Consider the following 46,809-nt stretch of genomic DNA (forward strand, 5'->3'; position numbering starts at 1 on the left):
CGGGCCGCGGTGGAGGCGGGGCGGTTGGCCCGGCGGGCCGGGCGGATTCCTCGGCGGCACTTCGCGTCGGCGTCGTCTTCTGCGGAGGGGCTGGCTGAGCTTGATCCGGAGCGGCCTGCTTTTCAGTGACCCTGCGTTGTAGGACGTTTCCCACCCACGCACCACCCGTTTCCAGTCGGACAAGAGGCTGGGCTCTCCCGTGGGGGTGCGGCGCCGTCGGCGGCCGACCGTCGTGACCCGGTACGTGTCACGTGCGTCACAGGTGCGCTGCAGTACCGCCCCGGTGGCGGGCGGCGAGCGCGGGGTGTCGGTCGTGGCTCGTACACTCGCCTGCGTGGACACGACCCTTCAGGACCCTCTCGTCGGGCAGGTGCTCGACGGCCGGTACCGCGTCGAGGCGCGGATCGCGGTCGGCGGGATGGCCACGGTCTACCGGGCCGTGGACACCCGCCTGGACCGCGTGCTCGCGCTGAAGGTGATGCACCCGGCGCTCGCGACCGACGCCGGCTTCGTCGAGCGGTTCATCCGCGAGGCCAAGTCGGTGGCCCGCCTCGACCACCCCAATGTCGTCCAGGTCTTCGACCAGGGGGCCGACGGGGCGTACGTCTACCTGGCCATGGAGTACATCGCGGGCTGCACCGTGCGTGACGTGCTGCGCGAGCGCGGTGCGCTGCGGCCGCGGGCCGCGCTGGACATCCTGGAGCCGGTGCTGGCCGCCCTCGGCGCCGCGCACCGTGCGGGGTTCGTGCACCGGGACATGAAGCCGGAGAACGTGCTGATCGGGGACGACGGCCGGGTCAAGGTCGCCGACTTCGGCCTGGTCCGCTCCGTGGACACCGTCACCAGCACCACCGGCGCCGTCCTCGGCACCGTCTCCTACCTGGCGCCCGAGCAGGTCGAGCACGGCGCCGCCGACCCCAGGGTCGACGTGTACGCGTGCGGCGTGGTGCTCTACGAGATGCTGACCGGCGGCAAGCCGCACGAGGGGGACTCGGCCGCGGTGGTGCTCTACAAGCACCTCCACGAGGACGTGCCGCCGCCGTCCTCCGCCGTGCCGGGGATGGCGTACGAGCTGGATGAGCTGGTCGCCGCGGCCACCGCGCGCAACCCGGAGATCCGGCCGTACGACGCCGTGGCGCTGCTCGCGCGGGCCCGTGAGGCCCGCGCGGCGCTGACCGCCGAGCAGCTGGACGCGGTGCCGCCGCAGGCGCTCTCCACGGAGCACGACAATGCCGAGGACCGCACGAGTGTCATTCCGCGCTCGCTCACCGTGCCCCGGCCGCTGCCGGTCAACGAGGACGAGTACGGCGCCGCCGACGACGGAGTCCAGCACACCAGCCGGCTGGCGTCTCCCCCGCCGGACCCGCCCCGGCGCCGCCGGCCGGGGGTGCGGCGGGGCCCACTGACGATCGTGCTGGCCGTGCTGCTGGTGCTCGGCCTGGGCACCGGCGTCTGGTACATCAATTCCGGCCAGTTCACGAAGGTGCCGCCGCTGCTCTCGAAGACCGAGGCGGAGGCCCGCGACCGGCTGGAGGACACCGGGCTGGACGTCGGCAAGGTGCGGCACGCGCACAGCGACACCGTGGACCGCGGCAAGATCATCAGCACCGACCCCGGCGTGGGGTCCCGGATCCGCAAGAACGACTCCGTGTCCTTCACGGTCTCCGACGGCCCCGACACCGTGAAGCTGCCGGACCTGGAGGGCTACAAGCTGGACCGGGCCCGCACTCTGCTGAAGGACGAGGGGCTGGAGCCGGGCATGGTGACCCGCGCGTTCAGCGACGAGGTGCCCAAGGGCTTCGTGATCTCCACCAAGCCCGCGTCGGGCACCACCGTGCGCGGCGGCTCGGCGGTCGCGCTCGTGGTCAGCAAGGGCAGCCCGGTGGACGTCCCGGACGTCGCCGGCGTCGGCCTGGAGGACGCGCGGACGCAGCTGACCGAGGCCGGCCTCAAGGTGAAGGTCGACGAGACGCGGGTGAACTCCGAGTACGACAGCGGCCAGGTCGCCCGGCAGACCCCGGAGCCGGGCAGCCGCGCCGCCGAGGGCGACACCGTGACGCTCACGGTGTCCAAGGGCCCCCGGCAGATCGAGGTCCCGGACGTGGTCGGCGACAGCGTGGACGACGCCAAGCGGAAGCTGACGGAGGCCGGCTTCCAGGTGGACGAGGACCGCGGGCTGCTCGGGCTGTTCGGCGACACGGTGAAGAAGCAGTCCGTGGACGGCGGGGACACGGCGGCCGAGGGCTCCACCATCAGGATCACCATCCGATGACCGGGGGCAGGGGCGGGACGCCCGCGCTCCCCCGCAACCCGGTCGGCGGTCACGTCCCCGTGGCCGGCGGGCTGCACTCCGTGGGGCTGTCCTACGCCCGTGAGCTGAAGGCGGAGACCGTGCAGGTCTTCGTCGCCAACCCGCGCGGCTGGGCCACACCGGCCGGCAACCCGAAGCAGGACAAGGCGTTCCGGGAGACCTGCGCGGCCGAGTCGATCCCGGCGTACGTGCACGCCCCGTACCTGATCAACTTCGGCTCGCACACCGAGGCGACGGCGGAGCGGTCGGTGGAGTCCATGCGGCACTCGCTGCGGCGCGGTCGGGCCATCGGGGCGCTGGGCGTGGTCGTGCACACCGGCAGCGCGACCGGCGGACGGGACAGGTCGGTGGCGCTCAAGCAGGTGCGGGAGTACCTGCTGCCGCTGCTCGACGAGCTGACCCACGACGACGACCCGTTCCTCCTGCTGGAGTCGACCGCCGGGCAGGGCGCCTCGCTGTGCTCGCGGACCTGGGACTTCGGCCCGTACTTCGAGGCGCTGGACTCCCACCCGAAGCTGGGCGTGTGCCTGGACACCTGCCACGTCTTCGCGGCGGGGCACGACCTGACCGGCCCGTCCGGCATGCACCAGACCCTGGACCTGCTGGTGGACACGGTCGGCGCGGGCCGGCTGAAGCTGATCCACGCCAACGACTCCAAGGACGTGGCGGGCGCCCACAAGGACCGGCACGAGAACATCGGCGCCGGGCACATCGGCGAGGACCCGTTCCGGGCGCTGATGACCCACCCCGCGACCGAGGGCGTGCCGCTGATCATCGAGACGCCGGGCGGCAAGGAGGGGCACGCGGCGGACGTGGAGCGGCTGAAGAAGCTGCGCGACGGCTGATCCGCGTCCGCGTCCGGCAGCCCGCTCAGAGCTCGGGGCCGTCCCCGGGTTCCTCCTGGTAGGAGTAGCGCTGCTCGCGCCACGGGTCGCCGATGTTGTGGTAGCCGCGCTCCTCCCAGAAGCCGCGCCGGTCGGCTGTCATGTACTCGATGCCGCGGACCCACTTGGGGCCCTTCCAGGCGTACAGGTGGGGGACGATCAGCCGCAGCGGAAAGCCGTGCTCGGCGGTGAGCAGTTCGCCGTCCTTGTGGGTGGCGAAGAGGGCGCGCCCGTCGGCGAAGTCGGCCAGCCGGAGGTTGGAGCTGAAGCCGTACTCGGCCCAGACCATCACGTGGGTGACGGCCGGGGCGGGCGGCGCGAGCTCCAGGATCGTGGCGGCGGGCACCCCGCCCCACTCGGCGCCGAGCATGCTGAACTTCGTGACGCAGTGCAGGTCGGCGACGACCGTGGTGTACGGCAGGGCGGTGAACTCCTCATGGGTCCAGCCGCGCTTCTCACCGTCGGCGGTGGCACCGAAGACCCGGAACTCCCAGCGCTCGGGACGGAACTTGGGAACCGGTCCGTAGTGCGTGACCGGCCAGCCGCGCTGGAGGCGCTGTCCCGGTGGGAGCTCGAACGAGGACGCTCCTTCCGAACCGTCTTCCCCCGATTCGTTTCCCGCCGGCTGACCCATGTCTCCATCCTGACAGACCCGGACCGATGCCCTTGACCCACCCCACTTACATTCGGGCAAACAGAAAAAACATTAACAGAATCGACTAAGCCTGTACTTACTTACTAAGTCAACACTTACTGGACGATCTTCGATGCCGGTGCAATCATGCGGCGCAACAGGCCAGTTCCCGTTTTAAGGAGCGTCAAGCGATGCAGGGCGACCCCGAGGTCATCGAGTTCCTGAATGAGCAGCTGACCGCCGAGCTCACGGCGATCAACCAGTACTTCCTGCACGCGAAGCTGCAGGACCACAAGGGCTGGACCAAGCTCGCGAAGTACACGCGCGCGGAGTCCTTCGACGAGATGCGCCACGCGGAGGTGCTCACCGACCGCATCCTGCTCCTGGACGGCCTGCCGAACTACCAGCGGCTGTTCCACGTGCGGGTCGGCCAGAGCGTGACCGAGATGTTCCAGGCCGACCGGGAGGTCGAGATCGAGGCGATCGACCGGCTGCGCCGGGGCATCGAGGTGATGCGGGCCAAGCACGACATCACGTCGGCCAACGTGTTCGAGGCGATCCTCGCCGACGAGGAGCACCACATCGACTACCTGGAGACCCAGCTCGACCTGATCGAGAAGCTGGGCGAGTCGCTGTACCTGTCGACGGTGATCGAGCAGTCCCAGCCGGACGCCTAGAGCCGGCCCTAGGCGGCTTCCGGAAGCTCCGCGAGTGCCGGTTCGCCCTGGTCGGCCAGGCTCCGGCGGGGGCAGGCACCGCGGCCGAGCAGCGCCTGGATGCGCCGTACGCAGCCGCCGCAGTCGGTGCCGGCCTTGCAGGCGGACGCGATCTGCCGGGGCGTGCACGCACCGGCGTCCGCGTGGCTCTTCACCTGTTCCTCGGTGACACCGAAGCAGCTGCAGACGAACACGCGGTTCACCTCCCGGGCGGGGTACAAGGTCGTGCCGTACCGACGACCGGAGGGCCCGACTGATCGGTGAGGCAAACCTAACCTTACCCATCAGGCCAGGTCGGCAAAAGTGGAGGGGGCGCGGATCCCATGTGACCCGCGCCCCATTCCACCGCCCGTAAGGGGCGCAGCCTCACTGGTCCCGGTACATCTCCGCCACCAGGAACGCCAGGTCGAGCGACTGGCTGCGGTTGAGCCGGGGGTCGCAGGCCGTCTCGTAGCGCTGGTGCAGGTCGTCGACGAAGATCTCGTCGCCGCCGCCCACGCACTCGGTGACGTCGTCGCCGGTCAGCTCCACGTGGATGCCGCCCGGGTGGGTGCCGAGCGCCTTGTGGACCTCGAAGAAGCCCTTGACCTCGTCGAGCACGTCGTCGAAGCGGCGGGTCTTGTGTCCGGAGGCCGCCTCGTAGGTGTTGCCGTGCATCGGGTCGGTGATCCAGGCGACGGTCGCGCCGGAGGCGGTGACCTTCTCCACCAGCTCGGGGAGCCGGTCGCGGATCTTGTCGGCGCCCATGCGGACGATGAAGGTCAGCCGGCCCGGCTCACGCTCCGGGTCGAGCCGCTCGATGTACTGGAGCGCCTCCTCGGCCGTCGTCGTGGGACCGAGCTTGATGCCGATCGGGTTGCGGATCCGCGAGGCGAACTCGATGTGCGCGTGGTCCATCTGCCGGGTGCGCTCGCCGATCCACACCATGTGCCCGGAGACGTCGTACAGCTGCCCCGTGCGGGAGTCGACGCGGGTGAGGGCCGACTCGTAGTCGAGCAGCAGCGCCTCGTGCGAGGAGAAGAACTCGACGGTCTTGAACTCCTCCGGGTCGGTGCCGCAGGCCCGCATGAAGTTCAGCGCGTTGTCGATCTCCCGGGCCAGCTGCTCGTAGCGCTGCCCGGACGGGGAGGACTTCACGAAGTCCTGGTTCCAGGCGTGCACCTGGCGCAGGTCGGCGTAGCCGCCGGTGGTGAAGGCGCGCACCAGGTTCAGCGTGGAGGCCGAGGCGTGGTACATGCGCTTGAGCCGCTCGGGGTCCGGGATCCGGGCCTCTTCGGTGAAGTCGAAGCCGTTGACCGAGTCGCCGCGGTAGGTCGGCAGGGTCACGCCGTCGCGGGTCTCGGTCGGCTTGGAGCGCGGCTTGGAGTACTGGCCGGCGATCCGGCCGACCTTCACCACGGGCACGGACGCGGCGTACGTGAGCACGGCGCCCATCTGGAGCAGTGTCTTCAGCTTGTTGCGGATGTGGTCCGCGGACACGCCGTCGAAGGCCTCGGCGCAGTCGCCGCCCTGGAGGAGGAACGCCTCTCCCTTGGCGACGGCCGCCATCCGGGCGCGCAGCTGGTCGCACTCGCCCGCGAAGACGAGCGGCGGATACGACTCGAGGTCCGCGATCACTGCGCGCAGAGCCTCGGTGTCGGGGTACTCGGGCTGCTGCGCCGCGGGCAGGTCTCGCCAGGTGTTGCCAGCGCTCGGGCTGGTCTTAGCGTTCACGGTCACGGCGTCAAGACTACGGGGTCGAAGGGCGCCCCCGGCCCCATGCCCAGGAAGTGAGACACGCTGCACGCTCCGCGGACACCGGGTCATGGGGTACTCTTCCGCCCATGTTCGCGCACTCGACCCAGAACTGGTGGTGGACCGCTCATCCGGCGGCCCGCTGACTGCGCGTGACGTAAGACTTCGCGAAGGCCGCCCGAGGGGCGGCCTTCGGTGTTTCCGCGACCGGGGTCCGTTCCTCTCTCTCCGACGAACCGAGAAGGACACGGACTCATGACACCGCTCGACGGCCTCCTGGCCGACTCCCGCCCGTTCGCCCTGCTCCGCCGCCGCGCCCCGGGCCACGATCACGACACCGTGGAACTGCTGCTCGGCCCGGTGACCGAGCACGACAGACTCGCCGACCTGCCCGACGAGGGGCTGGCGCTCGTCCCGTTCCGGCAGATCCGCGAGCGCGGCTTCGACGTCCGCGACGACGGCACACCGCTGCTGGTGCTGACCCCCGAGGAGCGGTACGACATCCCGCTCGCCGAGGCCCTGGACCGGCTCCCCGCGCACGAGGTCCGCGTCGAGGGCGGCGGTTTCGACGTCGGCGACGAGGAGTACGCGGAGATCGTCGGGCGGGTGCTGGAGGAGGAGATCGGGGCCGGCGAGGGCGCCAACTTCGTGATCCGGCGGACGTACGGGGGCCGTGTCGCGGGGTTCGGGCGGGCCGACGCGCTGGCGCTGTTCCGGCGGCTGCTGGAGGGTGAGCGGGGCGCGTACTGGACGTTCGTCGTGCACACCGGGGACCGGACGCTGGTCGGGGCCAGCCCCGAGGTGCACGTGCGGATGTCCGGCGGCACGGTGGTCATGAACCCGATCAGCGGGACGTACCGCTACCCCGCCGAGGGACCGACACCCGAGCACCTGCTCCGCTTCCTCGCCGACGGCAAGGAGATCGAGGAGCTGTCGATGGTCGTCGACGAGGAGCTGAAGATGATGTGCACCGTCGGCGACATGGGCGGTGTGGTCGTGGGGCCGCGGCTGAAGGAGATGGCGCACCTCGCGCACACCGAGTACGAGCTGCGCGGCCGTTCCTCGCTGGACGCGCGGGAGGTGCTGAAGGAGACGATGTTCGCGGCGACGGTCACCGGCTCGCCGGTGCAGAACGCGTGCCGGGTCATCGAGCGGCACGAGGTCGGCGGGCGCGGCTACTACGCGGGGGCGCTGGCGCTGCTGGGGCGGGATTCCGGCGGCGCCCAGACCCTCGACTCCCCCATCCTCATCCGTACCGCCGACATCGACGCCGACGGACGGCTGCGGGTGCCGGTCGGCGCCACGCTGGTGCGCGGCTCGGACCCGGCGGGTGAGGTCGCGGAGACCCACGCCAAGGCGGCCGGGGTACTGGCGGCGCTGGGCGTACGCCCGTCCCGGCCGCGTGCGGAGGCGGACCGGCCGAGGCTGGCCGACGACCCCCGGGTGCGGGCGGCGCTGGACGGGCGCCGGGCCTCGCTGGCCCCGTTCTGGCTGCGGATGCAGGAACCGTCCGACGCGCTCACCGGGCACGCCCTGGTCGTCGACGGCGAGGACACCTTCACGGCGATGCTCGCGCACGTGCTGCGCTCGTCGGGGCTCGCGGTGAGCGTGCGGCGGTACGACGAACCGGGCCTGCGCGAGGCGGTGCTCGGGCACGAGGGGCCGGTGGTCCTGGGGCCAGGCCCCGGTGACCCGTCGGACCCCGGCGACCCGAAGATGCGCTTCCTGCGCGGCCTGGCCGCCGAGGTGATCCGGGACCACCGGCACGGTGTCCTCGGGGTCTGCCTCGGGCACGAGCTGATCGCGGCGGAGCTGGGTCTCGGCATCGTCCGCAAGGAGGTGCCGTACCAGGGGGCGCAGACGGAGATCGACCTGTTCGGGCGGCGCGAGACGGTGGGCTTCTACAACAGCTTCACCGCGCACTGCGACGACGGGACGGCCGCCGAGCTTGCCGCGCACGGCATCGAGGTGAGCCGCGCCGCGAACGGCGAGGTGCACGCGCTGCGGGGGCCGGGCTTCGCGGGTGTGCAGTTCCACCCGGAGTCGGTGCTGACGCTGAACGGCGCCGCGATCGTGCGGGAGCTGGCCGGTCAGCTGCGCGGCACCAGCACGTTCTCCGAGCGGCGGCCCTCCCGGTAGTCGAGGACGTTGCGCGCCGTCGCGTCGACGATCTGGCCGACGGCGTCCTCGGTGTAGTACGCCTGGTGCGAGGTCACCAGGACGTTCGGGAAGGTGACGAGGCGGGCCAGGGTGTCGTCCTCGACGGGTTCCAGCGACTTGTCGAGGAAGAACAGGCCCGCCTCCGCCTCGTAGACGTCCAGGCCCACGCCCGCGAAGCGGCCCGCGCGCAGCTCGCCGACGAGCGCGGCGGTGTCGATCAGGCCGCCGCGGCTGGAGTTGACCAGGATGGCGTCGTCGCGCATCGCCTTGAGGGCGGCCGCGTCGATCAGGTGCCGGGTCTCGGCCATCAGCGGGACGTGCAGGGTGATCAGGTCGGACCGGGCGAGCAGCTCGTCCTTCGGGACGTAGCGCATGCCGAGTTCCGCGCAGGCGGGGTTCTCGGCGACGTCCCAGCCGAGCAGGCGCATGCCGAAGCCGTGGGCGATCCGGGCGAAGGCCTCGCCGATCTTGCCGGTGCCGACGACGCCGGCGGTGCGGCCGTGCATGTCCCGGCCCATCAGGCCGTGCAGGCGGAAGTCGAAGTCGCGGGTGCGGTTGGAGGCGCGGACGATGCGGCGGTTGACGGCCATGGCCAGCGCCCAGGCGAATTCGGCGACCGAGTACGGCGAGTAGTACGACACCCTCGCCACGGTCAGGCCGAGCCGCTCGGCGGTGTCCAGGTCGATGTTGTTGAAGCCGGTGGAGCGCTGGGCCACCATCCGGGTGCCGCCGGCCGCGAGGATCTCCAGGACGCCCTCGCCGAGGTCGGCGTTGACGGACGTCGAGATGATCTCGTGGCCGGCCGCGATGGGGGCGGTGTCCTCGTTGAGGAAGACGTCCAGGCAGCGGACCTCCTCGGCGTCGCGGAAGGCCCGCTCGATCAGGGGCTGCTCGTCGGCCTGGACGCCGAAGGCCAGGATCTCCATGACCGCTCCCCTTCCGGTGGGCTCCGGGCCGAATATACGACTTGCCGCCCGGAGCCGCCGGTCAGCCCGTCAGCCAAAGAAGACGCCCACCTCCTCGTACAGCTTCGGGTCGACCGTCTTCAGGCGGACCGTGGCGTCGGCGATCGGGACGCGGACGATGTCCGTGCCGCGCAGGGCGACCATCTTGCCGAAGTCGCCGTCGCGCACGCAGTCGATGGCGTGCAGGCCGAAGCGGGTGGCGAGCCAGCGGTCGAAGGCGCTGGGCGTGCCGCCGCGCTGGACGTGGCCGAGGACGGTGGTGCGGGCCTCCTTGCCGGTGCGCTTCTCGATCTGCTTGGCCAGCCACTCGCCGACCCCGGAGAGCCGGACGTGGCCGTAGGAGTCGAGCGACTCGTCCTTGAGCACCATGTCGCCGTCGCGCGGCATCGCGCCCTCGGCGACGACCACGATCGGGGCGTAGGACGCCCGGAACCGGGAGGTCACCCAGGTGCACACCTGCTCGACGTCGAAGCGCTGCTCGGGGATGAGGATGGCGTTGGCGCCGCCGGCCAGGCCCGAGTGCAGGGCGATCCAGCCGGCGTGCCGGCCCATGACCTCGACGACGAGGACGCGCATGTGGGACTCGGCGGTGGTGTGCAGCCGGTCGATGGCCTCCGTGGCGATGCCGACCGCGGTGTCGAAGCCGAAGGTGTAGTCGGTGGCGGACAGGTCGTTGTCGATGGTCTTGGGGACGCCGACGCAGGGCACGCCGTACTCGTCGGCGAGCCGGGTGGCGACGCCGAGGGTGTCCTCGCCGCCGATGGTGATGAGCGCGCCGACGTCGAGCTTGGCCAGGTTCTCCTTGATGCGCCGGATGCCCTGCTCCTGCTGGAGCGGATTGGTGCGCGAGGAGCCGAGGATGGTGCCGCCGCGGGGCAGGATGCCGCGGACGGCCGGGATGTCGAGGCGGACGGTGTCGCCCTCCAGGGGGCCGCGCCAGCCGTCCCGGAAGCCGGTGAACTCGTAGCCGTACTCCTGGACTCCCTTGCGGACGATGGCCCTGATGACGGCGTTGAGCCCGGGGCAGTCGCCGCCTCCGGTCAGTACTCCGACCTTCATCGCACAACCCCTTTGGGAGGGTGAGTGGTTGGGGCCACTGTCCCGCGTGGGGTCAGGCGTCGTCCAGACCGCGTTCTATCGCGTACCGCACCAGCTCGACCCTGTTGTGCAGCTGGAGCTTGCCCAGGGTGTTCTGGACGTGGTTCTGCACGGTGCGGTGGGAGATCACGAGGCGCTCGGCGATCTGCTTGTAGCTCAGGCCCTTGGCGACCAGGCGCAGCACCTCCGTCTCCCGGTCGGTGAGCCGGGGCGCCCCGGGTTCGTCGGTGCCCGCGGCGGGGGCGGGTTCGGAGGCGAGGCGGCGGTACTCGCCGAGGACCAGGCCGGCCAGGCCCGGCGTGAACACCGGGTCGCCGACGGCCGTACGGCGCACCGCGTCCTGCAACTCCTCGGTGGACGCCGACTTCAGCAGGTAGCCGGTCGCGCCGGACTTCACCGCCTCCAGCACGTCGGCGTGCTCCCCGCTCGCCGAGAGGACGAGGACGCGCAGCTTCGGGTCGGCGCCGACGACCTCCTTGCAGACCTGGACGCCGGGCTTGCCGGGCAGGTTGAGGTCGAGGACGAGGACCTCGGGCGCCGTGGCCCGGGCGCGGCGCACCGCCTGGTCGCCGTCGCCCGCGGTGGCGACCACGTCGAAGCCGGACTCGGCGAGGTCCCGGGCGACCGCGTCGCGCCACATCGGGTGGTCGTCGACCACCATGACCTTGATCGGTTCCCGTCGTTCACTCATGGTCCGCTGCCTTCCCCCGGGCGGCGCTGCCGCCGGTTTCCTTCGGTGCCCTCAGTTCGACCTCCGTGCCCTGGCCGGGCACGGAGATCAGTTCGGCCGTGCCGCCGAGATCGCGCAGCCGGCCCCGGATCGACAGGGCCACGCCGAGCCGCCCCTCGCCCTCGGCCTCGGCTAGCCGCCCGTCCGGGATGCCCGGTCCCTCGTCGCGGACGGTGACGATCACCTCGTCGGGCTCGTCCTCGACCAGGATCCAGGCCCGCGCCCGCTCACCGACGTGCACGCGTACGTTGTCCAGGGCCGCCCCCACGGCCGCCGCCAGCTCCCGCGCCGCGGCCGGGGCCAGCGGGACCGGCGCGCCCGGCTCGGCGAGGTGCACGAGGGAGCCGGCGTACGGGGCGAGCAGGGCCCGCAGATCGACGGGGCCGTCCGGGTCCTCCGGTTCCGGTTCCTCCACCGCTCGGACGACCGCGCCCTCGGCGGTGTCCTCGGAGACGCGGGAGACCGGCACCAGGCCGCCGGAGACCAGGGTGCGCAGCGCCACCTCCTGCTCACCGGCCATCCGGCCCAGCTCGGCCGCCTCGCCGCCGATGACGGCGCCGCGCCGCTGCACCATGGCCAGCACCTGGAGGACGCTGTCGTGGATGTCCCGGGCGAGCCGTTCCCGTTCCCTGGTGGCCGCCTCGATCTCCAGGGCGCGGGCGAGGGTGCGCTCGGAGGCGCGGGCGACCTCGACGACGTAGCCGATGGCGATGGAGGCGACCCAGACGAGGATCACGTTGTGCACGGTGTCGCGGGCCGGGGAGCCGCGTTCGACCAGGTTGGCGACGGCGACCAGGGTGGAGGCGACGGCCGCCCAGCGCCAGCCGCCCTTGATGGCGAAGGCCAGGACGGAGCCGGCGGTCCATATCGACGGCAGGGTGGGGCCGCCGTCCATGACCCGCTCGTGGGCGTCGGCGAAGGGCGTGAGCAGGATGCCGGTGACCGCGATGGTGAGGTCGGCGGCGAGGAAGCGCTTGGTGCAGCTCGCGGCGCCCGCGACCTTCGGCAGGGTGGCCAGGGTCCAGACGAACAGGAGGGCGTAGTAGGCGACGGCGAGCCAGGGGCGGGTGAAGCCGGAGTAGGCGGTGGCGAAGAAGCCGATCGCGTACAGCATGGTCAGCACGCGGTAGCCGGCGAGCGCGCGCCACAGCGGCTGCTCGACCGACATCCGCATGACTCTCTCGCGCCTGGCCATGTCCCCCCTCCCCGGGATACCGGTCTCCCGGGCTAGGACCCGGTCGGGTCCTTCTCCGCGGTCTCGGCCTTCTCGGCCTTCTCAGCTCTATCGGCCTTCTCCGCCTGGGCGAGTGCGGCCTTCGCCGCCTTGCCCGCCTCCTTCTCGGCCTTGGCCGCGTCCGCGATCTGCCGCTTCATCGCGGTCGCGTACATGTCGACGTACTCCTGGCCGGAGAGCTTCATGATCTCGTACATGACCTCGTCGGTCACCGCGCGGAGCACGAAGCGGTCGTGCTCCATGCCCTGGTAGCGGGAGAAGTCCAGGGGCCGGCCGACGCGGATGCCGGGCCGCATCAGCTTCGGCATCACCTGGCCGGGCGGCTGGATCTTCTCGGTGTCGATCATGGCGACCGGGATCACGGGCGCGCCGGTGGCCAGCGCGACGCGCGCGAGTCCGCCCGGCTTGCCCCGGTAGAGGCGGCCGTCGGGCGAGCGCGTGCCCTCGGGGTAGATGCCGAACAGCTCACCGCGCTCCAGGACCTCTATGCCGCTCTTGACAGCGGCCTCGCCGGCGCCGCGCGCGCCGGAGCGGTCCACCGGGAGCTGGCCGACGCCCTTGAAGAACGCGGCGGTGAGCCGTCCCTTGACGCCGGGGGTGTTGAAGTACTCGGCCTTGGCGATGAAGGTCACCTTGCGGTCGAGGACGGCGGGCAGGAAGAACGAGTCGGAGAACGACAGGTGGTTGCTCGCCAGAATGGCGGGGCCGTCGGCCGGGATGTGCTCCAGGCCCTCCACCCAGGGCCGGAAGGCGAGCTTCAGCGAACCCCCGACGGTGACCTTCATCGCGCCGTACAACAACCGATTGCCTCCTGTGTCTGTGGGTCAGACCCTATCCCGGGGCACCGTCAATGGCCCCGACGGCCCTGGTCGGTGTCAGTGCGGTCGCGTACGGTGAAGTACCCGCAAGTATCTGACGACAGGAGACCGAGACGTGTCGGTCCTGCCCGGAGCCGAGCCGTTCCGCCACGAGGGCGGGGAGACCGGCGTCCTCCTCTGTCACGGCTTCACCGGTTCCCCGCAGTCGCTGCGCCCCTGGGCGCGGTATCTCGCCGCCCGCGACCTGACCGTCGCGCTGCCCCTGCTGCCCGGCCACGGCACGCGCTGGCAGGACATGCAGGTCACCGGCTGGCAGGACTGGTACGCGGAGGTGGACCGCGAGCTGCGCGCCCTGCGCGAGCGCTGCGCGCGGGTCTTCGTGGCCGGTCTGTCGATGGGCGGCGCGCTGGCGCTGCGGCTCGCCGCCAAGCACGGGGACGCGGTCTCCGGCGTCGTGGTCGTCAATCCGGCGAACCGGATGCACGGCGTGGCCCAGCACGCCCTGCCGGTCGTGCGCCATCTGCTGCCGGCGACGAAGGGCATCGCCAGCGACATCGCCAAGCCGCTCGGCTCGGAGCTGGGGTACGACAGGGTGCCGCTGCACGCGGCGCACTCGCTGCGCTCCTACTTCCGTCTCGCCGACGGCGACCTGCCGCAGGTGACGCAGCCGCTGCTGTTGCTGCGCAGCCCGCAGGACCACGTGGTGCCGCCGGCCGACTCGGCACGGATCCTCGGCCGGGTGTCGTCCACGGACGTGACGGAGGTCCTGCTGGAACAGAGCTACCACGTGGCGACGTTGGACCACGATGCGGACCGGATCTTCGCGGAGAGCGTCGCGTTCATCGGCCGGCTCGCGCCCGGTTCCGTCAGGGAGCCGGAGCCCGGTCTCGGCAAGGAAGGGACGGCCGCAGGTGGCTGAGCACGACTCCGACCGCGAGGACCGCGAGGAGCGGGAGCGGGAGCACCCCGAGGGGCGGGAGCGCGCGGCGGACCGCGAGCCCGAGGAGCAGGGCGGCGTGCCCCTCGACGAGGACGCCGCCTGGGCCGCGATCGTCGCCGGGTACGGGGACGAGCCGCCGGACCCGCCGGGTGCGAAGCCGTTCAAGTCGGTCGAGGACCTGGCGCTCCTGGAGCCCGAGACGAACGACGAGAAGCCCGCGCCGGACCAGTCGTCCTCGGCCCGGCCGCTGGGCAGCTCCGTCGCGTTCGCGCCCGGCGTCGGTCCCCGCGACCACACGCCGGCCGAGCCGTCCGACGACGATCTCGACGAGGACGACGAGGGCCACTTCGTGCCGCCCGAGCCGCCGCCGCTGCCCGAGGCGGACCCCACCGCGAAGTTCGCCTGGCTGGGCGTGCTCGGCGGGCCCGTGCTGCTCCTGCTGGCGGTGCTGTTCGGCTGGGACATGACCTGGTGGCTGACGACCCTCAGCATCGGCGGTTTCCTCGGCGGCTTCGCCACGCTGGTCATGCGGATGCGGACGGACGACGAGGACGACGACGATCCGGGGCGGGGCGCGGTGGTCTAGCCGCCGCTCGGGCAGTGCCCGGGCTCAGGGCGTCGCGGGGACGCGGAGGGCGGTCAGGACCGGGAGGTGGTCCGTGGCCGCCCTCAGGTCCGCCTCGGCCACCCCGGCGAGTCCCAGCGGCACCCCGCAGCCCAGTACCTCGACGCCCTCGGTGACGAAGACGGCGTCGATGCGGCGGTCGGGTGCCGTGGGTGTGAACGTGTACTCGGCGCCCCAGGGCGCGGCGGTCCAGCAGTCCCGCAGCCCGTCGCCGAGGCGCCGGAAGGTGCGGCCGCCGGGGCGCTCGTTGAGGTCGCCGCCCGCGACCGCGTGCGGGACGTCCAGGGCGGCCAGCCGGTCGAGGAGCAGGCCCGCCTGCTCGTGGCGCTCCTCCGCCTCCAGGGACAGGTGGCAGCTCAGGACGCCGAGGCGGGCGCCGCCGAACCGGACCACGGCGGTGGCGAGGCCGCGCCGGTGCCGGCCGGGGGTGAGCGGGAGCAGTACGTCCTCGGTGCGCTCGACGGTGGCCCGCAGGGAGCACAGCAGCGCGGGGCCGGCGGCGGGGGCGCCGCCGGAGAGCAGCACCAGGCCGGAAGCGTCGGCGAGCCGGGTGAGCTTCTTGCGCCACCGGAAGAAGCGGGGGGCCTCCTGGAGGAGGACGAGGTCGGGGGCGCAGGCGGTGATGACGCGGGCGAGGGCGTCGGTGTCGTCGCGCATCGAGCGGATGTTGTAGCTGAGGACGCGGATGACGGTGGAACCGTCGGGTTCGGTACGGGAGTTGGGGAGCGGGGGGAGGGATGTTGCCATGCGGGTCAATTTACGCCGCGGGCGGGGGTGGGGGCGCCTGACAGCTCGGGGCGCGGGGTTTGTGGGCGACTGCCGGTTCGTTGTGGCTGGTCGCGCAGTTCCCCGCGCCCCTTTGGGGCTTACATGATCGGGTCGGGTTCCCGGGCCAGGTCGGCTGCGCCGACCAGGCCCGCCTTGTTGCCGAGTTGTGCGGCGACCACGTCGGCTACCGGGCGCCAGTTGCCGCCGACCAGCCAGCGCTTGTAGGACTTGCGGATCGGGTCGAGGACCAGGTCGCCCTCGTCGGAGAGGCCGCCGCCGACGATGAAGGCGGACGGGTCGAAGAGGGAGGCCAGGTCGGCGAGGCCGGCGCCGGCCCAGCGGGCCAGTTCCCGGTAGGAGTCGACGGCGACCGGGCAGCCCTGGCGGGCGGCCACGGAGATGTGCTTGCCCTCGATGCCCTCGGGGGTGCCGTCGCCGAGCGCGAGCAGCACCTCGGCGCGCTCGGGGGTGGCGTTGGCGCGCTGCTTGGCGTACCTCACCAGGGCCCGCCCGGAGGCGTACTGCTCCCAGCAGCCCTGCGAGCCGCAGCCGCACAGCAGTCCGTCCGGCACCATGCGGATGTGGCCGAACTCGGCGGCCACGCCGAAGTGACCGCGGCGCAGCTTGTTGCCGATGATGATGCCGCCGCCGAGGCCGGTGCCGAGGGTGATGCAGATGACGTTGCGGTGGCCCTTGCCACCACCGAACTTGTACTCGCCCCAGGCGGCCGCGTTGGCGTCGTTCTCCACGACGACCGGGAGGCCGACGCGGGCCTCGACCTTCTCCTTGAGCGGTTCCTGGCGCCAGTCGATGTTGGGCGCGAAGTAGACCGTGGAGCGCTGGCGGTTGACGTATCCGGCGGCGCCGATGCCCACTCCGACGATCTCGTGCCCCACGCGTGCGCCCTCCACCGCGGAGGCGATGGCGTCCACGATGGCCTCGGGTGTGCTGGGGGTCGGCACCTTGTGGGTCGAGAGGATGTTGCCTTCCTCGTCGACCACGCCGGCCGCGATCTTCGTGCCGCCGATGTCGACGCCGATGGTGAGTCCCATGAATCCCTCAGTTCGGTCGAGCCCCGCTATGGGCAACCGTACCCGAGGCGGGGCTCAGTCCAGGTCGATGCGCTGGCCCGGGCCGGTGCCCTCGTCGCCGTCGTCGCCGTCGCCGTCCCGGCGTTCGGCCTGGTCGCGGGGGTCGCGCGGGTCCTTGGCCGCGGCACTGCCGGTGGTCCAGCGGCGTTCCTGGTCCTGGACGGCGGAGCGGTAGGCGGCGAGGAGTTCGCCGCCGGCGGCCGCGAGGTGGTCGAAGACGTCCGGGTTGCGCTCGATGACCGGTTCGACGGCGGCCTTGGCCTGCTGGACGACCTGCCGGAACACCTGCTGGGCGGCGGGTCCGGCGACCTGGCCGAGCAGCGGGGACTGGAGGCCGGACAGCTTGTCCGCCACGGTGTCGACGAGCCGGCGCAGCTCCTCGGCGGCCGAGCCGGGCGGTACCCCGTACTCGGCACGGCGGCGGGCCTTCTCCGACTCCAGGTCCTCGGCGCACGCCGTCGCCCAGGCGTCGGCGTCGCTCGGTCGCGTGGCGTCTACCCCGTCGGCCTCGTCGGGGCGGGGGGCCTCGGACGGGGGGAGCTGATCGCTCATGACGGACTCCTGACTACGTTTCGTCCTTACGACGTTACCCGAACGGACTCGGGCCCCGTGGCGGGATCAGCGCCCCCGCGGCCACAGCTGCGGATCCGGCGCGAACCGGACGGCGAGCGTGCCCTCCCGCAGCGCGGCCCCGTCGACGGTGCAGCGGCGCAGCGCGGACGGCAGCGGAACGATCCGGCGGAACGGCCCGGCGGCGACGACCAGTTCGTCCCCGCGGCGGACCAGGTCGAGCTCCTCGCGAACGGCGCCGGGCAGCGGGATGCGCCAGACCAGGACGCCGTCCTCGGCCAGCCGGTCGGTGACGGGCCACTCGACCGGGGCTACGGCCGGTTCGACGCCCGGCGCACCGAGCGCGGCGAGGTCGTCGGTGCCGTGCGGATCGCGACCGAGGTGAGCGAGCGCGCGGACGTCGTACGTGCCCCGCCACTCCTCCAGCGTCTTGCGCTGCTGGGCGAGGGGGCCGGTGAGCCAGCTGTCGGCCGGGACCTCCTCGGGCAGGACGCGGTTGGCGACCAGCAGGTCGGTGCGCAGGCCGCGCAGGGCGAGGCCGAGGACGGTGGCGCGGATCGCGTCGGCGCCCGCCGGGCCGGGTTCGGCGACCAGCCGTACGACGGTGTTCCGGTCGGCGACGACGGCTTCGGCGGCGGCGAGTTCCAGGTCCCAGCGGGCCGCGGCCTCGTACAGCGCCTCGGCGGGCATGGGGACGCCCGCGAGCCTGCCGAGGACGGGGCGCAGGGCTCGGGCCGCCTGCCGCTCGGGGGGCAGCAGCCGGCGCAGGCAGCGGCGCAGTTCCTCGGGGGCGGCGAGCAGGGCGAGGGCGCGCGGGGCGGGCGGGAGGTCGACGACGAGGAGGTCGTGCCGCTCGGCGAGGGCGGCGTCGCGCAGGGCGCGCAGCAGGGCGAGTTCGTCGGCGCCGGGGAGGGGGGTGAGTTCCTCGGGGTCGAGGCGGGCGGCGCCGAGGAGGTCGAGGGCGGAGGAGGCGCGGTCCTGGAGCGCGGCGAGGCCGTCCCGGAACCCCTGGGCGGCGTCCGGCCGCCAGGCGGTGAGGTGGGGTTCGACGGACGTCGGCGCCGGGCCGGTGCGCACCCCGAGCGCGGCGCCGAGGGTGTCGTCGCGATCGGTGCCGAGCAGCAGGGTGCGGGTGCCCTGCCGGGCGGCGGCGAGCGCGGTGGCGGCCGCGACGGTGGTACGGCCGCTGCCGCCGGGGCCTGTGATCAGGATGGTGCGCATGAGGCTGAACGGTACCTTCGCGGTCCGGCCTCGGGCCGCGTGACGCCGGGGTGGTTCGCGATTGCCCGCAGCTCTGCCGACGGCTACTTCGCCGGGGTTTCCACTCGCTTCTTCAGGCCCGCCAGCGCGCGGTCGATGATGACCTTCTCCGCCTTGCGCTTGATCATGCCGAGCATGGGGATCTTGACGTCGACGGTGAGCCGGTAGGTGACCTCCGTGCCCGTGCCCGCCGGGCGGAGCAGGTAGGAGCCGTCGAGCGAGCGCAGCATCTGCGACTTCACCAGCGTCCAGGACACCTCGTGCTCGCCGGTCCAGGTGTACGCCAGCGTCTGGTCGTCCTTGATCGCACCGGCGTCCATGACGAGCCGGACCTGTTCGGCGCGCCCCTGGGCGTCGCTGGCGAGGACCTCGGCCTCCTTCACCTCGCCGGTCCAGTCCGGGTAGCGGGCGAAGTCCGCGATCACCGACATGACGTCGGCGGGTGCCGCCTCGATGGTGATGCTCGAGCTGGTGTGTTCCGCCATCGCCGTGGCTCCTCCGGATGCAGGCCGGTACAGGTGTCGTCCGCGTGAAGGCTATCGCGCACGGGCGCCGCGGCGGTCACCACCTGCCTGTGCGGCTCCGGTCGGAAAAATCACCACTCCAGCACCCACGGCCGCCCGGTCGACGCGAAGTGGCCGACGTTCACGCACTCGGTGGCGCCGATGCGCATGCGGCGGGCCAGCGGCTGGTGCACGTGCCCGAACAGCGCGTACCGGGGCCGGGTCCGCCGGATCGCGTCCAGCAGCGCCCGGCTGCCCCGTTCGAAGCGCCGCGCCACCGTGTCGTAGACCAGGTCCGGCACCTGCGGCGGGATGTGGGTGCACAGCACGTCCACCTCGCCGACGGCCTCGATCTTCGCGGCGTACTCCTCGTCGCTGATCTCGTACGGCGTGCGCATCGGGCTGCGCAGGCCGCCGCCGACGAAGCCGAAGACCCGGCCGCCGATCTCCACCCGCTCCCCGTCGAGCACGGTCGTGCCGGGGCGGGCGTACTCGGGCCACAGCGGCGGCACGTCGACGTTGCCGTAGGTGGCGTACGTCGGGGTGGGGAAGGCGGCGAACAGCTCGGCGTACTGCTTGCGCACCGCACCCTCGATCAGCTTCGCCCGGTCCTCGCCGACGCCCGCCCACAGCCCCGCCCCGAACTCCCGCGCCTCGGCGAAGCGGCGGGCGGTGCGCAGCTCGACGATGCGGTCGGCGTTCGCGACGCCGAACAGCTCGGGGAAGATGCCGCGCGAGTGGTCGGCGTAGTCGAGGAAGAGGACCAGGTCGCCGAGGCAGATCAGGGCGTCAGCGCCCTCGCCGGCCCTGGCCAGGTCGCGGGCGTTGCCGTGCACGTCGCTGACCACGTGGACGCGCGTGCTCGTGTTACGGGCCGGTGTGGGTGCCATGGTGATCAAGCGTAAGCAGCGCGCGCCTCTTGTGAACAGTGGCGGTCGGACCTGCGGTTACTGGCTGGTCGGTTGATCCGTCGACTACTGTGCGCAAAGGAAACCCCATCCGTGTGACGCGTCGAACATCTCGCGGGGACCCCCTGTCGGAGAACGCATACCGGCGGGTAACGTCCGGGCAGTCCAGTCGTGCTCAGGATTTCAACCACCTCCCGAGCACCAGCCCGAGCCTTGGACCGCACCGTCGCATCACACAGTGTCGTGGCGCCGGCGCCCTATGAGGAGCAGCAGTCTTGCGCGAGTTCAGCCTTCCGGCCTTGTACGAGGTCCCCGCGGACGGAAACCTGACCGACATCGTCCGCAGAAACGCCGCGCAGCATCCCGACGTCGCCGTCATCTCCCGCAAGACGGGCGGCGCCTGGCAGGACGTGACCGCCCGCGACTTCCTCGCCGAGGTGCACTCCGCCGCCAAAGGCCTGATCGCGTCCGGTGTCCAGCCGGGCGACCGGGTCGGCCTCATGTCCCGCACCCGCTACGAGTGGACGCTGCTGGACTTCGCCATCTGGAGCGCGGGCGCGATCACCGTGCCGGTGTACGAGACCAGCTCGCCGGAGCAGGTGCAGTGGATCCTCAGCGACTCGGGGGCCACCGCCTGCGTCGTGGAGTCGGCCGGGCACTCCGCCGTCGTCGAGTCGGTGCGCGAGGCGCTGCCCGCCCTCAAGAACGTCTGGCAGATCGACGCCGGCGGCGTGGAGGAGCTCGGGCGCCTCGGCCAGGACGTCACCGACCGCGCCGTCGAGGAGCGCGGCTCGATCGCGAAGGCCGACGACCCCGCGACCATCGTCTACACCTCCGGCACCACCGGCCGCCCCAAGGGCTGCGTCCTCACCCACCGCAGCTTCTTCGCCGAGTGCGGGAACGTGGTCGAGCGCCTGCGCCCTCTGTTCCGCACCGGTGAGTGCTCCGTCCTCCTCTTCCTGCCCCTCGCGCACGTCTTCGGGCGGCTGGTGCAGGTCGCGCCGATGATCGCGCCGATCAAGCTGGGCTGCGTCCCCGACATCAAGAACCTCACCGACGAGCTGGCCGCCTTCCGGCCGACGCTGATCCTCGGTGTGCCGCGAGTCTTCGAGAAGGTCTACAACTCGGCGCGCGCCAAGGCGCAGGCCGACGGCAAGGGCAAGATCTTCGACAAGGCGGCGGACACCGCCATCGCGTACAGCAGGGCACTGGACACGCCGGCGGGTCCGTCCGTCGGCCTGAAGATCAAGCACAAGGTCTTCGACCGGCTCGTCTACAGCAAGCTGCGCACGGTCCTCGGCGGACGCGGCGAGTACGCCATCTCCGGCGGCGCCCCGCTCGGCGAGCGGCTCGGCCACTTCTTCCGCGGCATCGGCTTCACGGTCCTGGAGGGCTACGGCCTGACCGAGTCCTGCGCCGCCACCGCCTTCAACCCCTGGGACCGGCAGAAGATCGGCACGGTCGGTCAGCCGCTGCCCGGCTCCGTGGTGCGCATCGCGGACGACGGGGAGGTGCTGCTGCACGGCGAGCACCTGTTCAAGGAGTACTGGAACAACCCGGGCGCGACCGCCGAGGCGCTGGCCGACGGCTGGTTCCACACCGGTGACATCGGCACCCTCGACGAGGACGGGTATCTGCGGATCACCGGCCGCAAGAAGGAGATCATCGTCACCGCCAGCGGCAAGAACGTCGCCCCGGCCGTGATCGAGGACCGCATCCGCGCGCACGCGCTGGTCGCGGAGTGCATGGTGGTCGGCGACGGGCGGCCCTTCGTGGGCGCGCTGGTCACGCTCGACGAGGAGTTCCTCGGGCGGTGGTGCGCGGAGCACGGGAAGCCGGCCGACTCCACGGCGGCGTCGCTGCGGGACGACGCGGAGCTGCTCGCCGAGATCCAGTCGGCGATCGATGACGGGAACTCGGCGGTTTCGAAGGCGGAGTCGGTGCGGAGGTTCCGGGTGCTGGGGGCTCAGTTCACTGAGGATTCCGGGCACTTGACGCCGTCGTTGAAGCTGAAGCGGAATGTTGTTGCGAAGGATTACGCGGGCGAGATCGAGGCGATTTACGCGAAGTAGGGGCGCCCAAGGGGGTGCCGGGTGCGGTTCGTCGGCGCGTTCCGGTCCGTCGTGGCTTGTCGCGCCGTTCCCCGCGCCCCTGGGGGCGATGCGGTCCACGGCGCTTCCAAGGCGCCCTCGCTACAGCAGCGCCTTCAGGTGTTCTGCCAGTAGGTCCCAGCGCCACTTCTCCTCGACCCAGGCGCGGCCCCGTTCGCCCATGGCGCGGCGCAGTTCCGGGTCGCCGAGGAGTGTGACGATGCGGTCGGCGGACGCGTCCGGGTCCTCTCCCCGCACCACCCAGCCCGTCTCCCCGTCGAGTACCGCGTCGGGGGCGCCGCCGGAGTCGCCGGCGACGACGGGGAGGCCGGTCGCGGAGGCTTCCAGGTAGACGATGCCGAGGCCCTCGACGTCGAGGCCGCCACGGCGGGTGCGGCAGGGCATGGCGAAGACGTCGCCGGCGCCGTAGTGCGCGGGCAACTCGGACCAGGGCACGGCGCCGGTGAAGTGGACGGAGGCGGCGACGCCGGTGTCCTCGGCGAGGCGGCGCAGGTCCTTCTCGTAGGGGCCGCCGCCGACGATCAGCAGGACGGCGTCCGGCTCGGCGGCGAGGATGCGGGGCATGGCCCGGATCAGGGTGTCCTGGCCCTTGCGCGGGACCAGGCGTGAGACGCAGACCACGACGGGGCGGTCGGTCAGCCCGAGGCGGGCGCGGACCTCGTCGCCGCCGCTGTCCGGGTGGAAGGTCTTCTCGTCGACGCCGGGCGGCAGCTGTGTCATCCGTGCGGCGGCCGCCGGGGTGAGCGCGTCCGCTATGCGTGAGCGCGTGTACTCGCCGAGGTAGGTGATGGTGTCGGTCGACTCCCCGATCCGGCGCAGCAGCTGCCGGGCGGCGGGCAGCTGGGCCCAGCCCGCCTCGTGGCCGTGGGTGGTGGCGACGAGGCGCTCGGCGCCCGCCCTGCGCAGCGCCGGTGCCATCAGGCCGAGGGGTGCCGCCGCGCCGAACCACACCGACGTGCAGCCGTGCTCGCGCAGCAGTCCGACGGCGCGCCGGGTCGCGCCCGGCGTCGGCAGCAGCATCGTCGTACGGTCCCGTACGACGGTGAAGGGCTGCTCGGCGTCGAAGGCGGCGGTGGCCTCGATGCCCTCGCGGCTGCGCTTCCAGGTGGAGGCGTAGACGACCAGCCGCTCGGGGTCCAGGCGCAGCGCCATGTTGTGCAGGAAGGCCTGGATGCCGCCCGGGCGGGGCGGGAAGTCGTTCGTCACGATCAAGGTCTTGCGCACGCCGCCGACCCTACCGAACCCTCCGTGCGGGCCGGGGCCCGGCCGCGTCCTGTGGCAGACGCACAGGTGTCCGGGTCATCATGGCCGGACCGGCAGGGCAGGAGCGGACGGGCAGGGAGCACGTGGAGACGAGGGACGAGGGGCGGTCACCGCGGTGGCTGCTGACGGCCTGGGGCGCCACGCGGCTGTTGCTGCTGCTGTTCGTGCTGAAGGTGCTGGTCTTCCCCGGTCCGGACGTCACCAGCGACGTGTCCGTGATCTACCGGGACTGGTACGAGATCCTGCGCACCGGAACGTTTCCGCTGGGCGACGTCACCTGGCAGTACCCGCCGGCGGCGGCCTTCGCGGTCCTCTCCCCCGGGCTGCTGCCCTTCCTGGAGTACGCGACGGCCTTCTTCGTGCTGGCCTGTGCCGCGGACCTGGCCGTGCTGGCGCTGCTGCGGCACGCGGGCCGGGGACCGGGGCGTTCGCCGCGCGGGGCGTGGGTGTGGGTGGTGGGCGTGCCGCTGCTGGGCCCGACGGTGTACGCCCGCTACGACGTGATGGTCACCGCCGTCGCGGTGGCCGCGCTGCTGGCCGCGGGGCGGCATCCGCGGGTGGCGGGGGCCCTGGCGGCGCTCGGGGCGCTGCTGAAGGTGTGGCCGGCGCTGGTGCTGCTCGGGATGCGGGGGCGTGGGCCGTGGGTCGCCGCCGCGGTGGCCGGTGCCGGGCTGGCCGGGCTGTTCGTGGTGACGATGCCGGGGGCGTTCGCGTTCCTGACGTTCCAGAGCGAGCGGGGCACCGAGGTGGAGTCGCTGGGGGCGCTGGTGTTCCACGTCGCCCGGCACTTCGGCTGGCAGGGCGAGGTGCTGCTGAACTACGGCTCGGTGGAGTTCCTCGGCCCGTACGTGGGCGCGGTGACCACGGTGGCCCTGGCGCTGAGCGCGCTCGGCTTCGGCTGGCTGCTGCTGTGGCGGCTGCGGGCGGCCCGGTTCGCGGCGCACACCGCGGCGGACGCGGCCTTCGTGGCGGTGCTGGTGTTCACGGTCACGAGCCGGGTGATCAGCCCGCAGTACATGGTGTGGCTGGTCGGCCTCGCGGCGGTCTGCCGGTGCTTCCGGGCGACCCGGATGCGGGTGCCGGTCGCGCTGGTGCTGGCGGCGACCCTGGTGACGGTCCTGGAGTTCCCGGTCCTGTTCGCCGACGTCGTGGCGAGCACCCCGCTCGGCATCGCGCTCCTGGCCGTCCGCAACGGCCTGCTGGTGGCCGCCACCCTGACCGCGGCCCGCGCCCTGTGGCGCGCCACACGGCCCCGCACTCCCACCGCCCGGATCGAGCGGCGCAGCCCGGCTCGCCCCGCGGACACTCCGGCCATCGCCCCGTGACCCCGCGCGACGCCCGCGCTCCCGCGCCCCCGCCACCCACAGACAGAGCCGGGGCGGCTCAGCCCAGCTCGCTCCGCAGGTACTCCCGCCATCGCGCCGTGAAGTCCTCGGGTGTCGTTCCGAGGGTCTCGGCCATCGCCGCCTCCACCGCGCCCGCGCGCTCGTCGTGGGTGCCCACGGCGCGGTAGAACGCGTCCAGGCGGTCCTCGCCCCACTGATCGGCGATCATGCGGCAGGCCAGCCAGCCGCCCTCGTAGGCGCGGGCCAGTTCGTCCGCGTCGGCGGTGAAGCCGAAGTCCTCGTCCGTCGGGAGTGCCGCGGGCACCCGGCCCTCGGACACCTCGCCGCGCAGCTCGGGAGCGGCCTCGTCGGGGTCGCGGTCGCTGCCGCGGTAGCCGACCCAGTCGGCGTAGCCCTCGGAGAGCCACAGCGGGGTGGCGGCGGTGGTGTCGGCGCGGGTGGCGACATGGGTGGTCTCGTGGGTGAGCACGACCTGCTTGCCGAGGCTGCCGAGCAGCCCGTACGCGTCGGGGTTGACGATGATCCGGTCCGCCGGGGCGTGCTCCCGGCCGCCCGTCTCCCCCGTGGTGACGGCGGCGATGCCCCGGTAGGAGGAGGCGGGCGAGCCCAGCAGGCCCGCCATGCCCTCCACCGACCGCGGGACGAGCACGACGACCCGGCGGGCCCAGTCGCCGTCCCAGGCGTCGGAGACGGCGGGCACCGCCCGGTCGGCGAGGCCGGCGAAGGCGCGCAGGGTGCCGGTGGACTGCCCGACGCCGAGCACCAGGCTGTGCGTGCCGCGCACGACCCGGACCGTGCCCTGGTCCCAGGGCTGCTGGCCGGACTCCTTCGCGGGCCGGTCGGAGTCGACGGACCACTCCCCGTCCGCGCCGTCCCGGCTCAGCGCGACGGTGCGGTTCGCGGCGACGGCTCCCCGGTCGTAACCGTCGACGCGGTAGCGCAGCTCGACCGCGGCGGTGGCCGTGTCGCCGCTGCGGTCCACGTCGGTCACCCGGTACGACCAGTCGGCCAGCGGGATCGCGCTCAGGTTGCCGAAGCCGGTCCCGGTACCCGTACGGGCGTACGCGGCCCGGTCGTGGCCGAGGACGGCCGCCGCGCGCCGGTCCAGCACCTTCTGCACCTCGGCCCGCACCGGGTCGGCGGTGACCCTGCCGCCGCAGGCCACGAGGGCGACCAGCAGCAGGCACAGCGCCACCACCGAGGAACCCGACACCCGCCATCGACCAGCCACCTTCCCGATCGTACGGGCGCGTGGCGGTACGGGTCACAGGGCGACGCTCCGGACTCCGGTGCCGCGGCGGATCACACCCGGGTGATCGAGGAGACCGGCATCATGCCGACCGGGTCGTAGCGCACCGGCGCGCCGGGGTAGGGCGCGTGGATCACCTGGCCGTTTCCGGCGTACATGCCGATGTGGCTGGCGTCGTCGCGGTAGGCGACGAGGTCGCCGGGCCGGGCCTCGGACAGGGAGACCCGCTGCCCGGTGCCGGACTGCGCCTGCGAGGTGCGCGGCAGGCCGACCCCGGCCTGGGCGTACGCCCACTGGGTCAGGCCGGAGCAGTCGAAGCCGGAGGGGCCGTTGGCGCCCCACACGTACGGCTTGCCGAGGGCGGCGCGGGCGGCGGCGAACGCGGCGCCCGCGCGGCCGGAGGCGGGGCCCCCGGCGCCGGTGAGGGCGGTCAGGTCCTCGCGGCCGGAGCGCGACCCGCGCTCGTAGCCCGCGCGTTCGTCGTCCGGCAGGGAGTTGAGCAGCGCGCGCGCCTTGGCGAGCTTGCGTTCCACGGTCTTCTTGTGGGCGGCGACGGCCTTGCGGCCCTTCTCCAGCTCGGCGAGTTTCTCGGCGGCCTCGGCGCGGTCCTGGGCGAGGTCGCGCATGGCCTGCTGGAGTTCCCGCAGCTCGCCCGCCTGGCGGCTGGAGATCCGGTCGAGGACGGACGCCCGGTCCAGGTATTCGTCCGGGGTCGCGGAGAGCAGCAGGGCCAGCGACGGGTCGATGCCGCCGGAGCGGTACTGGGCCCCGGCCAGCGAACCGAGCGCGTCGCGCATGGAGTTGATCCGCTCCTGCTGCCGGGCGATCGAGTCCTGCGCGGTGCCGACCTCCTTCCGCAGGGTGTCGGTGCGCGCGTCGGCCTTGTTGTAGGCCTCGGTCGCCTGCTCCGCCTCGGTGTGCAGGCGGTCCACCTCCGCCCGCCGGTCGTCCTGCGGGGCGGCCGGGGCCGCGGGCGCGGCGGTGGCCGGTACGGCGCCCAGGACTGCGGCGGCGACGGAGAGCAGGCCGACGGCGGCGACGGAGCCGCGGTCGAACCCGGACGGTGCAAGGCGGCGATGGGACCCCACGGGAAGCCGCACTCCTTCCGCTGGCGGACGGGGAAACGCGGCAGACAGTAACCCCGTGACGGGGTACCGGCCAACGACCTCCGGGCCCCGCGCACGGCGGCGCCCCGCCGCTGACGCAGGTCACCGGCGGGGCGGGGGTCCACAGGACGTACCGTGATTCGCCCGAACGGGCGGCATGGCGAGGCTGGTTCAGGGGTGGCGCGTGCTCCGGGTCAGACCCGCACGCCGAACATGAACGGGCCGCCGATGGTGCTCATCGACTCGTAGCGCACGACCGTGCCGGTGCGCGGCGCGTGCAGCACCTGGCCGTTGCCGGCGTAGAGGCCGACGTGGTGCAGGTCGTTGAAGAAGAAGACGAGGTCGCCGACCTGGAGCTGGCTCATGGAGGAGATCCGGGTACCCGCGCCGGTCTGCGCCTCGGAGGTGCGCGGGATACCGACGCCGGCCTGGGCGTAGGCCCAGGAGGTCAGGCCCGAGCAGTCGAAGGAGGACGGGCCGGTGGCGCCGTAGACGTACGGCGTGCCTATCTTGCTCTGGGCGGCGGCGAAGGCGGCGGCGGCGCGGCCGGAGGCGGGGGTGCCCTTGCCGGAGAGGACCTCGCGCTCGCTGCTGCGGGTGGCGCGCTGCTCCTCGGCGGCGAGCGCGGCCTTCTCCTTCGCGGTGAGCGTGTTGAGCAGCTTCTGCGCGGAGGAGAGCTTGCCCTGGACTTCCTTCTTCTTGTTGCCCAGTTCGGTGCGGGTGGCCGAGAGGTCCTTGAGCTTCTCGGACGCCTCGGAGCGCTGCTGGGCGAGGTCGCGCTGCTTGCCCTGGATCTTCTTGAGCGCCTCGACCTGCTGACCGCTGAGCTGGTCGAGCGTGGAGGCCTTGTCCAGGTAGTTGTCCGGGTCGGCGGAGAGGAAGAGCTGGAGGGAGGGGTCGATGCCGCCGGAGCGGTACTGGGCGCTGGCCATCGAACCGAGGCCGTCGCGCAGCTCGTTGAGCTCCTCCTGGCCGCGGGCGACGTTGTCCTGGATGGTGGAGATCTCCTTCTGGAGCTTCTCCTGCTTCTCCTTGGCGCCGTTGTACTTCTCGGTGGCCTTCTCGGCCTCCTCGTAGAGCTTGTCGACCTTGGCCTTGACCTCGTCCTTGCTCGGCTTCTCGCTCGGCGCGGCGTTGGCGGCCTGGGAGCTGAGAGCGACAGCGGCGGCGGCAGCGGTGGTGAGCACGGTCACGCGCGTGCGGCTCGGCTGCTTGGGACGACGGTGGGACGCCACGGAGACGAGCTCCTTCTTGAGAGGGATCACCCGTTCGAGGGTTCGAGGGCTGACCCTAGTGACCCACTCGTGATCAGTTCAAATCCTCCGCCGAAAAATCCTGGTTACGCACCGCGTTCTTCGTCACAACTCACCTGCAGTGACGCCTGCCTGACACTACGTTGCGTGACAGTTCCGTCAATTCAGGCATAGGGCGCCTACGTTGCGGTTGGTACGGAAGTGAATGAGCGGCTAGGAAAGCCGCTTGAGGAGCACCACGGACGCCACCGGGCGTGCGCCGGCGCGCGCCACGCCGTCGGCCACCTCGCGGTCGGTCGAGACGACGATGACGGGCCGTCCCGGCGGCTCGGCGCGCACGAGTTGGCGGATCAGCTCGTCGGCGGTGACGCCGGGCTTGGAGAACAGCACCCGCACCCCGCGCGGCGGCGCGAGCAGCACCGGCGCCGCCAGTTCGGCCCCGTCGAAGACACAGGTCATCTCCGCGCCGGTCTGGGCGGCGAGCTGGGAGAGCTGGCCGAGCAGCCTGAGCCGCTGCTTCTCCAGCGGCATCTGCGGATAGCCGGTCTTGGTGACGTTGTAGCCGTCGACGACCAGGTGGGCCTGGGGCAGGGCGAGCAACTGGTCGAGGATGGCGGGGTCGTTCTCGGACAGGGCGCGCGCGGCGATGTCCTTCGGCGTCATCCGGCCGGGTTCGACCGCGTCCACGGTCTCGGCGGGCCGCACGGACACCGGAGGCAGCGCCAGCTCCCTGCGCAGCCCCTGGGTGGCGTCCAGCAGGGTGTCCAGGAGCAGCCGGACGCGCATGTCCTCGACGCTGCGCCCCTCGCGGGCGGCCTTGCGGGTGGCCTCCAGGGCCGCCTCCGCCTCCCCGAGGCGGGTCTTGAGCCGCCGGGACTCGCTCTCGGCGGCGGACACCTGGGTCTGGCCCTCGGTGCGGACGGTGTCCATCTCGGCCTGGACCTTGCGCAGCGCGGCCTCGCCGCGCTTGACGTCGCTGAGGGCCGAGCGCAGCTTGCGGTGGAGCGCCTCGGTCTCCTTCTTCGCCGACTCCAGCTCGGCGCGCAGCCGCTCGGTCTCCGTCCGGGTGTGCTCCCGGGCCCGGGCCAGTTCCTCGTGCAGCCGCTCCAGCTCGGCGCGGCTCTCCTCGTCGGCGCGCTCGGCGTCCGCGCGCTGCGCCTCCTCGCCGGCGGCGGTCACCAGCTTCACCCAGCCGTGCGGGCGCAGCACGTAGGCCGCGGCGGCCACGTCGAGCGGGTCGGCGGCGGGCGGCGGGGAGCCGGCGTCCAGGGCGCCGGCCAGTTCCGGCTGGGCGTCGCGGAACTTCTCGCCGATGCGCTGGCGGAACAGCGGGTCGCTCTCCACGGCGGCGGCCATGGCGTTGCCGGCGAACTTGGCCCTGCGGTTGGGGGCGAACCTGGCGTACTGCCTCAGCTGCGCGGGCAGCTCGGCGAGGGTGAGTCCGCCGAAGCCGTCGGACACGATCTGCACGACTCTGCGGCGCACGCCGTCGGGCAGCGGACGGTCGAGCACCTCAGCGGCGCCGTCGCCCGGCCCCCCGTCGTGTGTCTCCACCATCCGTCATCCCCATGTCTCAGGGCGGTCCCGGCCGGGGACCGCCTCGTGCGGGAACCGCTCCGCTCAGGAGGCGGCACCCGGCCTGTCCACGAGTTCCACCTGGTCCACGGCGTTGCACCAGCGGCACCGCACCGACTCGACGGTCTCGCTGAGCACCTCGCGCTCCTCGACCTTCGGCTCGCCGGCCAGGTCGAGGTGGACGTACTCGACGACCTTCGAGGCCCGGGTCACGTCGAAACGGGTCAGGTTGCCGCACAGGGTGCAGCGCCACCGTGTCGTGTCCGTCGGCAGGGGAACCGTCATCGTGGCTGTTCGCTCTCTTCCAGTGTCGGTGACGCGCCGGGCCGCCCCGGTGCGTGTGGCTCGTAACCCTACGGCCTGGCGGGTACCCGACGCCCGCGTGTCCACGGCGGCGAGGCGGTATGGGTCGTTGCGGTCGGTTACGTCATGCTCTGTGTCCATGATCGGTAACTGGAGCAGGGCGGCCCTCGGGAGGGCTCGAACGCTCGGCACGGCCCGTACGCCACGGGGCCGCGCGGCGCCGGTGACGTACACGCTGATCACGCTCTGCTGTGTGCTGTTCCTGGTCAGCCCGGCGGCGGGCCTCAATCCGGTGTACGGCACCGGCGAGGAGCTGCTGGCCGCGCAGCGCGCGTACTTCCGGCGCTGGGGCGTGATCCCCGCAGAACTGTTCGAGGGCTCCCCCGGTTCCGCGCTCACCCCCGCCACGGCGCTGTTCGTCCACGGCAGCTGGGTGCATCTGCTGGGCAACATGCTCTTCCTGTACGTCTTCGGCGCGATGACCGAGGAGCGCATGGGCCGGTTCCAGTTCGCCCTGTTCTACCTCGGCTGCGGCTACCTGGCGCTGCTCGGCTACGCGGGCGCGAACGCCCACTCCCAGCAGTCCCTGGTCGGCGCGTCCGGGGCGATCTCCGCGATCCTCGGCGCGTTCCTGTTCCTCTTCCCCCGCGCCCGGGTGACCAGCCTCCTGCCCTTCCTCTTCTTCCTGCCGCTGCGTTTCCCGGCCTGGCTGGTCCTCCCCTTCTGGGCGGCCCTCCAGTGGATGGCGGCGGGCCGGGCGGGCGACGGCCCGGGGGTGGCGTACCTCGCCCACCTGGTGGGCTTCGGCCTGGGCTTCACTTTCGCGTGGGTGCGGTTCGGGCGTACGACTAGGGCCTGTCCGGCGGACCAGGCCGCGGGAAAGCGACGGCACCTGTTCGGTGCCGGTGAGCGGGGTCTGGTGCGTGCAGCTGCAAGGCGGAGGAAGGAGTCGACGCGGAGCGTCGGCGAGTGACGACAACGCCGCAGATGTGCGTGCCAGACCCCGCGTCCGCGGCATGGTCCGCCGGACAGGCCCTAGAGTGAAGAGCGTTCCAGTGGCGGCCCCCGAGGGAGAGAACCAGCCGTGATCAGCGCGATCGTGCTCATCAAGACCAGCGTGGACCGGATTCCCGAGATCGCGGAGCAGATCGCCGCGCTGGAGAGCGTCAGCGAGGTCTTCTCCGTCACCGGCACCTACGACCTGATCGCCATGGTGCGGGTGAGCCGGCACGAGGACCTGGCCGACGTCATCCCGGGCCGGATCAGCAAGATCCCGGGCGTGGAGGGCACCGACACCCACGTCGCGTTCCGGACGTACTCGCAGCACGACCTGGAGGCGGCGTTCGCCATCGGCCTCGACAGCTAGACGCTCCGCCGGTGCGCGCCCCGAAGGGGCGCGGGGCGGTGTTGATCTGCGGCTCCGCCGCGTGGGCGCGAGCAACCACAACGCACCCGCAGGCGACCGAAGGCCGATGCCCCGGATGAGGAGTTCTTCATGCAGGCCTCATCGAAACCACCAGGTACCGCGCGCAGCATCGGACGTATGGTCTTCTCCCGCCGGATGGCGGCACTCGCCGCCGTCGTCCTGATTCCACTCGGTATCGCCGCGACCAGTTTCGCCCTCACCGACAGTCCCCAGGAGCCCAAAGTCCCGGCCAAGGTGGAGCTGGAGAGCGGCTCCCCCACCCCGGCGCCGGCCTCCTCCTCGCCCGAGCCCACGCCCAGCGACCAGGTGGTGACCCGGCCGCCGGTGACGGACGGCCCTTCGGATGACGACGATGACGACGACCGAGGCCGGGACGCCGACGACGGAGCCGGGGACGACGGAGCCGACGGCTGACCGTGAACGCCGACGGATCTCGGCCCGGGTCCGCATCCTGCTCTGGCTGCTGCTCGTGATGGCGGTCGCGCTCGCCTCGGTGGCGGCGACCACCCGCTCGATCCTGCTGCGCGACACCGACCAGCGGATCAACGGCCTGCTCGCGCAGGAGGCCGGCGAGTTCGCCAACTTCGAGGAGCAGGGGTTCGACCCGGAGACCGGCCGCCCCTTCACCGACCCGGGCCGGCTGCTGCGGGTCTTCCTGGAGCGGCAGTACGCCGACCTGGACGAGGAACTGGTCGGCCTGGTGGGCGAGGTGGGCAGCAGGCCCACCCAGATCATCCAGCAGCGCGAGATCCCGGTCGACCGCCCCCTGCACGAGGACGCCGACGCCCGGCGCCGCATCTACGCCTCGCCCGACTCCACCGGCACCCTGGAGCGGCCCGAGGGCGAGATCCGCTGGGCCAAGGTCACCGTGGCCCGCTACGGCGGCGAACCGGCGGCCGCCTTCGTGGTCGCCTTCCACCCGGGCCGCGAACAGGCCCGCGCGGACGAGGTGTTCCGCGTCCTGCTCGCCATCTCGGGCGTCGCCCTGCTGATGACGACGGGCATCGCCTGGGTGGTCGCCGGCCGCATCCTCAAACCGGTGCGGCTCGTGCGCACCACGGCCGCGCAGCTCACCGAGCAGGACCTGACCCGGCGCATCCCGGTGCACGGCCACGACGACGTCGCCGCCCTGGCCGAGACCTTCAACGCCATGCTGGACCGGCTGGAGCGCGCCTTCGCCACCCAGCGCCGGTTCGTCGACGACGCCGGCCACGAACTGCGCACCCCCATCACCATCGTGCGCGGCCACCTGGAACTGATGGGCGACGAGCCCGCCGAGCGCGAGGAGACCATCCGGCTCGTCACGGACGAACTGGACCGGATGAGCCGCATCGTCGAGGACCTGCTGCTGCTCGCCAAGGCCGAACGCCCCGACTTCGTCACCCCCGAACCGGTGCAGCTCGCCGAACTCACCGCCGACGTCTACGTCAAGGCCCGCACCCTCGGCGACCGGGACTGGGTGCTGGCCGAGGTCGCCGACCGGGAGGCCCGGCTCGACCCCCAGCGGATCACACAGGCCATGGTGCAGCTCGCGCAGAACGCGGTGCAGCACACCACCACCGGCCAGACCATCCGCATCGGCTCCCGCGCCGACGGCGCCCGCGTCGAGCTGTACGTCGCCGACTCCGGCCCCGGGGTCCAGGCGCAGGACGCCGAGGTGATCTTCGAGCGGTTCCGGCGCGGCACGGCCCGGCGCGGGGTGCGCGGCACGGGCGCCGGGCTCGGGCTGTCGATCGTCCGGGCGATCGCCGAGGGGCACGGCGGCCAGGTCGACCTGCGCGCCACCGAGGGCGGCGGCGCCACCTTCGTACTGACACTGGACTGACTCCGGAAGAGGCACGCCCATGAACCGCATCCTCATCGTCGAGGACGAGGAGCGCATCGCCTCCTTCGTCGAGAAGGGCCTGCGCGCCAACGGCTTCACCACCACCGCCGTCGGCGACGGCGAGGCCGCCTACGAGTACGCCCTCACCGGCGGCTTCGACCTGGTCGTACTGGACATCGGGCTGCCCGGCCGGGACGGCTTCACGGTCCTGCGCGAGCTGCGCGAGGCCCGGGTGACGACCCCGGTGATCGTGCTGACCGCCCGGGACTCGGTCCGGGACACGGTGGCCGGCCTGGAGGGCGGCGCCGACGACTGGATGACCAAACCGTTCCGCTTCGAGGAACTGCTCGCCCGGGTCAGGCTCCGGCTGCGTACGGCGGCCCGCGCGCCGGAGGTGACGGTACTGAAGTCGGGGGCGCTCAGCCTGGACCTGCGCACCCGCCGGGCCCGCGCCCAGGGGCGGACGGTGGACCTGACGGCCCGTGAGTTCGTGCTCCTGGAGCTGTTCCTGCGCCATCCGGGGCAGGTACTCTCCCGCGAGCAGATCCTGTCGCACGTGTGGGGCTACGACTTCGACCCGGGCTCCAACATCGTGGACGTCTACGTGCGGGCGCTGCGCAAGAAGCTCGGGGCGCAGCAGGTGGAGACCGTGCGCGGGATGGGGTACCGGCTGCCGGCCTGGTGAAGTTTCCTTCATGTGACGCTCATTGAGGGCTCACCGCACCCGTGAACCCTCGATGACGTGACGTTGAACCTCCGCCTCGCGGCGGCCCTGTGCGTGGCGCTGTCCCTGTGCGCGCTGCTGGCGGTCCCCGCCAACTTCCCCGCCCTGGGCGGCGACGCGCGGCTCACCCTGGCCGTGTTCGCGCTGGCGACCTGTGCCTGGATCGGCACGCCGATCGACGACACGTACATCGCGCTCGGCGCCGGGCTCGCGCTGACCGCGACCGGAGTGATCAGCAGCGACACCCTCTTCGGCACCCTCGGGGACGCCACGGTGTGGCTGCTGATCTGCGCCTTCGTGCTGGCGGCGGCGGTGGCGCGGACCGGGCTCGCCGGGCGGGCCGCGGCGTTCCTGGTCGGCGGGGCGCGCACCGTGCGGCAGTTGGTGCACCTGACGACGGCCGCGCTGGTCGTGACCGCGTTCGCGGTGCCGGCCACCTCGGGCCGGGCGGCGCTCGCGCTGCCGGTGTTCCTCGCGCTCGCCAAGGCCCTCGCGGACCGGAAGCGGCTGGTGGTCATGCTGGCGCTGCTGTTCCCGACAGTGATCCTGCTGTCGGCGGTCGCCACCCTGATCGGCGCGGGCGCGCATCTGATCACCGTGTCGGTGCTGTGGGAGGCGACCGGGGACCGGATCGGGTTCACACAATGGCTGCTGCTGGGGCTGCCGCTGGCGGTGGCCTCCTCCCATCTGGCCGCCGAGACCGTCCTGCTGACCACCACGCGCCGCGCGGACCGCGAGGGCCCGGTCCACATCACCGCCGAGGAGATACAGCGGCACAGCGAGAGCCCGGTCACCGGCCCGTGGACGCAGGCGGAGAAGCGCTGTGCCCTGCTGCTGGCCACGGTGGTGGCGCTGTGGTGCAGCGAGCCCCTGCACCACGTGTCGCCCGCGGTGGTGGCGCTGATCGGGGCGGTCGTCGCCTCCTCACCCGCGCTGGGCACCGTACGGCTCAAGGACGCGCTGAAGACGGTGCCCTGGTCGCTGCTGCTGTTCATGGCGGCGACCATGGCGATGGGCGTGGCGCTCGCGGACTCCGGGGCGGCGAAGTGGCTGGTGTCGGGGCTGCCCGCACACGTGGCGCCGGCCGTCTTCCTCGGGGTCGTGGTCGCGGTGAGCACGGCGGCCCACCTGGTCCTCCAGTCCCGCTCGGCCCGCTCGTCCGTACTGGTCCCGCTGGTGATCGCCGCGGCCGTCGGCGCGGGGGTCAATCCGGTCGCCGCGGCGCTCGCGTCGACCGCCGCGGCCGGTTTCTGTCACACGCTGCCGGCCTCCGCCAAGCCGGTCACGCTCTTCTCCGACATCCCCGGCACCCCCACCTACACCCCGCGCGACCTGCTGCGGCTGTCCGCCGTCCTGGCCCCGCTGACCGCCCTCCTCGTGCTGTTCTTCGCCGCCGCCGTCTGGCCGCTGCTCGGCGTGCCCGTCACCCGATGAAGGAGTCCGCCATGTCCGCCATGCCGTCCGTGTCCTCTGCGCCCCCTGCGCCCTCTGCGTCCTCTGCGTCCTCTGCGTCCTCTGTGTCCTCCAAGCTGAGCCGTGTTGTCGTCGCCCCTAGCGGCTTCAAGGAGTCCCTGTCCGCGCAGGCCGCCGCCGACGCCATCGCGGCCGGTGTCCGCCGGGTGCTGCCGGCCGCCGAGATCGACCGGATCCCGCTGGTCGACGGCGGTGAGGGCACGGCCGTGGCGCTGGCCGCCGCGACCGGCGGGCGGCTGGTCGCGCTGGCCGCCACCGGCCCGGTCGGCGAACCCGTCGGCACCCACTTCGCGCTGCTCGGCGGCCGGGACACGGCGGTGGTGGAGATGGCCGCAGTCGCGGGGCTGTCCCTGGTCCCCCGCGCCCTGCGCGACCCCGGCGCGACGACCACGTACGGCGTCGGCGAGCTGATCGGCGCCGCGCTCGACACCGGGGTGCGGCGGATCCTGGTCGGCTGCGGCGACTCCGGTACGTCGGACGGGGGCGCGGGGGCGCTCCAGGCGCTCGGGGCGCGGTTGCTGGACGCGGACGGGTTCGAACTGCCGCCCGGCGGAGGCGAGCTGGTCCGCCTCGCCCGCGTCGACCCGTCCGGCCTGGAGACCCGGCTGAAGGACACCGAGCTGCTCGTCGCCTGCAACCCGTACAACGTGCTGTGCGGCGAAGGGGGCGTGGCCCGGGTGTTCGGCCCGCAGAAGGGGGCGACGCCCGCACAGGTGGAGCAGTTGTCGGCCGGTCTGGAGAACTGGGCGCGCGTCCTCACCCGCGACCTCGGGGTCAGCGGCACGGACCTGCGGGGCGGCCCGGGCACCGGCGCCTCGGGCGGGCTCGGCGCCGGGCTGGCCGCGGTCGGCGCCCGGCTGCTGCCCCGCTTCGACGTGCTGCTCGACCACCTCGACCTGGAGGCCCGCCTCGCCCGTGCCGACCTGGTGCTCACCGCCGAGGGCGCCCTGGACCACCAGACGTCGCGCGGCAAGGTCCCGGCGGAGGTGGCCCGGCGCGCCAAGCTCTACGGCCGTCCGGTCCTCGCCCTGGCCGGCACGCTCGGCGAGGGCGCGCACGACGTGCCGGGGGTGGACGCCTGCCACGGGATCATGCCGGCGCCGATGGCCCTGGCGGACGCGCTGCTGCGGGCCGCGGAGCTGCTGACGGACGCCACGGAGCGGGCGTTGCGGATGGTGCTCCTGGGGTCGCGGCTGCCGGGCCGGCCGGCTCAGGCGGCGGAACTGCCCAGGGCGGCGGAGGTGTCGGGCACGCAGCGGCCGTCCTCGGTGCGGTAGCTCCACCGGGCGCCGTCGCTGACCAGCTCCTTGACGGCGTGCACGAACCGCTCGACGTGCTCGTCCGGGGTGCCGGCGCCGAAGCTCACGCGGATGGCGTTGAGGGACTTCTCCCCCGGCGCCGCCTCCGGGGCGCCGCACTCGCCCTGCGCGCCGGGCTCGCCGCCGAGCAGGGTGCGCACCAGCGGGTGGGCGCAGAACAGGCCGTCGCGCACCCCGATGCCGTACTCGGCGGAGAGCGCGGCGGCGAAGTGGGAGCTGTTCCAGCCGTCGACGACGAAGGAGAGCACGCCCACGCGGGGCGCGTCGTCGCCGAAGAGGGAGAGGACCCGCACCTCGGGCACCTCGGCGAGGCCCTCCCGCACCTTGGCGATCAGGTGCTCCTCGCGGGCGACCAGCGAGTCGAACCCGGCCTCGGTGAGGGCCTTGCAGGCGGAGGCGATCGAGTAGACGCCGATGACGTTGGGCGACCCGGCCTCGTGCCGGGCGGCGCTGTCGTGCCACCGCACGTCCACGCCCCCGTCGGCGCGCCGGGTGACACTGCGGCTGGCGCCGCCGCCGGCGAGGTAGGGCTCGGCCTCGCGCAGCCAGTCGGCACGGCCGGCCAGCACGCCGGAGCCGAACGGGGCGTACAGCTTGTGCCCGGAGAAGGCGACCCAGTCGACGTCGAGGTCGCGCACGCTCACCGGGTGGTGCGGGGCGAGCTGGGCGGCGTCCAGCACGATCCGGGCGCCGTGCGCGTGTGCGGCGGCGGCCAGTTCACGCACCGGCCACAGCTCACCGGTGACGTTGGAGGCGCCGGTGACGCAGACCAGGGCGGGCCCGTACGGCTCGCGGGCGGCGAGGGCGCGCTCCAGGGTCTCGACGGCCTCGTCGGGGGTGCGGGGGGCGTCGAGGTAGGTCACGTCCGCGTCGCGCCAGGGCAGCAGCGAGGCGTGGTGCTCGGTCTCGAAGACGAAGACCCGGCAGCCGGCGGGCAGCGCGCCGGCCAGCAGGTTGAGGGAGTCGGTGGTGGACCGGGTGAACACGACCTGGTCGTCCTCCCGGCAGCCGAGGAACTCGGCGACGGTGTCGCGGGCGTTCTCGAACAGGTCGGTCGACAGCTGCGACAGGTACCCGGCGCCGCGGTGCACGCTGCCGTAGTACGGGGCGTAGGCGGCCACGTCGTCCCAGACCCGCTGGAGCGCGGGGGCGCTGGCGGCGTAGTCGAGCGCGGCGTAGGTGACCTCCCCGCCGGTGACGAGCGGGACGGTGACGTCGCGGCCCAGGACGGGCAGCGGGGTGGCGACAGCGGTGGGTACGGACATGGCGGACTCCCGTGAGGACCAGCGCGCAGTAGGGCGCTGTGAAAGAGAAGAAGAGGGTGTGCGGAGGCGGGGCTCTGCGGCCCTATCGCATTCGCTGGTTCACGGGAGACTCCCTCGGACGACCAGGACCCCTGGCCCCACACTTCGGAAAGCGTGCGAGGGGTCCGCGCTTGCCGTGAACCTTGCTGTCCACGACCTGGTCTTCACCCGGGGCACCCCGCCACGGACGGAGGGTTGCCGGACAGTCGGCCGGGGCCTCATGACTGTCACTCATGACCTGCTGAAAAACCTATGGGAAGTGATCGGCGTCCCGCAACCCGAGTCCGGATCGCGGGACGCACGTCACACGGCGGGGCCTACGCGTTGCTGGCGGCCACCCAGCGGTCCAGGGCGCGCTTGGCGGCGCCCGAGTCGATCGCCTCGGCCGCCCGGTCCATGCCGGCCCGGATGCGCTCCGGCAGGGGTCCCTCGCCGCCCTCCAGGGCGACCAGGGCGGCCGCCGAGTTCAGCAGCACGGCGTCCCGCACGGGGCCCGTCTCGCCGTTCAGCAGACGCCGGGCGACGTCGGCGTTGTAGGAGGCGTCGGCGCCGCGCAGGGCCTCGACCGGCACCAGTTCGAGGCCGACGTCCCGCGGGTCGAAGGTCTCCTCGGTCACCCGGCCGTCGCGCACGACCCAGACCCGGGACGTGGCGGTCGTGGTCAACTCGTCGAGGCCGTCGTCGCCCCGGAAGACCAGGGACGAGTGGCCGCGCTCCGCGAAGACACCGGCGATGATCGGCGCCATCCGGGCGTGGGCGACGCCGATCGCCTGGGCCTTGACCTTCGCGGGGTTGGTCAGCGGGCCCAGGAAGTTGAACACCGTGCGGATGCCGAGCTGGCCGCGCGCCGAGGCCACGTGGCGCAGCGCCGGGTGGAACTTCACGGCGAAGCAGAAGGTGATGCCGGCCTCCTCGGCGACCTCCGCCACCCGCTGCGGCGTCAGCTCCAGATTGACGCCGAGCTTCTCCAGGACGTCGGAGGCCCCGGAGGCCGAGGAGGCGGCCCGGTTGCCGTGCTTGACGACCTTCGCGCCCGTGCCGGCCACGACGATCGCCGACATGGTGGAGATGTTGACCGTCTTGGCGCCGTCGCCGCCGGTGCCGACGATGTCGACCGTCTCGCCCGGCACCTCGATGACGTTGGCGTGCGCGTACATGGTGCGGACCAGGCCGGAGATCTCCTCGACGGTCTCGCCCTTGAACCTCAGGCCCACCGCCAGGCCGGCGATCTGCGCGTCGGTCGCCTCGCCGCGCATGATCACGTCCAGCGCCCACGCGGTGTCGTCCTGGGACAGGTCGTGGCCGTCCAGCAGCCGGTTCAGCAGGGCGGGCCAGGAGCGGCCGCCCGCGATGTCGCCTCCAGCGGGGGTCACAGCGCTCATGGTCGCTCCTGATGGTCGTAGGTCGTGGAGAAGGAGTGTGGTCCCACCCTATCCAGCCCCGGGCACGGCGAAGGGCCCCGTCCGCGGAACGGACGGGGCCCTTCGACCGTGGTGTGGCGACGCAGGAGGGTCAGTGGTGGCCGTGGCCGCTCGTGATCTCCTTGTACTCCTCGACGGTCGGCTTCGGAATCTGCGACTCCTCGCCGTAGTACGACTCGCTCAGCTTGGCGCGGAGCTTCTCGCCGCGGGACACCTTGCGCTCGACACCGTTCTCGTCGACCGTCGGGCCGATCTCGGCGGGCTTGTACTGGTCGTGCGCGGTGAGGGTGTGCAGCTGCTCCTGGCTGAGCGGCTCGTGCACCTCGATGAACTCACCGTGCGGCAGGCGCTTGATGATGCCCGACTCGCGGCCGTGCAGCACCTTCTCCTTGTCCCGGCGCTGGAGGCCGAGGCAGATCCGCTTGGTGGCGATGAACGCGAGGACCGGTCCGACGAAGAACGCGATGCGGACGAACCAGGTGATCGCGTTGATCGACAGGTGGAAGTGGGTGGCCCACAGGTCGTTGCCGCCACCGATCAGCAGAATCATGTACCAGGTGATCCAGGCGACACCGAAGGCCGTCCGGGTCGGGGCGTTGCGCGGGCGGTCCAGGATGTGGTGCTCGCGCTTGTCGCCGGTGACCCAGGACTCGATGAACGGGTAGACCGCGATCGCCACGAGGACCAGCGGGAAGATCATCAGCGGGATGAACACGCCCAGGGCGAGTGTGTGGCCCCAGAAGTTGACCTCCCAGCCGGGCATCACACGGATCAGGCCCTCGGAGAAGCCCATGTACCAGTCGGGCTGGGCGCCGGTGGAGACCTGGTCCGGCCGGTAGGGACCGATGGCCCAGATCGGGTTGATCGTGGCGATGGCCGAGACGGCGGCGATCACACCGAAGACCAGGAAGAAGAAGCCTCCGGCCTTCGCCATGTACACCGGCAGCAGCGGCATGCCGACGACGTTCTTGTTGGTCTTGCCCGGACCCGCGAACTGCGTGTGCTTGTGGTAGAAGACCAGGATCAGGTGGCCGACCACCAGGCCGAGCATGATGCCCGGCAGCAGCAGGATGTGGATCGAGTAGAAGCGGGCCACGAAGTCGTCGCCCGGGAACTCGCCGCCGAACAGGAAGAACGAGAGGTACGTGCCGACGATCGGCACGGACAGGATCGCGCCCTCCATGAAGCGGACACCGGTGCCGGAGAGCAGGTCGTCCGGGAGCGAGTAACCGGTGAAGCCGGTGAACATGCCGAGGACGAACAGCAGGAAGCCGAACAGCCAGTTGATCTCACGCGGCTTGCGGAACGCGCCGGTGAAGAAGACGCGCATCATGTGCACGAACATGCCGGCGAGGAAGATCAGCGCCGCCCAGTGGTGGATCTGCCGGATCAGCAGACCACCGCGGACGTCGAACGAGATGTCCAGGGTGGACTTGAACGCCTCGCTCATCAGCTGTCCCTGCAGCGGGACGTACGAGCCGTGGTACTCCACCTCGTTCATCGAGGGGTGGAAGAACAGCGTCAGGTACACACCCGTGAGGATGATGATGATGAAGCTGTAGAGGCAGACCTCGCCCAGCATGAACGACCAGTGGTCGGGGAAGATCTTGCGCATGTTGGCCTTGGCCAGGGAGTAGATCCCGAGCCGGCCGTCGGCCCAGTCGGCGACCCGTTCGCCGGCCGGGGCCTTCCCGCGGGAGCGGGACTCGTTGCTCTCTGAAGTACTCATCCGCGCTCCCAGAAGCTAGGACCGACGGGCTCTGCGAAGTCGCCGAGCGCTTCGAGGTAACCCTCGTCGTTCACGCCGATGCGCAGCTGCGGCAGGGCGTGACCGGCGGGACCGAAGATCACCCGGGCGCCGTCGGCAAGGTCGAAGGTGGACTGGTGGCAGGGGCACAGCGCGTGGTGCGTCTGCTGCTCGTACAGGGAGATCGGGCAACCGACGTGGGTGCAGATCTTCGAGTACGCCACGATGCCCTCGTGCGACCACTCGAGCTCGCGCTTGTCCTTGATGGCGTCCGGCTCCAGCCGGATGATCATCAGGGCCGCCTTGGCGATCTCGGTCTGGAAGTCGTGGTCGTGCTCTTCCAGGCCCTCTGGCATGGCGAAGGTGAGCGACCCGACCGCGACGTCGGAGGGACGCAGCGGCTCGTGGGTGTTCATGTTGACCAGCAGCTTGCCCTTGGACCACAGGGTGTGGCGGAGGCTGGTGCCGGGCAGCGGGCCGAGGTCGCGCAGCAGGACGACGCCGGAGAGCGGCACCAGGGTGAGCGCGCCGAACATCGTGTTGCGGATCAGCTTGCGGCGCCCGATCACGGACTCCTTGGCGCCCTGCTTGAAGTCCGCGTGGACCTTGGCACGGGTCTCGCTGTCGGCCTCGATCGGGTGCCGCTCGTCGGCGACCTCCTCGTCGGACATCAGGGTGCGGGCCCAGTGGACCGCGCCCGCGCCGATCGTGAACAGCGCGACGCCGAGCGTCATGCCGAGCGCGAAGTTCAGCGCGCTGATGTGACCGATCGGGAAGATGTAGACCGACTTGTCGACCGGGATCGCCACGAACGAGGCGATAAAGCCGATGGTGGCCAGCATCGACACCGTGAACAGCAGGGCGACCGTGCGCTCGGACCGCTTGGCGGCCCGCTCGTCGGTGTCCTGGACCCGGTGCTCGTGGGGCGGAAGACCGGGGTCGGCGAACGGGTTCTTCTCGTCCGCGGGTCGCAGCGAGCTGTGCTCGTGCGGCTCGACCTGCTCAGCGGGCAGGTTCTCTTCTGGAGTGTCTTGGCTACTCATGACTTCCTGGCCTTTGCGGTCCGAGCTGCGACCCAGACGGCGACGGCGATCAGCGTGCCCAGTCCGAAGACCCACGCGAACAGACCCTCGCTGACCGGACCCAGTCCGCCGAGGCTGAGGCCACCGGGCTCGACGGTGTCGTCACCGTTGACCGCGTCCAGGTAGGCGATGATGTCCTTCTTGTTCTGCTCCGACAGCGTGGTGTCGGGGAAGGAGGGCATGTTCTGCGGGCCGGTCTGCATGGCCTCGTAGATGTGCTTGGGGTCGACACCCTCGAGGGTCGGCGCGTACTTGCCGTGCGTCAGGGCGCCGCCCTTGCCGGTGAAGTTGTGGCACTGCGCGCAGTTGGTGCGGAACAGCTCGCCACCCTTGGCGATGTCCGCGCCCTCCGGGCCGTACTTCTCCTCCGAGGGGACGGCGGGACCGGCACCCAGCGAGGCGATGTAGGCCGCGAGCTGGTCGATCTCCGCCTGGGAGTAGATGACCTTCTTCTTCGGGACCTGCGCGCCGGGCTGCTGGGCCGGCATACGGCCGGTGCCGACCTGGAAGTCGACGGCGGCGGCGCCCACGCCCACCAGGCTCGGGCCGTCGGTGGTGCCCTGACCTCCGGTGCCGTGGCAACTGGCACAGCCGACGGCGTAGAGCTTCTTGCCCTCGTCGATGGCGAGGGACTGGGCGGTTTCATCGGCCTGCGCCTTGCTCGCGGGTGCGAACGCGGCGTACAGCCCCCCTGTGCATGCCAGCGCGAGGAGTAGGACGACGAGCGCCGCCAGCGGATGGCGTCGTCGTGCGGAGAGCTTTTTCACGGATTACCCCGGTGTCAGGATCTTCTGCGTCGATGCTTCTGGTATTGCGCGGGTGCGTGCCGCGACTACTTGATCATGTAGATCGTGGCGAAGAGGCCGATCCAGACGACATCGACGAAGTGCCAGTAATAGGACACGACGATGGCCGCGGTCGCCTGCTCGTGGGTGAACCTCCGGGCCGCGTAGGTGCGGCCGAGGACCAGCAGGAAGGCGATGAGGCCGCCCGTCACGTGCAGTCCGTGGAAGCCGGTGGTCAGGTAGAACGCCGAGCCGTACGGGTCGGACGAGAGCGAGAGGCCCTCGTGCTTGACCAGCTCGGTGTACTCGAACACCTGACCGCCGATGAAGATCGCACCCATCACGAAGGTGACGATGAACCACATCCGGAGCTTCTTCACGTCACCGCGCTCGGCCGCGAACACGCCGAGCTGGCAGGTGAGGGAGGAGAGCACCAGGATCGTGGTGTTCGTCGCGGAGAACGGGAAGTTCAGCGCGTCGGCCTTCTCGGACCAGAAGTCCGGGCCGGTCACCGATCGCAGGGTGAAGTACATCGCGAAGAGGGCCGCGAAGAACATCAGCTCGGAACTCAACCAGATGATGGTTCCGACGCTGGTGAGGTTCGGCCGGTTGACCGACGGGTGCGCGTGCCCGGTTTCTACTGTCGTTGCTGTCGCCACGACCGACATTATGTCGGTCGCTTATCCCGCCCTCACCCCGGGGGGTGCCGTTCGGAGTGTCCGCCCCGTCTGTACTGCCCGTATGGCCCATCGAACGGCCCGTCGAAGCCGTGTCCCAACCGGTGTTGACGAGGTGTTCAAGGGAGTAGCATCCGGCCCAACGGGCTACGACAGCCACGACAGCCTTACCGGTCTTCACCGCGTATCGGAGGAAGCATGCAGGCGACCGCCACGGTGCTGGTCTACAGCGACGACTCCAACACCCGCGAACAGGTGCGGCTCGCGACCGGCCGCCGGCCGGCTCCGGACGTCCCCGTGGTCGAGTTCGTGGAGTGCGCCACTCCGGCCGCCGTGATCAAGGAGCTGGACAAGGGCGGGATCGACGTCTGCGTGCTGGACGGGGAGGCCCTTCCCATGGGCGGCATGGGGGTCTGCCGCCAGATCAAGGACGAGGTCTTCATGTGCCCGCCGGTGCTGCTGCTGATCGCGCGGCCGCAGGATGCGTGGCTGGCCACGTGGAGTCGGGCGGAGGCGGCTGTGACGCTGCCGGTGGAGCCGGTGGAGTTCGCGGGTGCGCTGGCCGCGCTGCTGCGTGAGAAGAGGCTGCAGGGCGTGTAGGGCGCCTCGGGGGGGGTGGGGTGCGGGGTTGTGTGGCGGGTGCGGCGCCGTTGTGGCTTGTCGCGCAGTTCCCCGCGCCCCTGGCGGCGCTGCCCTGAGGGGCGTCTTCACACGCTCTCAGGTCGCAGCCGGGCCTGCTCCGCGGTGCCGGAAGCGTTGCCGGTGCCGCCCGTTAGGGCGCTGCCTGTGCGCCATTTGTTCCAGTCCAGGTTCCAGTCGCCGAAGCCGTTGCCGAAGGGCTCCATCATCTCGCCGCCGGAGTTGACCACCTCCACGAGGTCGCCCTCCTGGACGGTCTTGAAGAACCACTCCGCGTTGGCGGTGCTCATGCCGACGCAGCCGTGACTGACGTTGGCCGAGCCCTGGGAGCCGACGGACCAGGGGGCGGCGTGCACGTACTCGCCGCTCCAGGTGACGCGGGTGGCGAAGTGGACCGGCAGGTCGTACGACTCCGCGGAGCCCTCGGCGATGCCCACGGTGGTGCTGCGCATGCGTACGAAGGGTTCCTTGCCGAGGACGACCTTGACGCCGTTGCGGGTGTCGAAGCCGGGCTTGCCGGTGGTGACCGGGATCTTCTTGATCTCCTTGCCGTCCTGGAAGACCGTCAGCGTGTGTGCGGCGGCGTCGGTGAGGGCCACCACCCGGTCGTCCGTGGTGATCTTCAGGGGCTTGGCGGCGCCGCCCCACATCCGGTCGCCGACCTTGATGCCGTCGAGGGTGCTGCGGACCTGAATGGTCGCGTGCGCGGGCCAGAACTCCTTCGGGCGGTAATGGAGCTTCTTGTCGTCCACCCAGTGCCAGGCGCCCTCCACCGCGGGCGTGGAGTCCACCTTCAGCGCACGCTCCACTATGGCCCGCTGCGCCTTGTCCCGGACCGGCTGGCTCAGCTCCGCGGTGACGGGCTGGCCGACCCCGTACGCGCCCGCCTTGGGCCCGAAGGTGATGTCCAGGGTCTTCTTGGCGCCGGGCTTGCCCGTCTCGAAGGTGAGCACCTTGCGGCCGGGCGCCCCGTCGCCGTCCTCGGTGCTGACCCGCACCGTGTAGCTGGCGTTGGCGGCCAGGGGTGAGGTGCTGTGCCAGCGGGCGCCGTCGGCGGACAGTTCGCCGGCGACGTAGCGGCCGGACGCGTCCATGGCCGTGACGTCCGTGATGCGCCCGTCGGCGCCCTCGGCGACGACCTCCAGGGGTTTGTCCGGGTCGGCCTTCTTCCCGGCGTCCTTGGGGCCGTTGAAGGAGATCTGACCGGCCGCGTCGTACGGCGAGGCGGACAGCGGGTTGTCGTCGTCGCCGGTGCAGGCGGTGACACCCGCGCCGAGGGCCATCACCAGCAGGGTGCAGCCGACGACCGTACGCCCCCGCGCCTGGAAGTGAACCGTGTCGCTCATGACCTCACGCTAGGGAGCCACGTCAAGGACGGCACGGTGGGTAATCCGGACGAGTGAAAGGCCTACGGCAGACGAGGGGCCCGGACACTCCTGACGGAGTGTCCGGGCCCCTCTGCGCTCGGCGTGTGCTACTGGGTGCGGTTCTCACCGCGGTAGTACTCGAAGACCCAGCCGAACAGGCCGACCAGGATCACCGGTGCCGAGAAGTACATGATCCACCAGCCGACGGCCACACCCAGGAAGGCGAGCGCCCCGCCGAGACCGAGCGCCAGCGGCTGCCAGCTGTGCGGGCTGAAGAACCCGACCTCGCCGGCGTCGTCCGCGACGTCCGCCTCCTTGTTGTCCTGCGCACCGACGTCGACCCGCTTGGCCGTGAAGGCCAGGTAGAAGCCGATCATGATGGACAGGCCGAAGGCCAGGAAGAGCGCCGTGGTGCCGGCGGGCTCCTTGGACCAGTAGCCGTAGACGACCGCCACGACGAGGATGAAGACGCTCAACCAGATGAACATCTTGCCCTGGATCTTCACTTCCCGGCCTCCTTGCCGCCGGCGAGGGCCTTCTCACCGTGACCGACGTTCTCCAGCTGGTCGATCGCGGAGATCTCGGGGTGGTGCAGGTCGAAGGCCGGGGATTCACTGCGGATGCGCGGCAGCGTGAGGAAGTTGTGCCGCGGCGGCGGGCAGGAGGTCGCCCACTCCAGCGAACGGCCGTAGCCCCACGGGTCGTCCACCTCGACCGGCTTGCCGTACTTGGCCGTCTTCCAGATGTTGTAGAAGAACGGCAGGATCGACGCGCCGAGCAGGAACGAGCTGATCGTCGAGATCGTGTTCAGGGCGGTGAACCCGTCGGCCGCCAGGTAGTCGGCGTACCGGCGCGGCATGCCCTC

46 protein-coding genes, 1 pseudogene and 1 riboswitch (1 of these 48 cut by a window edge) are annotated in these 46,809 nt (G+C 72.0%); of the genes and pseudogenes, 18 read left to right on the forward strand and 29 right to left on the reverse strand.

All coding sequences use genetic code 11. The features are described from left to right. From ACFC1X_RS23375 to ACFC1X_RS23385, 3 genes are all read left to right on the forward strand, one after another. Window positions 1-129 carry the end of a thiazole synthase gene (locus ACFC1X_RS23375; protein WP_376356554.1) on the forward strand. The gene continues 669 nt to the left of window position 1, outside the view, so 129 of the gene's 798 nt are visible here — the last part of the coding sequence; the start codon falls outside the window, past its left edge; the stop codon is at window positions 127-129. A gap of 205 nt (window positions 130-334) precedes the next feature. Next, window positions 335-2,272: a Stk1 family PASTA domain-containing Ser/Thr kinase gene (gene pknB / locus ACFC1X_RS23380; RefSeq protein WP_376356556.1), complete on the forward strand. Its 1,938-nt coding sequence runs from the start codon at window positions 335-337 to the stop codon at window positions 2,270-2,272. Then, on the forward strand, window positions 2,269-3,156 hold the full coding sequence (locus ACFC1X_RS23385; protein ID WP_376356558.1) for a deoxyribonuclease IV: 888 nt from the start codon (window positions 2,269-2,271) through the stop codon (window positions 3,154-3,156). The genes pknB and ACFC1X_RS23385 overlap by 4 nt, the downstream gene beginning before the upstream one ends. A gap of 25 nt (window positions 3,157-3,181) precedes the next feature. On the opposite strand, the gene ACFC1X_RS23390 is transcribed toward ACFC1X_RS23385, so the two are convergent. Beyond that, the gene (locus ACFC1X_RS23390) at window positions 3,182-3,829 is read right to left on the reverse strand and encodes a sulfite oxidase-like oxidoreductase (protein ID WP_376356560.1); all 648 of its coding nucleotides are present in this window, start codon (window positions 3,827-3,829) and stop codon (window positions 3,182-3,184) included. 191 nt (window positions 3,830-4,020) lie between these two features. Between ACFC1X_RS23390 and bfr the strand changes: the two genes are divergently transcribed. Beyond that, a complete protein-coding gene (gene bfr / locus ACFC1X_RS23395) occupies window positions 4,021-4,506 on the forward strand; it encodes a bacterioferritin (protein WP_376356562.1) in 486 nt (161 codons plus the stop codon). Window positions 4,507-4,514: 8 nt separating this feature from the next. Here the strand turns inward: bfr and ACFC1X_RS23400 are convergent, their stop codons facing one another. After that, entirely contained in the window at window positions 4,515-4,748 is a 234-nt protein-coding gene (locus tag ACFC1X_RS23400) for a bacterioferritin-associated ferredoxin (protein WP_307017845.1), read from the reverse strand. A 163-nt stretch (window positions 4,749-4,911) separates the two neighbouring features. Continuing rightward, window positions 4,912-6,264 carry a class II 3-deoxy-7-phosphoheptulonate synthase gene (locus ACFC1X_RS23405; RefSeq protein ID WP_376356564.1) on the reverse strand — a complete coding sequence of 451 codons (1,353 nt, stop codon included), beginning with the start codon at window positions 6,262-6,264 and terminating at the stop codon, window positions 4,912-4,914. Window positions 6,265-6,368: 104 nt separating this feature from the next. On the opposite strand from ACFC1X_RS23405, the gene ACFC1X_RS23410 reads away from it, so the two are divergent. Both ACFC1X_RS23410 and ACFC1X_RS23415 read left to right on the forward strand, forming a co-directional pair. Then, complete coding sequence (locus ACFC1X_RS23410; protein ID WP_078516689.1) at window positions 6,369-6,425, forward strand: trp operon leader peptide; 57 nt, start codon at window positions 6,369-6,371, stop codon at window positions 6,423-6,425. Between the two features lie 109 nt (window positions 6,426-6,534). Then, window positions 6,535-8,418 carry an anthranilate synthase family protein gene (locus tag ACFC1X_RS23415; protein WP_376356566.1) on the forward strand — a complete coding sequence of 628 codons (1,884 nt, stop codon included), beginning with the start codon at window positions 6,535-6,537 and terminating at the stop codon, window positions 8,416-8,418. Here the strand turns inward: ACFC1X_RS23415 and ACFC1X_RS23420 are convergent. The 5 genes from ACFC1X_RS23420 to ACFC1X_RS23440 all read right to left on the reverse strand — a co-directional run bounded on the left by ACFC1X_RS23420 (window position 8,370) and on the right by ACFC1X_RS23440 (window position 13,251). Next, the gene (locus ACFC1X_RS23420; protein ID WP_376356568.1) at window positions 8,370-9,365 is read right to left on the reverse strand and encodes a 2-hydroxyacid dehydrogenase; all 996 of its coding nucleotides are present in this window, start codon (window positions 9,363-9,365) and stop codon (window positions 8,370-8,372) included. The two genes, ACFC1X_RS23415 and ACFC1X_RS23420, sit on opposite strands and share 49 nt — an antisense overlap. Before the next feature lie 69 nt (window positions 9,366-9,434). Further along, complete coding sequence (locus ACFC1X_RS23425) at window positions 9,435-10,463, reverse strand: 6-phosphofructokinase (protein WP_376356570.1); 1,029 nt, start codon at window positions 10,461-10,463, stop codon at window positions 9,435-9,437. A 52-nt stretch (window positions 10,464-10,515) separates the two neighbouring features. Next, the gene (locus tag ACFC1X_RS23430) at window positions 10,516-11,193 is read right to left on the reverse strand and encodes a response regulator (protein WP_376356572.1); all 678 of its coding nucleotides are present in this window, start codon (window positions 11,191-11,193) and stop codon (window positions 10,516-10,518) included. Further along, window positions 11,186-12,427, reverse strand: a complete 1,242-nt coding sequence (gene macS / locus ACFC1X_RS23435) for a MacS family sensor histidine kinase (protein WP_376356574.1) — start codon at window positions 12,425-12,427, stop codon at window positions 11,186-11,188. The genes ACFC1X_RS23430 and macS overlap by 8 nt, the downstream gene beginning before the upstream one ends. Before the next feature lie 32 nt (window positions 12,428-12,459). Next, a complete protein-coding gene (locus tag ACFC1X_RS23440; RefSeq protein WP_376356641.1) occupies window positions 12,460-13,251 on the reverse strand; it encodes a lysophospholipid acyltransferase family protein in 792 nt (263 codons plus the stop codon). Between the two features lie 148 nt (window positions 13,252-13,399). Here ACFC1X_RS23440 and ACFC1X_RS23445 point away from each other — a divergent pair, with 148 nt between their 5' ends. Then, on the forward strand, window positions 13,400-14,203 hold the full coding sequence (locus tag ACFC1X_RS23445; RefSeq protein WP_376356576.1) for an alpha/beta hydrolase: 804 nt from the start codon (window positions 13,400-13,402) through the stop codon (window positions 14,201-14,203). Next, the gene (locus ACFC1X_RS23450) at window positions 14,196-14,810 is read left to right on the forward strand and encodes a hypothetical protein (RefSeq protein ID WP_376356578.1); all 615 of its coding nucleotides are present in this window, start codon (window positions 14,196-14,198) and stop codon (window positions 14,808-14,810) included. Before ACFC1X_RS23445 ends, ACFC1X_RS23450 begins: the two co-directional genes overlap by 8 nt. A gap of 24 nt (window positions 14,811-14,834) precedes the next feature. Here ACFC1X_RS23450 and ACFC1X_RS23455 read toward each other — a convergent pair whose 3' ends face one another. The 6 genes from ACFC1X_RS23455 to ACFC1X_RS23480 all read right to left on the reverse strand — a co-directional run bounded on the left by ACFC1X_RS23455 (window position 14,835) and on the right by ACFC1X_RS23480 (window position 19,931). Next, window positions 14,835-15,596, reverse strand: coding sequence for an endonuclease/exonuclease/phosphatase family protein (locus ACFC1X_RS23455; RefSeq protein ID WP_376356580.1), 762 nt, complete (start codon window positions 15,594-15,596; stop codon window positions 14,835-14,837). A 119-nt stretch (window positions 15,597-15,715) separates the two neighbouring features. Continuing rightward, window positions 15,716-16,669, reverse strand: coding sequence for an ROK family glucokinase (locus ACFC1X_RS23460; RefSeq protein WP_122614970.1), 954 nt, complete (start codon window positions 16,667-16,669; stop codon window positions 15,716-15,718). Window positions 16,670-16,723: 54 nt separating this feature from the next. Then, the gene (locus ACFC1X_RS23465; RefSeq protein WP_376356582.1) at window positions 16,724-17,260 is read right to left on the reverse strand and encodes a DUF5304 domain-containing protein; all 537 of its coding nucleotides are present in this window, start codon (window positions 17,258-17,260) and stop codon (window positions 16,724-16,726) included. A 66-nt stretch (window positions 17,261-17,326) separates the two neighbouring features. Next, the gene (locus ACFC1X_RS23470; protein ID WP_376356584.1) at window positions 17,327-18,499 is read right to left on the reverse strand and encodes an ArsA family ATPase; all 1,173 of its coding nucleotides are present in this window, start codon (window positions 18,497-18,499) and stop codon (window positions 17,327-17,329) included. An 83-nt stretch (window positions 18,500-18,582) separates the two neighbouring features. Beyond that, entirely contained in the window at window positions 18,583-19,023 is a 441-nt protein-coding gene (locus ACFC1X_RS23475; RefSeq protein WP_122614973.1) for an SRPBCC family protein, read from the reverse strand. A 110-nt stretch (window positions 19,024-19,133) separates the two neighbouring features. Next, on the reverse strand, window positions 19,134-19,931 hold the full coding sequence (locus tag ACFC1X_RS23480) for a metallophosphoesterase (protein WP_376356586.1): 798 nt from the start codon (window positions 19,929-19,931) through the stop codon (window positions 19,134-19,136). A 293-nt stretch (window positions 19,932-20,224) separates the two neighbouring features. On the opposite strand from ACFC1X_RS23480, the gene ACFC1X_RS23485 reads away from it, so the two are divergent. Continuing rightward, on the forward strand, window positions 20,225-22,021 hold the full coding sequence (locus tag ACFC1X_RS23485; protein ID WP_376356588.1) for an AMP-dependent synthetase/ligase: 1,797 nt from the start codon (window positions 20,225-20,227) through the stop codon (window positions 22,019-22,021). A gap of 120 nt (window positions 22,022-22,141) precedes the next feature. On the opposite strand, the gene ACFC1X_RS23490 is transcribed toward ACFC1X_RS23485, so the two are convergent. Next, window positions 22,142-23,284 carry a glycosyltransferase family 4 protein gene (locus tag ACFC1X_RS23490; protein ID WP_376356590.1) on the reverse strand — a complete coding sequence of 381 codons (1,143 nt, stop codon included), beginning with the start codon at window positions 23,282-23,284 and terminating at the stop codon, window positions 22,142-22,144. A 122-nt stretch (window positions 23,285-23,406) separates the two neighbouring features. Between ACFC1X_RS23490 and ACFC1X_RS23495 the strand changes: the two genes are divergently transcribed. After that, window positions 23,407-24,648, forward strand: a complete 1,242-nt coding sequence (locus ACFC1X_RS23495) for a glycosyltransferase 87 family protein (RefSeq protein ID WP_376356643.1) — start codon at window positions 23,407-23,409, stop codon at window positions 24,646-24,648. A 58-nt stretch (window positions 24,649-24,706) separates the two neighbouring features. Here the strand turns inward: ACFC1X_RS23495 and ACFC1X_RS23500 are convergent, their stop codons facing one another. The 5 genes from ACFC1X_RS23500 to ACFC1X_RS23520 form a co-directional block, all read right to left on the reverse strand. Further along, window positions 24,707-25,900: a hypothetical protein gene (locus tag ACFC1X_RS23500; RefSeq protein ID WP_376356592.1), complete on the reverse strand. Its 1,194-nt coding sequence runs from the start codon at window positions 25,898-25,900 to the stop codon at window positions 24,707-24,709. Window positions 25,901-25,971: 71 nt separating this feature from the next. Further along, on the reverse strand, window positions 25,972-27,006 hold the full coding sequence (locus tag ACFC1X_RS23505) for an NlpC/P60 family protein (RefSeq protein ID WP_376356594.1): 1,035 nt from the start codon (window positions 27,004-27,006) through the stop codon (window positions 25,972-25,974). 212 nt (window positions 27,007-27,218) lie between these two features. Next, on the reverse strand, window positions 27,219-28,259 hold the full coding sequence (locus ACFC1X_RS23510; RefSeq protein WP_161328673.1) for a C40 family peptidase: 1,041 nt from the start codon (window positions 28,257-28,259) through the stop codon (window positions 27,219-27,221). Between the two features lie 231 nt (window positions 28,260-28,490). Then, the gene (locus ACFC1X_RS23515; protein ID WP_376356596.1) at window positions 28,491-29,834 is read right to left on the reverse strand and encodes an NYN domain-containing protein; all 1,344 of its coding nucleotides are present in this window, start codon (window positions 29,832-29,834) and stop codon (window positions 28,491-28,493) included. Between the two features lie 63 nt (window positions 29,835-29,897). After that, window positions 29,898-30,137, reverse strand: a complete 240-nt coding sequence (locus ACFC1X_RS23520; protein ID WP_064727475.1) for a hypothetical protein — start codon at window positions 30,135-30,137, stop codon at window positions 29,898-29,900. A 157-nt stretch (window positions 30,138-30,294) separates the two neighbouring features. Between ACFC1X_RS23520 and ACFC1X_RS23525 the strand changes: the two genes are divergently transcribed. From ACFC1X_RS23525 to ACFC1X_RS23555, 7 genes are all read left to right on the forward strand, one after another. Next, window positions 30,295-31,128 (forward strand): rhomboid family intramembrane serine protease, encoded by an 834-nt coding sequence (locus tag ACFC1X_RS23525; protein ID WP_376356598.1) that lies wholly within the window; start codon window positions 30,295-30,297, stop codon window positions 31,126-31,128. A gap of 111 nt (window positions 31,129-31,239) precedes the next feature. Next, complete coding sequence (locus ACFC1X_RS23530; protein ID WP_122614980.1) at window positions 31,240-31,521, forward strand: Lrp/AsnC family transcriptional regulator; 282 nt, start codon at window positions 31,240-31,242, stop codon at window positions 31,519-31,521. A gap of 177 nt (window positions 31,522-31,698) precedes the next feature. Beyond that, complete coding sequence (locus ACFC1X_RS23535) at window positions 31,699-31,995, forward strand: small secreted hydrophilic protein (protein WP_376356601.1); 297 nt, start codon at window positions 31,699-31,701, stop codon at window positions 31,993-31,995. Next, the gene (locus ACFC1X_RS23540) at window positions 31,934-33,406 is read left to right on the forward strand and encodes an ATP-binding protein (RefSeq protein WP_376356603.1); all 1,473 of its coding nucleotides are present in this window, start codon (window positions 31,934-31,936) and stop codon (window positions 33,404-33,406) included. Before ACFC1X_RS23535 ends, ACFC1X_RS23540 begins: the two co-directional genes overlap by 62 nt. 19 nt (window positions 33,407-33,425) lie before the next feature. Continuing rightward, complete coding sequence (locus ACFC1X_RS23545) at window positions 33,426-34,091, forward strand: response regulator transcription factor (protein WP_376356605.1); 666 nt, start codon at window positions 33,426-33,428, stop codon at window positions 34,089-34,091. Window positions 34,092-34,148: 57 nt separating this feature from the next. Next, window positions 34,149-35,564 (forward strand): SLC13 family permease, encoded by a 1,416-nt coding sequence (locus ACFC1X_RS23550; RefSeq protein WP_376356607.1) that lies wholly within the window; start codon window positions 34,149-34,151, stop codon window positions 35,562-35,564. Window positions 35,565-35,647: 83 nt separating this feature from the next. Beyond that, window positions 35,648-36,880 carry a glycerate kinase gene (locus ACFC1X_RS23555; protein ID WP_376356609.1) on the forward strand — a complete coding sequence of 411 codons (1,233 nt, stop codon included), beginning with the start codon at window positions 35,648-35,650 and terminating at the stop codon, window positions 36,878-36,880. Here the strand turns inward: ACFC1X_RS23555 and ACFC1X_RS23560 are convergent. The 6 genes from ACFC1X_RS23560 to ACFC1X_RS23585 all read right to left on the reverse strand — a co-directional run bounded on the left by ACFC1X_RS23560 (window position 36,814) and on the right by ACFC1X_RS23585 (window position 43,929). Then, the gene (locus ACFC1X_RS23560; protein WP_376356610.1) at window positions 36,814-38,187 is read right to left on the reverse strand and encodes an aminotransferase class V-fold PLP-dependent enzyme; all 1,374 of its coding nucleotides are present in this window, start codon (window positions 38,185-38,187) and stop codon (window positions 36,814-36,816) included. The genes ACFC1X_RS23555 and ACFC1X_RS23560 overlap by 67 nt on opposite strands. A gap of 161 nt (window positions 38,188-38,348) precedes the next feature. Then, window positions 38,349-38,465: riboswitch (SAM riboswitch) on the reverse strand. Between the two features lie 78 nt (window positions 38,466-38,543). Continuing rightward, entirely contained in the window at window positions 38,544-39,608 is a 1,065-nt protein-coding gene (trpD, locus tag ACFC1X_RS23565) for an anthranilate phosphoribosyltransferase (RefSeq protein ID WP_376356612.1), read from the reverse strand. 130 nt (window positions 39,609-39,738) lie between these two features. Further along, entirely contained in the window at window positions 39,739-41,376 is a 1,638-nt protein-coding gene (locus tag ACFC1X_RS23570) for a cytochrome bc complex cytochrome b subunit (protein WP_376356614.1), read from the reverse strand. After that, window positions 41,373-42,437, reverse strand: coding sequence for a Rieske 2Fe-2S domain-containing protein (locus tag ACFC1X_RS23575; RefSeq protein WP_376356616.1), 1,065 nt, complete (start codon window positions 42,435-42,437; stop codon window positions 41,373-41,375). Before ACFC1X_RS23575 ends, ACFC1X_RS23570 begins: the two co-directional genes overlap by 4 nt. Further along, window positions 42,434-43,243, reverse strand: coding sequence for a c-type cytochrome (locus ACFC1X_RS23580; RefSeq protein WP_376356618.1), 810 nt, complete (start codon window positions 43,241-43,243; stop codon window positions 42,434-42,436). Before ACFC1X_RS23580 ends, ACFC1X_RS23575 begins: the two co-directional genes overlap by 4 nt. 65 nt (window positions 43,244-43,308) lie before the next feature. Continuing rightward, a complete protein-coding gene (locus tag ACFC1X_RS23585; RefSeq protein WP_064727486.1) occupies window positions 43,309-43,929 on the reverse strand; it encodes a heme-copper oxidase subunit III in 621 nt (206 codons plus the stop codon). A 207-nt stretch (window positions 43,930-44,136) separates the two neighbouring features. On the opposite strand from ACFC1X_RS23585, the gene ACFC1X_RS23590 reads away from it, so the two are divergent. Continuing rightward, window positions 44,137-44,538, forward strand: a complete 402-nt coding sequence (locus ACFC1X_RS23590) for a hypothetical protein (protein WP_376356620.1) — start codon at window positions 44,137-44,139, stop codon at window positions 44,536-44,538. A gap of 107 nt (window positions 44,539-44,645) precedes the next feature. Here the strand turns inward: ACFC1X_RS23590 and ACFC1X_RS23595 are convergent, their stop codons facing one another. From ACFC1X_RS23595 to ACFC1X_RS23605, 3 genes and pseudogenes are all read right to left on the reverse strand, one after another. Continuing rightward, on the reverse strand, window positions 44,646-45,923 hold the full coding sequence (locus ACFC1X_RS23595; RefSeq protein ID WP_376356622.1) for an Ig-like domain-containing protein: 1,278 nt from the start codon (window positions 45,921-45,923) through the stop codon (window positions 44,646-44,648). A gap of 128 nt (window positions 45,924-46,051) precedes the next feature. After that, window positions 46,052-46,450, reverse strand: a complete 399-nt coding sequence (locus tag ACFC1X_RS23600; RefSeq protein WP_064727489.1) for a cytochrome c oxidase subunit 4 — start codon at window positions 46,448-46,450, stop codon at window positions 46,052-46,054. Continuing rightward, a pseudogene (locus ACFC1X_RS23605) lies at window positions 46,447-46,809 on the reverse strand (cytochrome ubiquinol oxidase subunit I); the annotation flags it as partial. The gene ACFC1X_RS23600 and the pseudogene ACFC1X_RS23605, both read right to left, overlap by 4 nt.

The sequence above is a fragment of the Streptomyces sp. NPDC056128 genome (genome assembly GCF_042263835.1).
Classification (GTDB): domain Bacteria; phylum Actinomycetota; class Actinomycetes; order Streptomycetales; family Streptomycetaceae; genus Streptomyces.

Coding starts and splice junctions, on each gene's coding strand:
- ACFC1X_RS23385 (WP_376356558.1), top strand. CDS start 2,269: ATGACCGGGGGCAGGGGCGGGACGCCCGCGCTCCCCCGCAACCCGGTC.
- ACFC1X_RS23390 (WP_376356560.1), bottom strand. CDS start 3,829: ATGGGTCAGCCGGCGGGAAACGAATCGGGGGAAGACGGTTCGGAAGGA.
- bfr (WP_376356562.1), top strand. CDS start 4,021: ATGCAGGGCGACCCCGAGGTCATCGAGTTCCTGAATGAGCAGCTGACC.
- ACFC1X_RS23415 (WP_376356566.1), top strand. CDS start 6,535: ATGACACCGCTCGACGGCCTCCTGGCCGACTCCCGCCCGTTCGCCCTG.
- ACFC1X_RS23420 (WP_376356568.1), bottom strand. CDS start 9,365: ATGGAGATCCTGGCCTTCGGCGTCCAGGCCGACGAGCAGCCCCTGATC.
- ACFC1X_RS23425 (WP_376356570.1), bottom strand. CDS start 10,463: ATGAAGGTCGGAGTACTGACCGGAGGCGGCGACTGCCCCGGGCTCAAC.
- ACFC1X_RS23430 (WP_376356572.1), bottom strand. CDS start 11,193: ATGAGTGAACGACGGGAACCGATCAAGGTCATGGTGGTCGACGACCAC.
- macS (WP_376356574.1), bottom strand. CDS start 12,427: ATGGCCAGGCGCGAGAGAGTCATGCGGATGTCGGTCGAGCAGCCGCTG.
- ACFC1X_RS23440 (WP_376356641.1), bottom strand. CDS start 13,251: ATGAAGGTCACCGTCGGGGGTTCGCTGAAGCTCGCCTTCCGGCCCTGG.
- ACFC1X_RS23455 (WP_376356580.1), bottom strand. CDS start 15,596: ATGGCAACATCCCTCCCCCCGCTCCCCAACTCCCGTACCGAACCCGAC.
- ACFC1X_RS23460 (WP_122614970.1), bottom strand. CDS start 16,669: ATGGGACTCACCATCGGCGTCGACATCGGCGGCACGAAGATCGCGGCC.
- ACFC1X_RS23465 (WP_376356582.1), bottom strand. CDS start 17,260: ATGAGCGATCAGCTCCCCCCGTCCGAGGCCCCCCGCCCCGACGAGGCC.
- ACFC1X_RS23470 (WP_376356584.1), bottom strand. CDS start 18,499: ATGCGCACCATCCTGATCACAGGCCCCGGCGGCAGCGGCCGTACCACC.
- ACFC1X_RS23475 (WP_122614973.1), bottom strand. CDS start 19,023: ATGGCGGAACACACCAGCTCGAGCATCACCATCGAGGCGGCACCCGCC.
- ACFC1X_RS23480 (WP_376356586.1), bottom strand. CDS start 19,931: ATGGCACCCACACCGGCCCGTAACACGAGCACGCGCGTCCACGTGGTC.
- ACFC1X_RS23515 (WP_376356596.1), bottom strand. CDS start 29,834: ATGGTGGAGACACACGACGGGGGGCCGGGCGACGGCGCCGCTGAGGTG.
- ACFC1X_RS23520 (WP_064727475.1), bottom strand. CDS start 30,137: ATGACGGTTCCCCTGCCGACGGACACGACACGGTGGCGCTGCACCCTG.
- ACFC1X_RS23525 (WP_376356598.1), top strand. CDS start 30,295: ATGATCGGTAACTGGAGCAGGGCGGCCCTCGGGAGGGCTCGAACGCTC.
- ACFC1X_RS23535 (WP_376356601.1), top strand. CDS start 31,699: ATGGTCTTCTCCCGCCGGATGGCGGCACTCGCCGCCGTCGTCCTGATT.
- ACFC1X_RS23540 (WP_376356603.1), top strand. CDS start 31,934: ATGACGACGACCGAGGCCGGGACGCCGACGACGGAGCCGGGGACGACG.
- ACFC1X_RS23545 (WP_376356605.1), top strand. CDS start 33,426: ATGAACCGCATCCTCATCGTCGAGGACGAGGAGCGCATCGCCTCCTTC.
- ACFC1X_RS23560 (WP_376356610.1), bottom strand. CDS start 38,187: ATGTCCGTACCCACCGCTGTCGCCACCCCGCTGCCCGTCCTGGGCCGC.
- trpD (WP_376356612.1), bottom strand. CDS start 39,608: ATGAGCGCTGTGACCCCCGCTGGAGGCGACATCGCGGGCGGCCGCTCC.
- ACFC1X_RS23570 (WP_376356614.1), bottom strand. CDS start 41,376: ATGAGTACTTCAGAGAGCAACGAGTCCCGCTCCCGCGGGAAGGCCCCG.
- ACFC1X_RS23575 (WP_376356616.1), bottom strand. CDS start 42,437: ATGAGTAGCCAAGACACTCCAGAAGAGAACCTGCCCGCTGAGCAGGTC.
- ACFC1X_RS23585 (WP_064727486.1), bottom strand. CDS start 43,929: ATGTCGGTCGTGGCGACAGCAACGACAGTAGAAACCGGGCACGCGCAC.
- ACFC1X_RS23590 (WP_376356620.1), top strand. CDS start 44,137: ATGCAGGCGACCGCCACGGTGCTGGTCTACAGCGACGACTCCAACACC.
- ACFC1X_RS23595 (WP_376356622.1), bottom strand. CDS start 45,923: ATGAGCGACACGGTTCACTTCCAGGCGCGGGGGCGTACGGTCGTCGGC.